Origin of the sequence: Aliiroseovarius halocynthiae (assembly GCF_007004645.1) — a bacterium.
Taxonomy (GTDB): domain Bacteria; phylum Pseudomonadota; class Alphaproteobacteria; order Rhodobacterales; family Rhodobacteraceae; genus Aliiroseovarius; species Aliiroseovarius halocynthiae.
This window is the reverse complement of the sequence record NZ_ML660022.1, coordinates 114436-170000: the sequence shown is the minus strand read 5'-3', so window position 1 is coordinate 170000 and position 55565 is coordinate 114436. Positions and strand designations below refer to the sequence as shown.

60 protein-coding genes (2 of these 60 only partly in view) are annotated in these 55565 nt (G+C 57.4%); 40 read left to right on the top strand and 20 right to left on the bottom strand.

The annotated features are described in order from the left end of the window. From rplC to FIL88_RS12355, 5 genes are all read left to right on the top strand, one after another. On the top strand, positions 1–36 hold the final stretch of the coding sequence (gene rplC, locus FIL88_RS12375; protein WP_108857565.1) for a 50S ribosomal protein L3. Its footprint begins 690 nt before the window's first position; the window shows 36 of its 726 coding nt (coding positions 691–726); the start codon falls outside the window, past its left edge; its stop codon occupies positions 34–36. Then, the gene (gene rplD, locus FIL88_RS12370; RefSeq protein ID WP_142854181.1) at positions 33–650 is read left to right on the top strand and encodes a 50S ribosomal protein L4; all 618 of its coding nucleotides are present in this window, start codon (positions 33–35) and stop codon (positions 648–650) included. Before rplC ends, rplD begins: the two co-directional genes overlap by 4 nt. Beyond that, positions 647–943, top strand: a complete 297-nt coding sequence (locus FIL88_RS12365) for a 50S ribosomal protein L23 (RefSeq protein WP_142854180.1) — start codon at positions 647–649, stop codon at positions 941–943. The genes rplD and FIL88_RS12365 overlap by 4 nt, the downstream gene beginning before the upstream one ends. A 96-nt stretch (positions 944–1039) precedes the next feature. After that, complete coding sequence (locus FIL88_RS12360) at positions 1040–1375, top strand: zinc ribbon domain-containing protein YjdM (protein ID WP_142854179.1); 336 nt, start codon at positions 1040–1042, stop codon at positions 1373–1375. A gap of 124 nt (positions 1376–1499) precedes the next feature. Next, the gene (locus FIL88_RS12355; protein ID WP_142854178.1) at positions 1500–2213 is read left to right on the top strand and encodes a L,D-transpeptidase; all 714 of its coding nucleotides are present in this window, start codon (positions 1500–1502) and stop codon (positions 2211–2213) included. Between the two features lie 75 nt (positions 2214–2288). On the opposite strand, the gene FIL88_RS12350 is transcribed toward FIL88_RS12355, so the two are convergent. After that, positions 2289–2573 carry a hypothetical protein gene (locus FIL88_RS12350; protein WP_142854177.1) on the bottom strand — a complete coding sequence of 95 codons (285 nt, stop codon included), beginning with the start codon at positions 2571–2573 and terminating at the stop codon, positions 2289–2291. A 404-nt stretch (positions 2574–2977) separates the two neighbouring features. Here FIL88_RS12350 and FIL88_RS12345 point away from each other — a divergent pair, with 404 nt between their 5' ends. Further along, on the top strand, positions 2978–3367 hold the full coding sequence (locus tag FIL88_RS12345; RefSeq protein ID WP_246066709.1) for a diacylglycerol kinase: 390 nt from the start codon (positions 2978–2980) through the stop codon (positions 3365–3367). A 16-nt stretch (positions 3368–3383) separates the two neighbouring features. On the opposite strand, the gene FIL88_RS12340 is transcribed toward FIL88_RS12345, so the two are convergent. Then, positions 3384–4145, bottom strand: coding sequence for a CDP-alcohol phosphatidyltransferase family protein (locus tag FIL88_RS12340; RefSeq protein WP_142854176.1), 762 nt, complete (start codon positions 4143–4145; stop codon positions 3384–3386). Further along, on the bottom strand, positions 4142–4834 hold the full coding sequence (locus FIL88_RS12335; protein WP_142854175.1) for a phosphatidylserine decarboxylase: 693 nt from the start codon (positions 4832–4834) through the stop codon (positions 4142–4144). Before FIL88_RS12335 ends, FIL88_RS12340 begins: the two co-directional genes overlap by 4 nt. Positions 4835–5010: 176 nt before the next feature. Here FIL88_RS12335 and FIL88_RS12330 point away from each other — a divergent pair, with 176 nt between their 5' ends. Then, positions 5011–6615, top strand: a complete 1605-nt coding sequence (locus FIL88_RS12330) for a sulfatase-like hydrolase/transferase (protein WP_142854174.1) — start codon at positions 5011–5013, stop codon at positions 6613–6615. Further along, positions 6612–7199 (top strand): phosphatase PAP2 family protein, encoded by a 588-nt coding sequence (locus FIL88_RS12325; RefSeq protein WP_142854173.1) that lies wholly within the window; start codon positions 6612–6614, stop codon positions 7197–7199. The genes FIL88_RS12330 and FIL88_RS12325 overlap by 4 nt, the downstream gene beginning before the upstream one ends. Before the next feature lie 70 nt (positions 7200–7269). Here the strand turns inward: FIL88_RS12325 and FIL88_RS12320 are convergent, their stop codons facing one another. Beyond that, positions 7270–8532 (bottom strand): FAD-dependent monooxygenase, encoded by a 1263-nt coding sequence (locus tag FIL88_RS12320; protein WP_246066708.1) that lies wholly within the window; start codon positions 8530–8532, stop codon positions 7270–7272. Positions 8533–8580: 48 nt separating this feature from the next. Between FIL88_RS12320 and FIL88_RS12315 the strand changes: the two genes are divergently transcribed. From FIL88_RS12315 to FIL88_RS12295, 5 genes are all read left to right on the top strand, one after another. Beyond that, positions 8581–9909, top strand: coding sequence for an amidase (locus tag FIL88_RS12315; RefSeq protein WP_246066707.1), 1329 nt, complete (start codon positions 8581–8583; stop codon positions 9907–9909). A gap of 130 nt (positions 9910–10039) precedes the next feature. Beyond that, a complete protein-coding gene (locus FIL88_RS12310) occupies positions 10040–11221 on the top strand; it encodes an aminotransferase class I/II-fold pyridoxal phosphate-dependent enzyme (RefSeq protein ID WP_142854172.1) in 1182 nt (393 codons plus the stop codon). A gap of 12 nt (positions 11222–11233) precedes the next feature. Then, positions 11234–14248, top strand: a complete 3015-nt coding sequence (locus tag FIL88_RS12305) for a DNA translocase FtsK (RefSeq protein WP_142854171.1) — start codon at positions 11234–11236, stop codon at positions 14246–14248. 86 nt (positions 14249–14334) lie between these two features. Beyond that, the gene (locus FIL88_RS12300) at positions 14335–14682 is read left to right on the top strand and encodes a RidA family protein (protein WP_142854170.1); all 348 of its coding nucleotides are present in this window, start codon (positions 14335–14337) and stop codon (positions 14680–14682) included. A gap of 104 nt (positions 14683–14786) precedes the next feature. Then, the gene (locus tag FIL88_RS12295; RefSeq protein WP_142854169.1) at positions 14787–15392 is read left to right on the top strand and encodes a LolA family protein; all 606 of its coding nucleotides are present in this window, start codon (positions 14787–14789) and stop codon (positions 15390–15392) included. A 66-nt stretch (positions 15393–15458) separates the two neighbouring features. Here FIL88_RS12295 and FIL88_RS12290 read toward each other — a convergent pair whose 3' ends face one another. Further along, positions 15459–16034: a transglycosylase SLT domain-containing protein gene (locus tag FIL88_RS12290; RefSeq protein ID WP_142854168.1), complete on the bottom strand. Its 576-nt coding sequence runs from the start codon at positions 16032–16034 to the stop codon at positions 15459–15461. A gap of 75 nt (positions 16035–16109) precedes the next feature. After that, on the bottom strand, positions 16110–16235 hold the full coding sequence (locus FIL88_RS17060; RefSeq protein WP_281281309.1) for a hypothetical protein: 126 nt from the start codon (positions 16233–16235) through the stop codon (positions 16110–16112). Between the two features lie 18 nt (positions 16236–16253). Here FIL88_RS17060 and hspQ point away from each other — a divergent pair, with 18 nt between their 5' ends. After that, positions 16254–16580, top strand: a complete 327-nt coding sequence (gene hspQ, locus FIL88_RS12285; RefSeq protein ID WP_142854167.1) for a heat shock protein HspQ — start codon at positions 16254–16256, stop codon at positions 16578–16580. 83 nt (positions 16581–16663) lie between these two features. On the opposite strand, the gene FIL88_RS12280 is transcribed toward hspQ, so the two are convergent. Beyond that, the gene (locus FIL88_RS12280) at positions 16664–17116 is read right to left on the bottom strand and encodes an ATP-binding protein (RefSeq protein WP_185960933.1); all 453 of its coding nucleotides are present in this window, start codon (positions 17114–17116) and stop codon (positions 16664–16666) included. Positions 17117–17146: 30 nt separating this feature from the next. Continuing rightward, complete coding sequence (locus FIL88_RS12275) at positions 17147–17494, bottom strand: STAS domain-containing protein (RefSeq protein ID WP_142854165.1); 348 nt, start codon at positions 17492–17494, stop codon at positions 17147–17149. A 99-nt stretch (positions 17495–17593) separates the two neighbouring features. Here FIL88_RS12275 and FIL88_RS12270 point away from each other — a divergent pair, with 99 nt between their 5' ends. From FIL88_RS12270 to FIL88_RS12215, 13 genes are all read left to right on the top strand, one after another. Beyond that, a complete protein-coding gene (locus tag FIL88_RS12270; protein ID WP_142854164.1) occupies positions 17594–18772 on the top strand; it encodes a thiolase family protein in 1179 nt (392 codons plus the stop codon). A 165-nt stretch (positions 18773–18937) separates the two neighbouring features. Beyond that, positions 18938–19390, top strand: coding sequence for a GAF domain-containing protein (locus tag FIL88_RS12265; RefSeq protein ID WP_142854163.1), 453 nt, complete (start codon positions 18938–18940; stop codon positions 19388–19390). A 153-nt stretch (positions 19391–19543) separates the two neighbouring features. After that, positions 19544–20122 carry a helix-turn-helix domain-containing protein gene (locus FIL88_RS12260; RefSeq protein WP_142854162.1) on the top strand — a complete coding sequence of 193 codons (579 nt, stop codon included), beginning with the start codon at positions 19544–19546 and terminating at the stop codon, positions 20120–20122. A gap of 11 nt (positions 20123–20133) precedes the next feature. Continuing rightward, positions 20134–20505 (top strand): GFA family protein, encoded by a 372-nt coding sequence (locus tag FIL88_RS12255; protein WP_142854161.1) that lies wholly within the window; start codon positions 20134–20136, stop codon positions 20503–20505. Positions 20506–20508: 3 nt separating this feature from the next. Further along, positions 20509–21132 (top strand): LysE family translocator, encoded by a 624-nt coding sequence (locus tag FIL88_RS12250; protein WP_246066706.1) that lies wholly within the window; start codon positions 20509–20511, stop codon positions 21130–21132. A gap of 17 nt (positions 21133–21149) precedes the next feature. Next, positions 21150–23597 carry a GcvT family protein gene (locus tag FIL88_RS12245; protein WP_142854160.1) on the top strand — a complete coding sequence of 816 codons (2448 nt, stop codon included), beginning with the start codon at positions 21150–21152 and terminating at the stop codon, positions 23595–23597. 57 nt (positions 23598–23654) lie between these two features. Further along, entirely contained in the window at positions 23655–24614 is a 960-nt protein-coding gene (locus FIL88_RS12240; RefSeq protein ID WP_246066705.1) for a GlxA family transcriptional regulator, read from the top strand. An 84-nt stretch (positions 24615–24698) separates the two neighbouring features. Continuing rightward, positions 24699–27146: a GcvT family protein gene (locus FIL88_RS12235; protein WP_142854158.1), complete on the top strand. Its 2448-nt coding sequence runs from the start codon at positions 24699–24701 to the stop codon at positions 27144–27146. Then, positions 27143–27376, top strand: a complete 234-nt coding sequence (locus FIL88_RS16840; RefSeq protein WP_221931151.1) for a GNAT family N-acetyltransferase — start codon at positions 27143–27145, stop codon at positions 27374–27376. Before FIL88_RS12235 ends, FIL88_RS16840 begins: the two co-directional genes overlap by 4 nt. Beyond that, entirely contained in the window at positions 27339–27710 is a 372-nt protein-coding gene (locus FIL88_RS12230) for a GNAT family N-acetyltransferase (protein WP_221931150.1), read from the top strand. Before FIL88_RS16840 ends, FIL88_RS12230 begins: the two co-directional genes overlap by 38 nt. A 74-nt stretch (positions 27711–27784) precedes the next feature. Beyond that, the gene (gene rarD / locus FIL88_RS12225; protein WP_142854157.1) at positions 27785–28687 is read left to right on the top strand and encodes an EamA family transporter RarD; all 903 of its coding nucleotides are present in this window, start codon (positions 27785–27787) and stop codon (positions 28685–28687) included. Positions 28688–28723: 36 nt separating this feature from the next. Continuing rightward, the gene (locus FIL88_RS12220; RefSeq protein ID WP_142854156.1) at positions 28724–29371 is read left to right on the top strand and encodes a pseudouridine synthase; all 648 of its coding nucleotides are present in this window, start codon (positions 28724–28726) and stop codon (positions 29369–29371) included. 79 nt (positions 29372–29450) lie between these two features. Further along, the gene (locus FIL88_RS12215; RefSeq protein WP_142854155.1) at positions 29451–30578 is read left to right on the top strand and encodes a beta-ketoacyl-ACP synthase III; all 1128 of its coding nucleotides are present in this window, start codon (positions 29451–29453) and stop codon (positions 30576–30578) included. A 7-nt stretch (positions 30579–30585) separates the two neighbouring features. Here the strand turns inward: FIL88_RS12215 and FIL88_RS12210 are convergent, their stop codons facing one another. The 5 genes from FIL88_RS12210 to FIL88_RS12190 form a co-directional block, all read right to left on the bottom strand. Then, a complete protein-coding gene (locus FIL88_RS12210) occupies positions 30586–31689 on the bottom strand; it encodes a flagellar basal body P-ring protein FlgI (protein WP_142854154.1) in 1104 nt (367 codons plus the stop codon). Beyond that, positions 31686–32696 carry a flagellin gene (locus FIL88_RS12205; RefSeq protein WP_142854153.1) on the bottom strand — a complete coding sequence of 337 codons (1011 nt, stop codon included), beginning with the start codon at positions 32694–32696 and terminating at the stop codon, positions 31686–31688. The genes FIL88_RS12210 and FIL88_RS12205 overlap by 4 nt, the downstream gene beginning before the upstream one ends. Positions 32697–32706: 10 nt before the next feature. Continuing rightward, positions 32707–34164, bottom strand: coding sequence for a flagellar hook-associated protein FlgK (gene flgK / locus FIL88_RS12200; protein WP_142854152.1), 1458 nt, complete (start codon positions 34162–34164; stop codon positions 32707–32709). Between the two features lie 24 nt (positions 34165–34188). After that, the gene (locus FIL88_RS12195; protein WP_142854151.1) at positions 34189–35496 is read right to left on the bottom strand and encodes a flagellar hook protein FlgE; all 1308 of its coding nucleotides are present in this window, start codon (positions 35494–35496) and stop codon (positions 34189–34191) included. 115 nt (positions 35497–35611) lie between these two features. Next, positions 35612–36445, bottom strand: coding sequence for a flagellar motor protein MotB (locus tag FIL88_RS12190; RefSeq protein WP_142854150.1), 834 nt, complete (start codon positions 36443–36445; stop codon positions 35612–35614). Between the two features lie 190 nt (positions 36446–36635). Between FIL88_RS12190 and hmgA the strand changes: the two genes are divergently transcribed. From hmgA to fahA, 4 genes are read left to right on the top strand one after another with little or no spacing between them, the layout of a single operon-like run. Beyond that, positions 36636–37991 (top strand): homogentisate 1,2-dioxygenase, encoded by a 1356-nt coding sequence (gene hmgA / locus FIL88_RS12185; protein WP_142854149.1) that lies wholly within the window; start codon positions 36636–36638, stop codon positions 37989–37991. Between the two features lie 2 nt (positions 37992–37993). Beyond that, positions 37994–38845, top strand: coding sequence for an MBL fold metallo-hydrolase (locus FIL88_RS16725; RefSeq protein ID WP_185960932.1), 852 nt, complete (start codon positions 37994–37996; stop codon positions 38843–38845). A 9-nt stretch (positions 38846–38854) separates the two neighbouring features. Then, positions 38855–39484 carry a maleylacetoacetate isomerase gene (maiA, locus tag FIL88_RS16720; RefSeq protein ID WP_185960931.1) on the top strand — a complete coding sequence of 210 codons (630 nt, stop codon included), beginning with the start codon at positions 38855–38857 and terminating at the stop codon, positions 39482–39484. Between the two features lie 7 nt (positions 39485–39491). After that, positions 39492–40751 carry a fumarylacetoacetase gene (gene fahA / locus FIL88_RS12175; protein ID WP_142854148.1) on the top strand — a complete coding sequence of 420 codons (1260 nt, stop codon included), beginning with the start codon at positions 39492–39494 and terminating at the stop codon, positions 40749–40751. A 15-nt stretch (positions 40752–40766) separates the two neighbouring features. Here fahA and FIL88_RS12170 read toward each other — a convergent pair whose 3' ends face one another. Continuing rightward, complete coding sequence (locus tag FIL88_RS12170) at positions 40767–41333, bottom strand: DUF2585 family protein (protein ID WP_142854147.1); 567 nt, start codon at positions 41331–41333, stop codon at positions 40767–40769. Between the two features lie 46 nt (positions 41334–41379). On the opposite strand from FIL88_RS12170, the gene FIL88_RS12165 reads away from it, so the two are divergent. The 4 genes from FIL88_RS12165 (at position 41380) to FIL88_RS12150 (ending at position 44751) form a co-directional block, all read left to right on the top strand. Then, positions 41380–41907, top strand: a complete 528-nt coding sequence (locus FIL88_RS12165; RefSeq protein WP_185960930.1) for a dihydrofolate reductase family protein — start codon at positions 41380–41382, stop codon at positions 41905–41907. A gap of 4 nt (positions 41908–41911) precedes the next feature. Continuing rightward, a complete protein-coding gene (locus FIL88_RS12160) occupies positions 41912–42862 on the top strand; it encodes an MBL fold metallo-hydrolase (protein WP_142854145.1) in 951 nt (316 codons plus the stop codon). A 66-nt stretch (positions 42863–42928) separates the two neighbouring features. Continuing rightward, entirely contained in the window at positions 42929–44551 is a 1623-nt protein-coding gene (locus tag FIL88_RS12155) for an FAD-dependent oxidoreductase (RefSeq protein ID WP_142854144.1), read from the top strand. Positions 44552–44556: 5 nt separating this feature from the next. After that, positions 44557–44751, top strand: a complete 195-nt coding sequence (locus tag FIL88_RS12150; protein ID WP_142854143.1) for a DUF2783 domain-containing protein — start codon at positions 44557–44559, stop codon at positions 44749–44751. Between the two features lie 15 nt (positions 44752–44766). Here FIL88_RS12150 and FIL88_RS12145 read toward each other — a convergent pair whose 3' ends face one another. Continuing rightward, complete coding sequence (locus tag FIL88_RS12145; protein ID WP_142854142.1) at positions 44767–45492, bottom strand: hypothetical protein; 726 nt, start codon at positions 45490–45492, stop codon at positions 44767–44769. A gap of 268 nt (positions 45493–45760) precedes the next feature. Between FIL88_RS12145 and FIL88_RS12140 the strand changes: the two genes are divergently transcribed. From FIL88_RS12140 to FIL88_RS12120, 5 genes are all read left to right on the top strand, one after another. After that, a complete protein-coding gene (locus tag FIL88_RS12140) occupies positions 45761–47200 on the top strand; it encodes an aldehyde dehydrogenase family protein (protein WP_142854141.1) in 1440 nt (479 codons plus the stop codon). Positions 47201–47356: 156 nt separating this feature from the next. After that, positions 47357–48097, top strand: a complete 741-nt coding sequence (locus tag FIL88_RS12135) for a DUF1538 domain-containing protein (protein WP_142854140.1) — start codon at positions 47357–47359, stop codon at positions 48095–48097. Continuing rightward, a complete protein-coding gene (locus FIL88_RS12130; protein ID WP_142854139.1) occupies positions 48094–48891 on the top strand; it encodes a DUF1538 domain-containing protein in 798 nt (265 codons plus the stop codon). The genes FIL88_RS12135 and FIL88_RS12130 overlap by 4 nt, the downstream gene beginning before the upstream one ends. Then, on the top strand, positions 48881–49234 hold the full coding sequence (locus FIL88_RS12125; protein ID WP_142854138.1) for a P-II family nitrogen regulator: 354 nt from the start codon (positions 48881–48883) through the stop codon (positions 49232–49234). The genes FIL88_RS12130 and FIL88_RS12125 overlap by 11 nt, the downstream gene beginning before the upstream one ends. Continuing rightward, positions 49234–49638 carry a CBS domain-containing protein gene (locus FIL88_RS12120; protein WP_142854137.1) on the top strand — a complete coding sequence of 135 codons (405 nt, stop codon included), beginning with the start codon at positions 49234–49236 and terminating at the stop codon, positions 49636–49638. Before FIL88_RS12125 ends, FIL88_RS12120 begins: the two co-directional genes overlap by 1 nt. 70 nt (positions 49639–49708) lie before the next feature. Here FIL88_RS12120 and FIL88_RS12115 read toward each other — a convergent pair whose 3' ends face one another. The 5 genes from FIL88_RS12115 to FIL88_RS12095 form a co-directional block, all read right to left on the bottom strand. Beyond that, a complete protein-coding gene (locus FIL88_RS12115; protein ID WP_142854136.1) occupies positions 49709–50818 on the bottom strand; it encodes a LysM peptidoglycan-binding domain-containing protein in 1110 nt (369 codons plus the stop codon). A 33-nt stretch (positions 50819–50851) separates the two neighbouring features. Then, positions 50852–52267, bottom strand: coding sequence for a LysM peptidoglycan-binding domain-containing protein (locus tag FIL88_RS12110; RefSeq protein ID WP_142854135.1), 1416 nt, complete (start codon positions 52265–52267; stop codon positions 50852–50854). Between the two features lie 34 nt (positions 52268–52301). Further along, a complete protein-coding gene (locus FIL88_RS12105; protein ID WP_142854134.1) occupies positions 52302–53087 on the bottom strand; it encodes a PP2C family protein-serine/threonine phosphatase in 786 nt (261 codons plus the stop codon). 3 nt (positions 53088–53090) lie between these two features. Then, complete coding sequence (locus tag FIL88_RS12100; RefSeq protein WP_142854133.1) at positions 53091–54104, bottom strand: FHA domain-containing protein; 1014 nt, start codon at positions 54102–54104, stop codon at positions 53091–53093. A gap of 196 nt (positions 54105–54300) precedes the next feature. Next, positions 54301–55565, bottom strand: partial view of a serine/threonine-protein kinase gene (locus FIL88_RS12095; protein WP_142854132.1) — the 3' portion only. The gene runs 856 nt beyond the window's last position; 1265 of the gene's 2121 nt are visible here — the last part of the coding sequence; the start codon falls outside the window, past its right edge — the gene reads right to left on this strand; the stop codon is at positions 54301–54303.

Sequence of the window (55565 nt, the reverse complement as noted above, 5' to 3'; positions counted from 1 at the left end):
GCTGAAGAAGCCCCTGCGGAAGGTGGTGAAGCATGAAACTTGATGTAATCAAACTTGACGGCAAAAAAGCCGGTTCGGTTGACCTGGACGAGGCCCTGTTCGGTCTTGAGCCGCGCGCCGACATTCTGCACCGTGTGGTTCGCTGGCAGCGCAACAATGCGCAGGCTGGTACTCACAAGGTAAAGACACGTTCCGAGGTCAAATACTCGACCAAGAAGATCTATCGCCAAAAAGGTACTGGTGGCGCTCGTCACGGTGCTCGTTCGGCTCCGATCTTCCGTGGTGGTGGTGTTTACAAAGGCCCGGTTGTGCGTTCGCACGGCCACGACCTGACCAAGAAATTCCGCAAACTGGGTCTGAAGCACGCCCTGTCCGCCAAAGCGCAAGCTGGTGAACTGGTTGTGATCGATACTGCTGATGCTGACGGCAAAACTGCTGTTCTCGCCAAAGCGGTTAAGGACCTGGGCTGGAAACGCGCCCTGGTTATCGACGGCGCCGAAGTGAACGAAAAGTTCGCTATGGCGGCTCGTAACATCGAAGGTTTGGATATCCTGCCGTCGATGGGTGCCAACGTCTATGACATCCTGAAGCGTGACACTCTTGTGCTCACCAAAGCAGGTGTCGAAGCTCTGGAGGCTCGCCTGAAATGACCGATAAAGCTGCACTCTATGACGTGATCCGCAAGCCGATCATCACCGAGAAAGCCACCATGGCTTCGGAGAACGGCGCCGTGGTTTTCGAAGTCGCTATCGACTCGAACAAGCCGCAGATCAAAGAAGCTGTTGAAGCCCTGTTTGGTGTGAAGGTGAAAGCCGTCAACACGACCATCACCAAGGGTAAAGTCAAACGCTTCCGCGGTCAGCTGGGCAAGCGTAAAGACGTCAAAAAAGCCTATGTTACCCTGGAAGAGGGCAACACGATCGACGTGTCCACTGGACTGTGATCGACGCTTTCACGACTTGAACAAGGCCTCCGCAAACGCGGGGGCCTTTTTCGTTTGGGGCTGGCGCACCGGCATTCTGGTGCCTATAGGAAGGGGATGACTGAAATGTTGCCAGCATGCCCCGCCTGTGCGTCGGAATTGACCTATGAACTGGGTGCGCTATTGGTTTGCGCTGAATGCGCTCACGAATGGTCGCGAGAGGAATTTGAAGTCTTAGATCAAGTGGTGCGCGACAGCGTTGGAAACGTCTTGATGGATGGAGACACCGTGACGGTGATCAAAGACCTTAAGGTTAAAGGGTCTTCATCAAAAGTTAAGGTTGGTACCAAGGTTCGGGAAATTCGTTTGGTTGTCGGTGATCATGATATCGATTGTAAAATTCCCGGAATTGGCAAGATGGGATTGAAATCAAAGTTTGTTCGAAAAGTATGATGTGGGCGGTGCCGTTGAGAGAGATCCCGAACAGTGGAGTAAGGATTTTGACTCGTCATTGCTCAGAATTGCCGTAACATAATGGTTTTAGAACCGACTCAGTCTGTAACTAGGAAGCACTGCCATGTTGACCCGCCGCCATTTTGTAATCACAACTGCTACGTTGTTTTCTGGCCCAATCAGCTCGCCACTTTGGGCGCAGGATGAAGAGGCACCGGACCTTCCTGCGGTAGAGCAGACTCAGGTAGCCGCCCCAGTCAAAGTCAAGCGCCGTCCGGTTTCAAACCGCGCGATGTGGAACAAGTATGACGCTCGGGTAACCCCGGCGAATTATGACCCTACGACATCGAACCCATGGGGGCTTAAAGAACGTCTGTTACCGCGCATTGTGCAGGCTAATGACGGTCTGAAGCCCGGTGATATTCACGTGGATGCGGTGGCGCGCTACCTTTATCACGTCCGCGACGATGGCACGGCGATGCGCTATGGTGTTGCGATCGGTCGTAGTGGATTGTACGAGCCCGGTGTTTATACCGTGGGCCGAAAGGCTAAGTGGCCGACATGGACTCCGACACCAGACATGATCAAGCGCGAGCCACATAAATACGAGAAATACGAAGATGGTATGGACGGAGGCCCATCGAACCCGCTGGGTGCCCGTGCGATCTATCTGTTTGAAGGGCGCCGTGACACCTATCTGCGAATCCATGGTTCGCCGCAACCGCGCTCGATCGGATCGCGCGCCAGCTCGGGCTGTGTGCGTATGGTGATGGCGCACATCATCGGGCTGTATGATCAGGTCGAAATGGGCGTGACCGCACATCTCTATCCTGCATAACCTTAGGTAAACTGGGTGCTAAACACGAAAACGGGCGGTCCGATCGGGCCGCCCGAACTTATTTCCGAACGGTTGTTAGGCTTCGCGTTTGACGCAAATCGCGCGGCCCTTTTTGTTGCGCAGAGGGATATAGGTGGTTTCAACCGGGCCTTTGTGGCGGTACATCAAACAGCCATCGCGGGCATCTACCCGAATATCACTGACATCTTGCCCCGGCGCTACCGTATCCAACACCTCAGCCGGCAACGTTGCGCGAGACTGCAGGTTCGGGTCGGACACATTCATCGCCGTGCCAGAGGGCGTTACACAACCCGACAGACCAAACGCGGCAGCGCCTGCGAGAATAATTTGGTTCTTCATCACACTCTTCCCAAAATTTTATTGCCGAGAGAATGGGGGATTTTGGAGTGGAAGGAAAGGGGAACTACTTCCGGAAACTGCAGAATGATTGGCGATGCGGAAGGCTTTGGATTATGCAGTACAGCGTCGGAGTTGCGAAGACGTTCTGGCGTCGCAGCATAGCGACAAGAGATAGTTTGGGGACGGTTTGGATGCGCACACGATGCGTACCACGGAGTATAGATGCGGTAGGGGGCTGAACGGCCGGGTAGAACGCGTCGGGCGTTGCGTGATCCCCCCAGCCGGGTGGTTAACACATCTCGCATGATCCACGTACAGACGGCTTCACTTGTGTCGACATTACTAGCCAACTCTCTTAACAAGGTGAGACGAAATTACTTGCGAAACTTTAGGTGCCAGTCCCAATGAGCCAAATGCCAAAAATTCCTAAAAAAGTTACCGGATTTGCGCATTTTCGTGCAGCAGCACGCTACTCTTTTGACGGGTCAAAGGTGCTCTTTGGAGAGGCAGCATTTCGGCAAGAGATTCTGGCTCAGCTAGTAATCCTAGGATTGTTCTGGTTCGTCGGTGTTTCGCCCGTCCACTATGTTGTTACCATCATATTGTTCTTGGTTACATCAGCAGTGGAAGCACTGAATACTTCGTTGGAAGAGATTGTAGACCTCGTTTCACCCGAGTGGTCGCAAAGAGCCAAGAACGCGAAGGATCTAGGCTCATTCGCTGTGCTATGCTTGCTCTGTTCAAACGGATTCTATGTTGCCTTTGCGCTTGCGACAACGCTGGGCTTGTTCTGAGGTACAGAAGCTCGGGCTATTTTTCCTGAACGTCTGTAGCATCTTTCGCACATCTGTCTTTAATCCGCCGCGCGAATATTGGCAGAGAAACCAGATAGATGGCGGAAAAGATCGTCAATGTCTCCCAGGGGAAGACCAGCATCAACGCAAATACTCCCGAGATCGCGACCATAAAATGGGATTGTCGCTTGTGAGGAATGCTCAGAGATTTCAGCGACACTGTGGGTATGCGGGAAACTGCAAGGTATCCGCAGAAGAAAAGAAATAATGTCGTTAGGATGGGGTGGTTTTTTCCAAATTCCCAACCTAGCAGCTGCAGATAGACGGGTGTTAGGCACAGCATAGCAAGGAGCGGCGCGGGGACACCTTCGAAGTAGTCAGTGTCTGAAGACTGCTGAGACGAATTGAACCGAGCCAGCCGATAGGCGCAGCAGACGCCAATAAACATCACAGCCACCCAGCTGAGATTTGCGTATTCCGAACCCAAAAACACTGACAAATAGATGATGAGACCTGGGGCGACTCCGAAGTTGAAAAAATCAGCCAAAGAATCTAGCTGTGCGCCGATCTCTGACTGGCTTTGTAGTGCACGCGCCAGACGTCCATCCAAGCCGTCCAGAACCATGGCGACCACCAAAGCGATCACGGCCAACTCATGCCGATCGCTCAATGCCAACCGGATTGACGACATGCCTGTACAAATTGAAAGAAGCGTCACGAGATTTGGCAGCAATGACCAATAATTCAGCTGGATCTGGGGGCGTTCCCTCTCGTTCATTTCGAAACCCCTAGATGTGCGACCGCGTCGGGGCGAAGGTCAGCTAAAACAGTTTCGCCAGCAATTGTTGTCTGCCCCAAGGATACTTGAAGCGTGGCACCTTTGGGGAGATAGACGTCAAGTCGGCTTCCAAACCGGATTAAGCCAAACCGATCACCCGCGCTAACAGGCATTCCGGCGTGAGCGAAACAAACAATGCGGCGTGCAACCAACCCAGCAATCTGTGTGATACCGACTTTCACGCCGTCCGAGCGCTCGATCGTGATCGAGTTCCGCTCGTTATGCTCACTGGCTTTATCCAAGGATGCGTTAAGAAACTTTCCATGATGATAGGTGATGTTTTGCACGACACCATCAATGCATGCGCGGTTTACATGGCAATTGAATACGTCCATGAACACTGACACCCGTGTCAGCGCCCCATCGCCTAGCCCCATTTCTTTTGGTGGCACCACATCTTGGATCAGGGAAACGACCCCGTCTGCGGGTGAAATCACATAGTTAGGATTCTGTGGCACGACTCGCTTAGGATCGCGGAAGAAATAGTAGCACCAGATAGTCAGAGCCAGACCTAGCCAAAACAGCGGCGCCCATACCCAAGTCAATATCGCTGTGATCACTGCAAAGATAGCAACAAACTTCCGACCTTCGCGATGCATAGGGATTATGACAGCGTCGAGAACATTCATACCTGAAACTCCAAATTTGGGCGAGCATGGCTGACAAGCTTAGTGACATCAGCGCAACGGGGTTGTAGAGACGTCACATAAATCACCGGATTTTACGCGAGCTTCAAGCACTTTGAGGTGTCTCGGCCGTGGAGCAAACAGATTGCGAGCAGAAAGACGTGCCGTTGACTAGGAACATGAAGCGCCAAACCTCTTGGAAACTCGGACTATTTACGGCCATCGCGCTCTATTCACTCATTAACATGGCCTTGTTCCAAGGTCCGGTTCTAAGCGTCATTTTGACTGCCATAGAACTGGGTACATATGACGGGAAATTGCTGCTGACTTCAACGCAGATCCTGCAATTCCTTGTGATGTGCATCGTTCTATTCTTGCTATCGATCTTTTCGGTTCGCTTGATGAAAGGGTTTATGTCCCTCAACCTTGTGGTGAATGCTGCCGCGCTGTACTACATGAATTCCTATGCGATCGTGTTGGATCGTACAATGATTGGGAATATCCTAAACACCGATCAAGGTGAGGCATCCCAGCTTTGGCATCCGGGACTTCTATTGTATTTGATTCCCGCGATCGTCGCTGCAATCCTTCTATTATGGTTCATACCAGTGCGGAAACCTGGTGTTGTGGCGCGCATAATGGGTTTTGTCGCCAGCTTCGCTTTGTTGGTCACTTGGGCGTTTTCCACGGCGACCACATGGTTTTGGTACGATCTTCACGGTGAGAGCATGGGGTCGCGTGTGCTGCCGTGGTCTTACGTCGTGAATGCGGCCCGCTATGCCAATCAGCAAGCCTTGCGCAACCGCGAGCAAGTCCTTTTGCCCGACGGAGAATTTGACGCTGTGGTCCCAGCCGGTCAGAAGGACGTCGTGATCTTGGTGATCGGCGAAGCCGCACGCGCGGATCACTTCGCGCACTACGGGTATGGAAAAGACACCAACCCGTATACGAAAGACACGGATATCGCCGTTCTTCCTATGGGGGAAAGCTGTGCGACGTACACAATTGCGGCACTGGCCTGTATGTTGACTCATGAAGGAAATGCCGCGTCGGCCCGTACAGTTCACGAGCCGATCCAAAGCTATCTGACGCGCCATGGTGTGCATACCGAGTTCCGGTCGAACAATTTTGGCGAGCCGCCTATTGAGGTCGACAATTATATCAAAGCGTATGATCTCGTGGCCGACTGTACCGGTGCGGATTGCCCGGACCCGAAGTTGGACGAGTCGTTGCTCTGGGAACTGCCAGAGCTTATTCAATCGACCAAGGCAGATCGTCTGTTTATCACGCTTCACCAGACCGGCAGTCACGGCCCTGCTTACTATTCGAAATATTCGCCTGAATTCGGTGTGTTCCAACCGGTGTGTGACACCGTACAGATCGCGAAATGCTCAGAGGAAGAGCTGCATAACGCATATGATAACACGCTGGTATACAACGATTATCTTCTCGCTGAATTAGTGAAAGAGCTAGCGGATATTCCTGACACCCGCACAGCCATGATCTTTGTTGGGGATCACGGCCAGTCATTAGGCGAAAATGGGCTGTATCTGCATGGAGCACCCATATCGGTTGCCCCGCCCGAGCAGCGTCTGATCCCATTCTATGTCTGGATGTCGGAAGGGTTTAAAGCCAGTCGTGGGCTGGATAATGACATGATCATGCGTGACAAGATCAATCCCCATGATCTGGTCTTTCATTCGATCCTTGGGGCGTTTGGCTTGACGATGGATGCCTATCTTCCTGAACGGGATCTGTTCAATCTACCAAAGGACGCATCATGACATTTCGCGAAATTTTCCAGTCAGCGGGCGCGGTGCTGCACGCCTATCCCATAAGATTCGCACTGGTCATGATGCTGATTTTGGCGTCGATGTTCTATCCAACCAATCTGGAGCGTGATTATCAGCCGTTAAAAAACGGACATGAAATCACGCATGTCGTCGCGATCGAGGATTATGGCCGCCACCTGAACAGTATTGTGCCGCTGGCAATTGCTTTGGTCAGCCGGGATGTGGTCGGGTTGAAGCAGATTCTTGTGGTGACTGTTGCAGGTATTGTGGCCACCCATGGTCCCAAACGAATGCTAAATGATGTCACCATTCAGGGAACACGGCTTGGCCAAAGGCCCATTAGCCCCGACAGTCAGCACAATACTCCATCGGGCCATTCGGCGCTGGCAGCATCTGGCGCCATGATTATGCTTCGGCGCTATAGCATCTGGTTGGGTATGCTTGGGTTAGTTGTAACCTTTTTGACTATGTATGGTCGGTACATGCTCGACAAGCATACGGTGTCGGCAACAATTGCAGGTACTTTGATCGGCGGGACGATTGCTGTCTTGTTCGTTACCAAACGACAACATTAAGCCATTCTGATTGATTGGCGGGTGCCAAATGCGCCTTTCCGCAGTCAACTCAGCGACAAGCAGCAGGCGATCAGATTTGGCGGCCTTGCAGCAAGCGTGGCAGATCCCCGGTCAGGCCCGCAGCTTCGCGGATGAAGTTGCGGCGCAGGCCGGGCATGGCGTTGACCGCGCCTAACCCGATATCGCGCGCCACGCGAAGGATCGGATTGTCGTTCGAGAACAAGCGGTTGGTGGCTTCCGTCATCATCACCATCTGTGACACGTCCCAGCGACGCCACTGTTGATAGCGTTCCAGAACGTCCAGACGGCCAATGTCCTCACCACGACGGCGGGCAAGCGTCAGAACCTCGGCCAGTGCGGCCACGTCTTTCAGACCTGCGTTCAACCCTTGCCCCGCGATCGGGTGCATCCCGTGGGCGGCATCCCCCACCAGCGCCAGACGATCCGCAACAAAGCTGTTCGCGACCGTCAGGTTCAGTGGGTAGGTGAAACGCTTTCCGGCTAGGCTGATGTCACCCAGGAACGAGCCGAAACGCGGGCGCAGCTCTTCCAGATAGCCGTTGTCGTCAAGCGCGTGAATGCGCGCGGCTTCGTCATGGGTTTCGGTCCAGACGATCGAGCATTGGTTGCCCGGAAGTGGCAGGATCGCCAAGGGACCGGAGGGCATGAAAAATTGATGTGCGGCACCGTTATGGGGCAACTTGTGATCAATGGCGCAGACCAACGAGGTTTGTCCGTAATTATGCCCATGCCGATTGATGCCAGCGCGTTCGCCGGTGCCGGATTTGCGCCCATCGCAGCCCACGACCATGCGCCCCGTCAGGCGCTTGCCCGAGGCCAGTTCCAATGTGACCGAGGCAGGTTCGATCACCTGATCCAGCACTGTATCCTGATCAATCAGTGTGACATTCGGGTGCGCTTCGACGGCATCTAGAAAGGCGCGGGACAGGAAGCGATCCTCGACCATGTATCCCATCGGGCCTTCATCGATCTCGGCGTGGTCGAATTCCAACACGAACGGGCCGGGGCCTTCGCCGGGGCGACCGTCAGAGATACGGATATCCAGAAGCGGCTGCGCGTGTTCGGCCACTTTCGGCCAGACACCAAGCGCTGCCAGTAGGCGCTGCGATGCCAGCGCCAGCGCATAGCCGCGCCCATCGAAATCGTCGCCCCCGCGCGCCCCTTTTGGCAGTGCATCGACCACGGTGACTTTGAACCCAGTGTCCCCAAGGGCCAGTGCAAGGGCGGGTCCGTTCAGACCTCCGCCCACGATCAGGATATCGGCATCATATGTCATACCCTCTTTCTGCCCCCGCTGTTTGGGATTGTCCATGCGTCGTCCTGTCGTTACCGTCATTCAAACACGGAAAAGGGGGCTGGGATGAGCAACGCGTGGCTGACCATGAGCATGGCCGATCTGGGCCGGGGCATTGCAAAGGGCGACATCGACCCGGTGGACCTGACGCGCACCTATTTGGACGCGATCAAAGCGCATCCATTCGGCGATCGCATCTATGCCCGTTTGACGGAAACCCGCGCCATGTCCGAGGCCCGTGCAGCATCGGAACGTGCCAAGTCCGGCCACCGCCTTGGGCCGCTGGACGGCGTGCCGATCAGTTGGAAAGACCTGTTTGATACGGCGGGTATCGCAACCGAATCCGGGTCTGCCCTGTTGAAAGACCGTGTGCCGGATCAGGATGCCGAGGTGCTGCGCAATGCCACCGCCGCCGGGCTGATCTGTCTGGGCAAGACGCATATGAGCGAGCTGGCTTTTTCTGGTTTGGGTTTAAACCCGGTTACTGCGACAAGCCCTTGTGTGAATGACCACGACGCCGTGTCGGGGGGCAGTTCATCCGGGGCGGCAACCTCCGTCGCGTTCAACCTTGCCCCGTGCGGGATCGGGTCTGACACCGGCGGGTCAGTGCGGATTCCATCAGCATGGAATGATCTTGTCGGGCTGAAAACGACCTCGGGTCGTGTATCTTTGAATGGAACCGTGCCGTTGGCGGCGCATTTCGACACGGTTGGCCCCCTGTGCCGCACGGTCGAAGATGCCGCCCTGATGCTGGCTGCGCTAGAGGGCGGTACGCCCGCCGATTTGCGCGGTGCGTCCCTGAAAGGCACGCGGCTTTTGGTGCTTGAAAACGGGTTCGAAGGCTGCCGGGACGAACCTTTGGCCGGGTTTGACAGCGCGTTGGGCCGGGTGATGGATGGCGGCGCGACGGTCGACCGTCTGCACTTGCCCATCGTTGATGAAGCCCTTGCCATGTCCGGCGTGTTGTTCACCACCGAAGCCTATGCCACGTGGCGTGATGCGATTAACGCGCAGCCCGACCTGATGTTCACTGAAATCCGCGAACGCTTTATGGCCGGCGCATCATTCTCGGGTGCGGATTATGTGGCGGCGTGGCAGCGTCTGGACCAAATCCGCGCGGAATACCTGCGGGAAACTGCCGGATATGACGCGGTTGTTTTGCCAACCTCGGCAATTATGCCACCGAATGTCGACCGCTTGCTGTCGGACCACGATTATTATGTCGAAGAAAATCTGTGGGCGCTACGCAACACGCGGATTGGTAACTTGCTTGGCCTGTGCGGGCTAAGCCTGCCAACGGGGCTTGGGTCGACTGGGTTTATGCTGTTGGGCGCACCGATGGACGAAGAACGTTTGCTGCGTCTTGGGGCCGCTTGCGAAGCCGTGTTGTCCTAAAAGCCACAGGCGGATCGCCCAAGCGTCGATTTTTACGGCGAATTTCTGGACCAGCCGAGTTTTGCAAGCTATCCTCGACCGTAACGGGGCGACATGACCCCGAAAACTGAGGCAGTATAAAGACGTTCCAATGACGTTTCCCGAGCGGTATTCCGGCTTGCCCGAGTATGCATTCCCGCGTTTGCGGACCCTTCTCGACGCTCATGCGCCGGGCGGAGAAGTCATGCATATGACGATTGGCGAACCCAAGCACCCGTTTCCGAACTGGGTGCCTGAAGTGCTGGCCCAAGCCGTTGATGGATTTGCGAAATATCCGCCCAATGACGGCGCGCCCGAGCTGCTGGACGCGATTTCCGGTTGGCTGGATCGACGCTATGGTGTGGATGTTCCGCAGAATCAGATCATGGCGCTGAACGGAACCCGCGAAGGGTTGTTCAACGCGTTGATTGCGCTTTGCCCGGAACAGACGGCACGTGGTGAGAAGCCCGTCGTGCTGATCCCGAACCCGTTCTATCAGGTTTATGCGGTTGCCGCCGTAACGGTTGGCGCAGAACCCGTATTCCTGCCTGCAACGGCGGAAAATCACTTTCTGCCCGACTATTCGCAGCTGTCGCCCGAGATCCTGAACCGCACAGAGGTCGCTTTCATCTGTTCGCCCACCAACCCGCAGGGTGCCGTGGCGGATCGCGATTACTGGGCCAACCTGATCGCGCTGGCCGAGAAGTATGATTTCAAGATCTTCGCGGATGAATGTTATTCCGAGATCTATCGCGACACGCCACCGCCCGGTGCGCTTGAGGTCGCCCGTGAAGGCGGTGCAGACCCCGAACGTGTGACGATCTTCCATTCGCTTTCCAAGCGTTCGAACCTGCCCGGCCTGCGCTCTGGCTTTGTGGCGGGTGGTCCGGAAAGCATCAAACGGGTGCGCCAGCTGCGTGCCTATGCTGGGGCGCCGCTGCCCTTGCCCTTGCAGCGCGTGGCCGAGCGCGCATGGACCGACGAGGCACATGTGGCCGAAAACCGCGCGTTGTACCAAGAGAAGTACCAGATCGCGGATCAGATTTTTGCGGGCATTCCGGGCTATAGAGCGCCGGAAGCCGGCTTTTTCCTGTGGCTTCCCGTCGAAGACGGCGAAGAGGCTGCAATGAAACTGTGGCTTGATACGGGCGTGCGGGTATTGCCCGGCGCGTATCTGTCGCGGGATGTGAATGAAGAAAACCCCGGCAAGGGGTTCATCAGGGTCGCCTTGGTGGCCCCAAAAGAAGACATGACGCGCGGGCTGATCCAGATCCGCGACTGTCTGTATAAGTAAGGACGAGGTGGCATGGCGTATCAGGCGAAACAACGGGATCCGATCTTTGACAGCACCACGCAAGCGGTGCTGGAACGGCGCGGGAAAGAGCTTTTGGGCATTGGCCTAATCGCCCTTGGCATCATCATTGCGCTGATCCTTGGCAGTTATTCGCCCGAAGATCCGGGTTGGATGTCGGCCACCGATACGCCCGCGCAGAATGCTTTGGGCCGGTTCGGAGCGTTTATAGCATCACCCCTGTCAGTGATCGCCGGTCTTGGATCATGGGCGCTGCCTTTGGTTTTGGTGGTCTGGGGTCTGCGCATGACCTTCCATTTCGGGGAAGAGCGCGCCGTTGGACGCCTGATCTTCGCCCCGATCGCTGTGGCGCTGTGTTCGGTCTATGCATCGACTTTGGTGCCTGGCGCGGGCTGGACGCATTCTTTTGGTCTGGGTGGACTGTTTGGCGATACCGTATTGGGTGCGCTTTTGGCGGCACTTCCGGTCAGCGCAGGCGCTGGGCTGAAAGTCATGTCAGCCCTCGCTGCCCTTGCTGCCTTGACTGCAACTTTGTTCGTCCTTGGCCTGGATAAGCCCGAGGTGAAACGCATCGGTCAGTTCCTCGTGGTTGGCGTTGTGATGACCTATGCAGGGATTGTGTCGCTGCTGGGAAAAAGCGCGAAAGGGGCTGCCATTGGTGCAGCCGCCACTGCCCGCCATATGCAGGCACGTCATGCGGCCCGCAAGGAACAGCAGCTTGCGCAGGACGATGCGGAAGAGCTGTTCGAGGAAGAGTTCTCGGCCCCGCCGCCGCTTCGCACCGCACGCGTGTTGCGCCCTGAACCGCCAATGCATGCCGAACCAGAGATCTTCGCACAGGAAGAGCTTGCGGCCGCTCCGGCCCCGCAAAAACAGGGCCTGCTGGCATCACTGATGCGCCGCAATGTCGAACCCGAGCCCGAGCTGGTCGAACCTGCCTTCTTTGAAGGAGAGATCCCGGAAGAGCTGGGCGGTGAAGATCGTATTCGTGCCAAAATCGCTTCGGCCTTGAAGAACCGGTCGCGTCAAGCGCCGATCGCCAACCCGATGCGCGCCGAGCCACCGCTGGAACGTGCTGTGTCGCGTCACCGTCGCAGCCCGGATCCGATGATTTTGGATACCTCGACACCGGCCGAGCCGGATATGACTGTGCCGATGGAAGATCCCGCGATGGACATCTATGCCGATCCCTATGCGGCGCCTTTGGCAGAAGCCCCCATGGTCGAGGCACCTATGATGGACGCCCCGATGGCTGCGCATATGATGGACGAGACCCCTTTGGCCGCCCAGCCTGAAGACAACGATCTGATCGTTGAAGACCTGATGGCCCCAGCAGTGGAACCCGAAGCACGCGTGTACACACCTCAGCATTCTGGCTTTACCCAGCCAGCTAAAAAGGTTGTGCAGCATCCTCCGAAGAAACCCGTTCAGCCGTCGACCCGCGCGAAGGCCGAGGCGCAACCCGCGCTGAAGTTCGAGGATGCACATCCGGGGTATGAATTGCCGCCGCTGAACCTGCTGGCCAACCCCGCATCCATCGAGCGTCACGTTCTGTCGGACGAAGCGCTGGAAGAAAATGCGCGGATGTTGGAAGTCGTGCTGGATGATTATGGCGTGAAGGGCGAGATCGTCTCGGTTCGCCCGGGTCCCGTCGTCACCATGTATGAACTTGAGCCCGCGCCGGGCTTGAAAGCCAGCCGTGTGATCGGTCTGGCGGATGACATCGCACGCTCGATGTCGGCCCTGTCGGCCCGCGTGTCGACTGTACCCGGCCGCTCGGTCATTGGGATCGAACTGCCCAACGAAAAGCGCGAAATGGTGTCCTTCCGCGAAATCCTGTCGACCCGTGATTTCGGCGATGGCAATCAGCGCCTGCCGTTGGCGCTGGGCAAAGACATTGGCGGTGAACCTGTCGTTGCGAACCTTGCCAAGATGCCTCACCTGTTGATCGCAGGGACGACCGGATCGGGTAAATCCGTGGCCATCAACACCATGATCATGTCGCTGCTTTACAAGCTGACGCCAGAAGATTGTCGGATGATCATGATCGACCCTAAGATGCTGGAACTGTCCGTCTATGACGGCATTCCGCACCTATTGTCGCCCGTTGTGACCGACCCGAAGAAGGCTGTTGTTGCCCTGAAATGGGTCGTGGGCGAAATGGAGGAGCGTTATCGCAAGATGTCCAAGATGGGCGTGCGAAACATCGAAGGTTATAACAGCCGCGTGGCGGATACGCTGGCCAAAGGCGAGATGTTCGAACGCACCGTGCAGACGGGTTTTGACGACGATACCGGCGAACCAATCTTTGAGACCGAGGAATTCGCCCCAGAAAAGCTGCCCTTCATCGTCGTCGTGGTCGACGAAATGGCCGACCTGATGATGGTTGCCGGCAAAGAGATTGAGGCCTGCATCCAGCGTCTGGCCCAGATGGCGCGTGCCTCGGGCATTCACATCATCATGGCCACGCAGCGTCCGTCGGTTGACGTGATCACCGGTACGATCAAGGCGAACTTCCCGACCCGGATTTCGTTCCAAGTGACCTCGAAAGTCGACAGCCGCACCATTCTGGGTGAACAGGGGGCTGAGCAGCTTCTGGGCATGGGCGACATGCTCTACATGGCGGGCGGCTCGAAAATCACTCGTGTGCACGGCCCGTTCGTGTCGGACGAGGAAGTCGAAGAAATCGTCAGCTATCTGAAAAGCTTCGGCCCGCCAGAATATGTGGGCGGCGTGTCCGATGGTCCGGCGGAAGACAAAGCCGACAATATCGATGCGGTTCTGGGGTTGAATACCGGTGGCAACACCAATGGCGAAGATGCGCTTTATGATCAGGCCGTTGCGATTGTGGTCAAGGACCGCAAATGCTCGACATCCTATATCCAGCGCAAACTGGGCATCGGGTATAACAAGGCCGCACGTCTTGTAGAACAGATGGAGGATGAAGGTCTTGTTTCCGCGTCAAACCATGTCGGAAAACGTGAAATCCTGATCCCCGAACAGCAGTAAACAAATTCCGGACAACGATCCGGTCTGCGGCGTCCCATGCGGGGCGCCGTCAACCTTCAACGACAATAAAAAACTGAGGCAAACTAATGATTCAACGTCGTCACACGACCGACCGAATGAGCCAAAGCGTCACGCATAAAAGTGTCGTCTATCTGGCTGGACAGGTTGGCACCCCCGGCAACAGCGTGGCTGAACAGACCCGCGAATGTCTGGAGCAGGTCGAAAAGCTTCTGGACGAAGCAGGTTCGTCCACAAAGCACATGTTGCAAGCGATTATCTGGATGGCTGACATGAAAGATTTCGCCGAAATGAATAAGGTCTGGGACGCTTGGGTGCCCAAAGGCCACGCGCCCGCTCGCGCGACCGGTTCCGCGGATCTGGCAACGCCGGATCACAAGGTGGAAGTGATCGTGACCGCAGCGGTTATCGAGTAACATCGGCGCTTGAAAAGCGCGTTATCGCCTATCACCTACTGTTCGGGCTTAAACTTCTCCCATCAAACGGGATAGAGTACGCCCGAGCAGTAAAGGTAGGATAGATGACCCCCTTGCGTATGACTTTCGCCGCATTGGCCTTGATGGCCACGGCACTTCCGGCTCAGGCCGAAAAAATCAGCCTGAATGCGATTTCGAATTATCTGAACAAGTTGACCACTGCGAAATCGCAGTTCACGCAGATCAATGATGACGGAACGATTTCGACCGGCACGATCTATTTGAAACGACCGGGCCGCGCACGGTTTGAATACAACCCGCCGCTGGATGCGTTGGTTGTCGCTGGCGGATCGCAAGTTGCGATCTTTGACGGAAAATCCAATGCCGGCCCGCAGCAGTACCCGCTGAAACGCACACCGCTGAATCTGATTCTGGCGCGCAACGTGGACCTTAGTCGGGCCAAGATGGTCGTGGGCCACAACTATGATGGGACCGCAACGACGGTTGTTGCGCAAGATCCGGATAACCCCGAGGTCGGCACGATCGAGCTGAAATTCACGGCCAACCCGACCGAGCTGCGCCAGTGGGTGATTACTGACAATGCCGGATCAAAGACCACTGTGTTGTTGGGTGAGCTTGAGAAGGGCGGCGCGCTCAGATCCTCGCTGTTTTCGATCACGTCTGCAATCTCGCAACGCGAGCGTCGCTAAAGCGTTTATAGATGAGCTTGAGCCGCAAGTAAGCCTGACCCGGGGAAGCCGGGTCAGGTGTGAACTTTAGCGGCAGTTTGTTAGCTGGATCTGATACATGATCGTGCGATCTGCGACTTTGTCGGCTACGCGCAGCAGCCAGGTTTTGGACCTGTATGTCCCCCGCAGATACCCGGTGCGACCTTCGTGATAGGCTAGATACTGGTTGCGCGCGTCATGCAATGGGATGCCGGTGACCTCGCGTGTTTTGTTCATGTACCAGCCCATGAAATCCGTTGCGTCCTGAATTTTGGTGCGCCTTGCGCTACGGCCGCCTTCGGCATTCTGATATTCTTTCCACGTCGCATCCAGCGCCTGAGCATAGCCATAGGCCGAACTTTGACGACCCATGGGCAACACACCTAACACATACTTCACCGGTGTGCGTGCATCGTGGACGAATTTTGACTCCTGATGGATGATCGCCATCTGTACATAAACAGGAACATTCCATTTGCGTTCTGTGCGCTCCATGGCACGCAGCATGCTCGGATCTTGGCGCACAATGCTGCATGCGTTGTCCAGATTGCGAGGGGGTTTGGACCCACCTCCGCATGATGCCACAAACGCAACGACCATGGTCGCGAGTACAAGTTTCTTCATCTGCCTACTGCTCATTTGGTTTTTCTTTATTCTAGCGGAATTTAAGGCATGTGGGAATCATAAGATCCACCTTTTTTACACCTGCAGCGCATCTTTGCTGGTCACCTGTTGTACGGACGTTTTCAGGGAAGTGTCGCCAAACTGTTTCCAACTTTTCCGGCCGGGCTGCATGGACAATCCGATGCGTTCGGCGTTAGTCATGGGGTAAGGTTTGGAGCCATGTTGAAGACACACGCAAAATATCATCTGGGTCAGGTTGTCCGCCACCGGAAGCATCCCTTCCGAGGGGTTGTTTTTGATGTGGACGCGATCTTTTCCAATACCGAGGAATGGTATGACGCCATTCCCGAAGACAGCCGACCATCAAAGGATCAGCCGTTTTACCACCTTCTGGCCGAGAATGACCAAAGCTATTACGTGGCCTATGTGTCCGAGCAGAACCTGATCGAGGATTGGTCTGGCGAACCCGTCGAACACCCAGATCTGCCTGATCTTTTTGGTGATTTCGAAGATGGACAGTATCCACTTCAAGTTCAATTGAACTGACCTATCTGGTCGCCTTCGCGGTAAATACCCCATTTTGATGTTTACGTCTGACGATGTGGGGAAATTCGGTTCATCAGGTCGGACTAGTTCTGAGCAACGGTATCCGCCGCAATGCGAAAGGTTAGAATATTCTGACCTTCGCGCCACTCATAGTGCAAGTTTTCCGTCAGCTCACGCACCAAAAGCCACCCGAATCCCCCTTCGGGCAAGTCGTCTTTTGCGCAGTTCAGATCATGCATCACCTGAGTGTGGGGCAGGTCCTTGGGCAAAGGCAGGCCTTCGTCCTTTACCAAAAAATCCAGTCCAGCGGTGTGGCGTTCGATGGTCAAATCAATCCGGCCAGTGGGACGTTCTTGATATGCGTGTTCGACAATGTTGTTCAGAACTTCGGCCAGAACAATCTCGACCACCGACTTTTCGTCTAACGACAGGCGCAGGCCCAACACCTGCTGCAATGCCTGCCGTACCGACAAGTTGTCGCTTGGAAACTTCAGATGAAGCTTTTGATCTGATTGTGGCTTCGCTGCGTTCTGCACGTTCAGTGCGCTCCTGTAAGGCTGGTCGCGTCAGCTGGCAGTGGCCAGACCACCATCAAGGGCTGAATCCACGCTGTCGTGAATGGTGAACACGGTGTCCATACGGGTCAGTGAAAACACTTTGCTGACTGTTTTAGACAACCCAGCCAGCTCGAAGCTGCGCCCATCGGGCACCTGCTTCATTGCGGCAACGATTGCGCCCAGACCACTTGAATCGATAAAGTCGACCGCGGTCATGTCCACGACTACGCGCTGTGGGCCATCGGATGTTATGTCACGCATCTGATCCTTAAATTTGATCGCAATTGCGGCGTCGATTCGACTGTTGTCTATGGTGATGACGCGGGCCGCAGGCCCGTCTTGGTAATTGAGTTGCACAGCGTCGCTCCTTCCACTGAGTTAGTAGAACTACAGTCTAGACGCCGTTCCTTACCATTCGGTAAGCGAGTATCAGAAAAGCATTGGTTGGAGGATAAGATGAAAAACGTGGTTATCGCAGGGGCGGCGCGGACCCCAATGGGCGGATTCCAGGGCGCATTTTCAGGGGTTCCCGCATCCGAGCTGGGCGGAGCCGCGATCAAGGCCGCGCTGGAAGATGCAGGCGCCGATGCCAACCAAATCGAAGAGCTGCTGATGGGCTGCGTTCTGCCAGCTGGTCAGGGACAGGCCCCGGCCCGCCAGGCGGGTTTCGCGGCCGGTTTGGGCAAAGAGGTGCCCGCCACCACGCTGAACAAGATGTGTGGATCGGGTATGAAAACTGCGATGATCGCCTATGATCAGGTGGCATTGGGTGGCACCGACATCATGGTCGCGGGCGGTATGGAGAGCATGACCGAAGCCCCCTATATCCTGCCGAAAATGCGCAGCGGTGCGCGGATTGGACATGGCGCGGTCGTAGACCACATGTTCCTGGACGGACTGGAAGACGCCTATGACAAGGGCCGTTTGATGGGCACCTTTGCCGAGGATTGCGCCGAGAGCTTCCAGTTCACCCGCGAAGCGCAGGACGAATACGCGTTGAAGTCACTGGCGAATTCGCTTGAGGCCCAGAAGACTGGCGCGTTTGAGGGCGAGATCGCTGCCGTGACCATCAAGACCCGCAAGGGCGACATTGTGGTGGGTGAGGACGAACAGCCCGGCAATGCACGCCCCGACAAGATCCCGACCCTGAAGCCCGCCTTCCGCAAGGACGGCACAGTGACGCCCGCCAACAGCTCGTCGATTTCGGACGGCGCTGCGGCTCTGGTCGTCGCCTCGGAAGACGCGGCTAACGCGGCTGGTCTGAAAATCCGTGCCCGCATCATGGGCCATGCCAGCCACGCGCAGGAACCCAACTTGTTCACCACGGCCCCCGTGCCTGCCGCGCAAAAACTGCTGGACCGTTTGGGTTGGACCAAAGACGACGTGGATCTATGGGAAGTGAACGAGGCCTTCGCCGTCGTCCCTATGGCCTTCATGCACGAAATGGGTCTGTCGCGCGACATCGTGAACGTAAACGGCGGTGCCTGTGCGCTGGGTCACCCGATCGGAGCTTCGGGTACGCGCATCATGGTCACGCTCTTGAACGCGCTGGAAAAGCGTGGTCTGAAACGCGGTGTGGCCGCGATCTGCATCGGCGGTGGCGAAGGCACTGCCATCGCGATCGAACGCGTGTAAGGTCACACAGACCTGCTAGATTAAAGCATTCGACCTTACAGGTGACGCGCGAATACCCTGCCATGCTTCGCATTCTCGGGACATTCGCACCGCACTAAGTTTCAGGTTGAAGGTCGGATGCTTTTGGAGCGCGGGTTTCCGCGCCCTTTTCATTTGGAAGACGCTATGAAGATCAACTACGCCGAAACTGCCCAGATTATCGCATCCCTGACGGAAGGGGAATCGGATGAGGTCGCCCTGATGGCCACCGTCACCTGCGAGCTGCACCACGCCGATGATCGGTTCGACTGGACAGGTTTCTATCGCGTGACCGAGCCCGAGATGTTGAAAATCGGACCCTATCAAGGTGGACATGGCTGTTTACAGATCCCGTTCTCGCGCGGAGTTTGTGGCGCAGCGGCCCGTACCGGTGAGGTGCAGTTGGTCAGGGACGTTGACGCGTTTCCGGGCCATATCGCATGTGCATCTTCAACCCGATCCGAGGTCGTCTTGCCTGTCTGGAATGCCAATGGCGCATTGATCGCAGTGTTGGATATCGACAGCGATCAGCCCTCTGCTTTCACACAGGAAGACGCTGATGCGCTTGCGAAAATCCTGTCGGATACATTTGCGCGTTAAGCCGAATTATCGCCGGATCCCCGCGAATTCGATCCGTTTCAAAGCCTGAACGCGACATTTCCCCGTCGTAATCAGGCTTGCGACGAATCACCCTTTTGCCCCAGCATGAAAAAAGGCGTGAAAATTTCACGACAACATTCATGCGGAGGTCACATGCTACACAGCGATCCACAGCACTTGCACCGGACCAGTCTGGGGGCTGACCTGCGGGCTTTGCGAAAATCGCGCGGCATGACGATCTCGGATCTGGCGGACGCTTTGGGCCGATCCATCGGTTGGGTCAGTCAGGTTGAGCGCGACAAATCCGACCCCTCAATCTCCGACCTGCGCGCAATTGCTCAGGCATTGGGCGTGCCCATGTCGCTTTTGTTCGCGCACAAATCCTCGCCAGCCGGTGAGCAGGGGCGGATCGTGCGGGCGGGCAACCGCCGTCCGATGGGCGCAAGCCACGAAGGGTTGCAGGAAGAGCTGCTGTCCCCCGACCTGACCGATGATTTCGAGATGGTACATTCCACCTTCGAGCCGCATTCCAAGATGCAAACCCCCGCCAGCCGCCCTACGCAAGAGGTCGGCTATTTGGTGTCGGGCAAGCTGGACCTGACCATCGGAGGGCGCAGTTTCACCGTGCAGGCGGGCGACAGTTTCCGCATCAAACACGAGACCTATGACTGGGCGAACCCCTATGACGAACCTGCCGTTGCGATCTGGGTGATCGCGCCGCCGGTCTATTGAAGGAGAGGACTATGGTGAACGGAAGCTGCCTGTGCGGGGCCATCACGTTTTCCACAAACGCAACGCCGAAGGCGGTCTCGATGTGCCACTGCAGCCAATGTCAGAAGCAGTCAGGCGGGATCTGGGCGTCCGCTCATGTGCCTGAGGACAAGCTGACGATCTCTGGCGACGTAACTTGGTTTGATGCCAGCGGCGTGGCCAAACGCGGGTTTTGTGGCACGTGCGGCTCTTTTCTGTTTTGGAAAGCCCACGACGAAGACTTGATCAGCTTCGCGCTGGGGGCGGTTGATGGACCCACCGGACTGACGCTGGAGAAGCACATTTTTACAGCGGACAAGGGTGACTATTACCAGATCTCTGACGGTCTTCCGCAACAGGATTAAGCCATGTTAGAGACGCTTTTGGCCATGGACCCTTGGGTCATCACCACCTTTATCGGGGCCTCGATCCTGCTGTATCTCACCCCCGGTGCGGACATGATGTTTGTGATTGCCAGTGGCATTGCGGGCGGTCCGAAATCAGGGTTGGCGGCCACGGCGGGTGTGATCCTTGGTGTGGCCTGTCAGGTCATCCTTGCGGCTGCAGGTCTTGCACTGTTGATTGCAGCATCCCCCATCGCGCTGGATGTTATCCGCTATGCGGGCGCAGTCTATTTGGCGTGGCTTGCATGGCATAGCTGGCGGTCCAGCGGTGCGCCAGATACCCGCAAGGGGCGCGCAGATTTGTGGCGTGCCTTTCGCCGCGGTCTGTTGACCAACCTTCTGAACCCCAAGGTAATCCTGTTTATCCTCGCTTTCCTGCCGCAATTCGTGGACCCCGCGATTGGCCCGGAATGGCAGCAGATCCTGATCCTTGGAATCATCTTCGCAATCGGCGGCTTTATCTCTGACGGGCTGATCGGCATCTTCGCCGGTTTGGCCGCTGACAAAGTCCGCAAATCCACACGCACCATGAACAAGCTGTCCGCCGTGATCTTCGGAACTCTTGCCGCACGGCTGGCTTGGAATTGACCAACAGGAGACCTTCAATGTCCGACTTCCCAACCAAAGTACGCGTCGTCATCATCGGCGGCGGCGTTGTCGGCGCTTCGACGCTGTACCACCTTGGCCTGAAAGGCTGGACCGATTGTGTGCTGCTTGAAAAGAACGAGCTGACGGCGGGGTCCACCTGGCACGCGGCAGGCAACGTGCCGACATTCTCGACCAGCTGGGCGATCATGAACATGCAGCGCTATTCGACCGAGCTGTATTCGCGTCTGGGCGAGGAAGTCGACTATCCGATGAACTATCACCAGACCGGGTCGATCCGGCTGGCGCACACAAAGGCACGGATGCAGGAGTTCGAACGCGCCTGTTCCATGGGTCGCTATCAGGGCATCGAGATGGAGATGTGGACGCCCGAGCAGGCGAAAGAGCGTTATCCCTTCCTTGAAACCCATGACCTGATGGGCGTGCTGTGGGATCCGTCGGATGGCGATATCGACCCGGCTCAGGTCACTCAGGCGCTGGCCAAAGGCGCGCGCGACATGGGTCAGAAAATCCTGCGCTTCACGCCAGCCACGGGCGTCACCCAGAAGGAAGACAAGACGTGGATCGTGCATACTGAAAAGGGCGATATCGAATGTGACTATGTGGTCAATGCAGCGGGTTACTATGCCCAACGTGTGGGCGAGATGTTCAAGCCTTATGGTGGACGCACCGTGCCGATGATGGTGATGGAGCACCAATATCTGCTGACCGAACAGATCCCCGAGATCGAGGCATGGTCCAAGGAACATGGTGGCAAGCTGCCTCTGATCCGTGACGTGGACGTGTCGTATTATCTGCGTCAGGAAAAGCACGGCTATAACCTTGGCCCGTACGAGCCGAACTGTAAGGCGCACTGGATTGGTGACGAAGACAACATGCCGGACGATTTCAGCTTCCAGCTGTGGCAGGAAGATCTGGACCGGATCGAGGATATCGTCGTCGACGCCATGGCCCGCGTGCCGCTTATGGAAACCTCGGGCGTGTCCAGCGTGATCAACGGCCCGATCCCCTATGCCCCGGACGGTCTGCCCCTGATGGGTCCGATGCCGGGTGTTGAGAATGCGTTCGAAGCTTGCGTGTTCACCTTCGGCATTGCCCAAGGTGGTGGCGCTGGCAAGGTTATGGCCGAATGGATCGTCGATGGCGGGACCGAGTGGGACATGTGGGCGGTCGATCCGCGCCGCTATACCGACTACACCGATCAGGATTATTGTGATCAGAAGGGGATGGAGGTTTATGGCAACGAATATGCCATGCACTTCCCCCATCATGAATGGCCTGCTGCGCGCGACAAGAAGCTGTCGCCTGTGCATGACCGCGTGATCGCCGCTGGTGGCGTCATGGGGGCCTATAACGGTTGGGAACGTGCCAACTGGTTTGCGCAAGACGGCGACGATACCTCGCTTGAGGCGACACACACTTGGGGCCGCCAAGGTCCGTGGGAGCAACGCATCAAGGAAGAATGCGAAGCGGTACGTGACGGCGTCGGCGTTCTGGACCTGCCGGGCTTCTCGCGTTTTGTCGTCAAAGGCGACGGTGCGGCCGAAGCGCTGCGCGGTCTGGTCACCGGTGGCCTGCCGAAGATCGGGCGCATCAATCTGGTTTACATCGCCGACAACCGCGGTCGTATCCTGACCGAGATGTCGTGCATGCGTCTGGGCGAAGATGATTTTGTCATGATCACCGCTGCCACCGCGCAGTGGCATGATCGCGATATTCTGGTTCAGGCGATGCCTGCAGGTGTCTCGGTCGAGGATGTCACCACCACCCGTGACACGCTGATCGTTACCGGGCCGAAGTCGCGTGATCTGCTGGCAGGTCTGTCGGACGCAGACCTGAGCCTAGGCTGGTTGACCCATCAGGCGGCAACCGTGGCAGGCAAGCCCGCGCATCTGGTGCGTGTGTCCTTCGCAGGCGAGCTGGGCTGGGAGGTCCACGCGCTGAATGAAGATATGCCCGCAATCTACGACGCCATCGTCGCGGGCGGCGCCAAGCCGTTCGGTATGTACGCGCTGAACTCTCTGCGTTTGGAAAAAGGGTATCGCGCGTGGAAGGGTGATCTGTCGACGGATTACTCGCTGCTGGAAGGTGGGCTTGGCCGTTTCGTCAAACTGGACAAGCCGCAGGACTTCCCGGGCAAGGCCGCAATCCAGAATGAGATGCAGCAGGGCATTAAGAAGTCGTTCGTCACCCTGACGGTCGATGCTGGCGACGCCGACGCGCCCTATATGTCCTGCATCTGGTCGGGGGATCAGATCGTGGGTGAAACCACCTCGGGCGGGTGGGGTCATCGCGTGAACAAGTCGATCGCGCTGGGTATGGTCCGCGCCGAACTGGCGACCCCCGGCACCGAGCTTGAAGTCGAAATCTACGGCGAAAAGTTCAAAGCCGTGGTGCAGGAAGACCAGCCGCTTTGGGACCCGTCGAACGAACGGCTGCGCGCCTAACACATCATCACCCCGTGCGGCATCGCTGCGCGGGGTATTCATGGGGGGATGACAGACATGATGTCACAGCCAATTCAGGTCGATATCCTGATGTCGGATGGGTTTGTCCTGACCGAACTCTCTGCCATTCTTGAACTTCTGCGTATCGCCAACCGGGTCACCGCCCGTCAGGTCTTTCGCTGGAAAAACCTGTCGCGCCACGGTGGGACAGTCAGTTGCCGCGCCGGGATCGACGTCGCAACCCAACCTTTCCGTCCGAAACCGCTAGCACAGTATGTCTTCGTGCTGGGCAATTCGGATCCCGACGCGAAAGAGCTGTCGCTGCAAAAGGAAATCAAGGCGTATCAATGGGCTGGTGCCCGCGTGATCCTGCTGTCCGAAGCCGCAAGTCGTCACATTGCCGAAACCGGGGAACAGACGATGAGCCACACTACTCATTGGGAAAACCGCGCGGTCTTGAACGAACGCGGGACGCCCGGTGTCGGGTCTTACGCGTTGGTGGCGGATGATGGGCGGATCATCACGTCTGCCGGGATGGGATCGACGCACGACCTTGTGCTTGCGCTTTTGGGCAGCCACCTGTCTGCGGCGTCCGTCGCGACGGTTGCCGACATTATGCTGCACGAGAAAATCCGCACGTTCTCGACGCTGCAACCCTTTGGTGGGAAAGAACTTTCCCTGACCGGCAACCGCGCGCTGGATCAATGTGTTGAGTTGATGCAGGCCAATCTGGAAGAACCGCTTCGCATCTCGGAATTGGTCGCGCTTCTGGGCATCTCGGAAAGGTCTCTGGAACGTCATTTCCGCGCGCATTTCCACACCACGCCCAACGCTTATTATCGTGAACTGCGCTTAAATCACGCGAACACCCTGCTTCTGAAAACCGCGATGAGCGTGCGCGACGTTGGGCTGGCCTGCGGCTTTCCAAACGGGTTTTCGTCCCTGTTCCGGCGCCATTTCGGCGTGACCCCGATGTCACTACGTCGGAGTGGAAACTTGCCGATCTACAATAATTGATTTCCGTCAATTTTGGCGGAAACAAGATGTTTTCTGAAGCCGCCCCGTGCCACGTTCAAGTCGAATCCATCAAGGAGTGATGCCATGTCCCTGCCCACACAAGCCCGCGTTGTCATCATCGGTGGCGGCGTTATCGGATGCTCTGTCGCCTATCACCTGACCAAGCTTGGCTGGAAAGATGTGGTGCTGCTCGAACGCAAGCAGCTGACATCGGGCACCACGTGGCATGCCGCCGGACTGATCGCGCAGCTGCGCGCGACGGCGAATATGACGAAGCTGGCGAAGTATTCACAAGAGCTTTACGGCGAGTTAGAGACTGAAACCGGCATTGCGACGGGCTTCAAGCGCGTGGGATCGATCAGTGTCGCGCTGACCGCCGAGCGGATGGAAGAGCTTGCCCGCCAAGCCGCCATGGCCCGCGCCTTTGGTGTGGACGTGGAAGAGATCACCGCCGAAGAAGCCCTGTCGCGCTATGAACATCTGAACATCGACGGTGTGGTCGGCGGCGTCTGGCTGCCGAAAGACGGGCAGGGCGATCCGGCCAACATCGCTTTGGCACTGGCCAAAGGTGCACGGCAGAAAGGTGCGATCGTCAAAGAGCGCACCAAAGTTACCGGCATCCAGCGCGACGGGCGCAAGGTGACGGGCGTTGATTGGGCCTCGGACGACGGCAAGGAACAGGGCCATATCGCTTGCGATATGATTGTGAATTGTGCGGGCATGTGGGGGCACGAGGTTGGCCGCATGGTTGGCGTCAACGTGCCGCTGCACGCTTGCGAGCATTTCTATATCGTGACTGAGGGCATCGCTGGCCTGCAACAGCTTCCCGTGCTGCGCGTACCAGATGAATGCGCGTATTATAAGGAAGACGCGGGTAAGATGCTGCTGGGCGCCTTTGAACCGAACGCGAAACCGTGGGGCATGAACGGCATCGCCGACACGTTCGAATTCGATCAACTGCCCGAAGATTTCGACCATTTCGAACCCATCCTTGAAGCCGCCTGTAACCGTATGCCCATGCTGGCCGAGGCGGGCATCCACACTTTCTTTAATGGCCCGGAGAGCTTCACGCCGGACGACGCCTATCACCTTGGTCTTGCGCCCGAGATGGACAATGTCTGGGTCGCTGCGGGCTTCAATTCGATCGGCATTCAGTCGGCGGGCGGTGCGGGCATGGCGCTCGCCCAATGGATGGAGGACGGCGACAAGCCTTTCGATCTTGGCGATGTGGACATCAGCCGGATGCAGCCGTTCCAGGGCAACAAGCACTACTTGTATGAACGTTCGAAAGAAACGTTGGGTCTTCTCTATGCCGACCACTTCCCGTTCCGCCAGAAGGCTACTGCACGCGGTGTGCGCCGGACCCCATTTCATCACCAGCTGAAGGAACAAGGCGCTGTGTTCGGTGAACTCGCCGGCTGGGAACGCGCGAACTGGTTTGCCAATGAAGGTCAGAAAGCCGAGTACGAGTACACATGGGGCCGTCCGAACTGGTTCAACAATGCCGCCGCCGAACATAAAGCTGTGCGCGAGAATGTGGGCATGTACGATATGTCCTCTTTCGGCAAGATTAGGGTCGAAGGACCGGACGCCGAAGCCTTCATGAACTATGTGGGCGGCGGAGATTATTCGGTGCCCAACGGCAAGATCGTCTATACTCAATTCCTGAACCGGCGCGGCGGGATCGAGGCCGACGTGACCGTCACCCGCCTGACCGAGACCTCGTATTTGGTTGTCACCCCCGCGGCCACCCGTTTGGCCGACCAGACATGGATGCAGCGCCACGTGGGCGATTTCCGTGTTGTGATCACAGACGTTACCGCAGGCGAAGGCGTCTTGGCCGTGATGGGTCCGAATGCGCGAAAGCTCTTGGAAAAGGTCAGCCCGAATGATTTCACCAACGCCACCAACCCTTTTGGCACGGCGCAGGAAATTGAGGTCGGCATGGGTTTGGCCCGCGCCCATCGCGTGACCTATGTCGGCGAGCTGGGGTGGGAGATCTATGCCTCGGCCGATATGGCGGGACATGTGTTCGAAACGCTGCATGAGGCAGGGCAGGAGATGGGCCTGAAGCTCTGCGGCATGCACATGATGGACAGCTGCCGGATTGAAAAGGGTTTTCGCCACTTCGGCCATGACATCACCTGCGAGGATCACGTGTTGGAAGCCGGGCTTGGTTTTGCCGTCAAAACCGACAAGCCGGACTTCATCGGTCGCGATGCGGTTCAGTCCAAGAAAGAAAGCGGGCTGGAAAACCGTCTAGTCCAGTTCAAGCTAACCGATCCCGAGCCGCTGCTTTACCACAATGAACCCGTCATTCGTGATGGCGAGATCGTGGGCTACCTGAGTTCGGGGTCATATGGTCACCATCTGGGTGCGGCCATGGGCTTGGGTTATGTACCCTGCAAAGGCGAAACCGCTGCGGATGTTTTGGCGTCGTCCTACGAGATCGACGTTGCAGGCACCCGCGTAAAGGCCGAGGCATCGCTGAGGCCCATGTATGATCCGAAGTCGGAAAGGGTGAAAGTGTGACCTTCGATAATCAGCCAAGTCTTGACGGCGAAACGCTGCGCCTGCACGGGCTGCGGGAAGAGGATCGCGAGGCCCTTTTCAATGCCGCCAGTGATCCCCAGACTTGGGCAGGTCATCCCGCGAAAGATCGCTATCAGCGCGATGTGTTTGATCCCTATTTCGATATGCTTCTGGCCTCCGGTGGTACGTTGATTGTCATTGACAGGGCGACGGATCAGGTCATCGGATAGCTCGCGCTATTATGTTGGTCCCGATGCGCCGGATGATATCGCCATTGGGTTTACGTTCCTCAACCACCGCTATTGGGGCGGAGAGGTGAATTTTCGCATGAAGCAGCTGATGCTTGATCACGCGTTCTTGCAGTTTGATCGCGTTTGGTTTCACGTCGCACCTGACAATATCCGGTCGCAAAAGGCGACAATGAAGATCGGCGCCGTGTTCACCAGCGACGAAGATCTTGATTTGTCTGGCAGTGTGCTTGCTTGGAAATGCTATCGTCTGGATCGTGCTGGGTGGCAGAAAACCAAGGCAGCTCGGTTGGGTGCGATGCATCACAAGTCGTGATGTGATCTTTCAAAGAAATCACCCTATCCAATGACTGCACGCGCCTGCCATAAAGGCAGAGATTGGAGCGCGCGATGACAACACCCACCAAACCCGAGAATATCGATACGCCGCAAGGGCTTGCCTTTGCGATCACGGCTTACGTTCTGTGGGGATTTCTGCCGCTTTACCTGAAGCTTCTGACCCATATGCCTGCGACCGAGGTGCTGGCGCATCGCGTCATCTGGTCCGTGCCCGTTGCGGGCGCCGTGCTGATCGCTATGGGGCGTACACGCGATTTGAAGGCGGTTCTGACTGACCGTCGCAGCCTGATGCTGGCTCTGGTCACGGCCACGCTGATCTCGGTGAACTGGGGGATTTACATCTGGGCGATTGGCGCCGGGCAAACCGTCGAGGCCGCACTGGGATATTACATCAATCCGCTCTTCTCGATCGTGATGGGGGCAATGCTGCTGGGTGAACGGTTGTCCCGCGCGCAATGGGTGTCAGTACTTCTGGCGGCATTGGCTGTGATCGTGCTGACGGTCGACGCTGGCAGGTTGCCAATGGTCGCGCTGGGTCTGATGCTTACTTGGGGCTTCTATGCCTATTTCAAGAAATCGCTTCCCATCGGTCCCAATCAGGGGTTCCTGCTTGAGGTCTTGATCTTGACGCCTCCTGCATTGGCCTATGTTGTCTGGCTTGGCGCGACCGGGCAGGGGCATTTGTTCACATCGACCGGGAATACACTGCTTCTGATGGGCTGCGGGATCGTTACGGCGGTGCCCCTGATGGTCTATGCAAATGGCGCGAAACTGCTGCGCCTGTCGACCATCGGTATCTTGCAATACATCGCGCCGACAATGATCTTTCTGGTTGCGGTGTTTATCTTCCGCGAGCCATTCGGCGGCGCCAAACTGATTGCCTTCCCGCTGATTTGGCTGGCTTTGATTGTGTATACGACGTCGATGTTTCGGCAAATGCGGCGCAAGCGGTGACTTGCGGCACTTGGCCTCAGCGGCTATCCCGCGCGCATGTCGTCTGAATATAACCCGCCCCAAGATCCCCTTGTGATCCTGCATCAAGACCACGAACTTTTGTTCGTTGACAAGCCGTCGGGCCTGTTGTCCGTGCCGGGCAAGGGCGCGCATCTGGCCGACTGCTTGATCGCCCGCGTGCAGGCCGTGTTTCCAGAAGCGCTTCTGGTCCACCGTTTGGACCGCGATACCTCGGGCGTGATGGTCTTTGCGCTCAGCGCTCACGCACAGCGCCATCTGGGGCTTCAGTTCGAAAAACGGCAGACCAAGAAAACCTATCTGGCGCGCGTCTTTGGACGGGTCGAGGAACGGGAAGGCACCGTTGATCTGCCCTTGATCGTCGATTGGCCAAATCGTCCGAAACAGCATGTCGATTTCGAAAATGGAAAGCCCGCCGTGACCGACTGGAAAGTCCTTCGGTACGAGGAAAACGCGACGCGAATGCGGCTGTTTCCGCAGACGGGCCGCAGCCACCAGCTGCGCGTGCATATGCTGGAACTGGGTCATCCCATTTTGGGCGATCCATTTTATGCAACGGGCGAAGCCTTGAACGCGCCGCGCTTGATGTTGCACGCCGAAAGCCTGCGGTTACGGCACCCCGATGGCGGAAAAGGCGTGACGATTAAGGCGAAATGCCCGTTTTAACACGGGTGACCTAGGGGCATCTCCCCTTGTCGTGGGCCGTGCTTCCTGCTTTTTTAGCAGAACCTGCGAGGAGCCAATCATGCACCAACCCGTCATTTCCGGAACTGGGGTCTTCACCCCGTCTGAAATCATCTCGAATGCTGAACTTGTCGAAGCGTTTAACGCCTATGCGAATGCGTTCAATGCAAAGAATGCCGATGCTATTGCGGCGGGTGACATGGCTGAAATTGGCCATTCGTCCGAAGACTTCATCGTTTCGGCCTCGGGCATTCATCAGCGTTTTGTTATGGATAAAACCGGAGTGTTGGACCCCGCGGTGATGCACCCGACCCTGCGTGAACGTGCGGACGACGAACCCGGTATCATGACCGAGATGGGTGTTGATGCCTGTCGAAAGGCCTTGGCGCAGGCAGGTTGCGACGCGGCGGACGTGGATTTGGTGGTCTGTGCGGCGTCGAACCACGAACGCGCCTATCCGGCCATCGCGATCGAGATTCAGCAGGCGCTGGGCGCGCGCGGCTTTGCCTTTGATATGAACGTGGCGTGCTCTTCGGCGACATTTGGCATTCAGGCGGCCGCGGATATGATCCGATCGGGCTCGGTCAAACGGGCATTGGTTGTGAACCCCGAGATCTGCTCGGCCCATTTGGAATGGCGCGACCGTGATTGCCATTTCATCTTTGGCGATGTGGCCACTGCGACGCTGATTGAACGCAAGGAAGACGCCCAAGGCGATCATTTCGAGATCCTGTCGACACGTTGCCTGACGCAGTTCTCGAACAACATTCGCAACAACAATGGCTTCCTGCGTCGCACGCGTGCAGATACTGCCGATCTGCCCGACCGCCGTGACATGCAGTTCATGCAGAACGGACGGAAAGTGTTCAAAGAGGTGCTGCCGATTGTGTCCAAGCACATCCTGGAGCACATCGGCGATATTGGTGTGGGGCAAGACGATCTTAAACGTCTATGGCTGCATCAAGCCAACAAGACCATGAATGACTTCATCGGGAAGAAGGTTTTGGGGCGGACACCAGAAGACGGCGAGCAACCCAACATTCTTCAGGACTATGCCAACACATCGTCTGCGGGGTCGATCATCGCATTCTCAAAATACTCGGGCGATTTATCCCCGGGAGATACGGGTGTGATCTGTTCCTTCGGTGCGGGCTATTCCGTTGGTTCTGTCGTGGTGCGCCGCGCTTGAATGGGTGCTAGCGCACGATGAATTCTGCATGAAGCGCACCTGCCGCTTTGATGCTTTTAAGGATGTCGATCATGTCGCGCGGGGCAACGCCTAAGGCGTTCAGCCCAGCAACCAATTCGGACAACGACGCGCCGCCGCTAACTTCCGCCAGTCCGATGCCCGGTTCTTCTTCGATCGCGGCATTGGTGCGGGGCACCACGATTGCCTCGCCGTCCGAGAACGGGTTGGGTTGTACCACAATGGGCTGTTCTTGAATGCGCAAGGTCAAGTTCCCCTGCGAGACTGCCACCCGGCTAATGCGGACGTCTTCGCCCATTACGATTGTACCGGAACGCTGGTCGACGACGACCCGCGCGCGCCGTTCCGGTTCAACCCCAATGTTTTCAATCGTGCCCAACGCATGCGCCGGAGAAATCGCACGTGTTGCAGAGATATCGACCACCACTGTGCCGCTATCCAACATCCGCGACACGACGCGGCCATACTTGCCGTTGATGGCGCGTTCAATGCGCTCTGCGGTGGTGAAGTCGGGGGTGCGAAGGGCCAGACGGATAGATTTCAACTTGGTAAAATCAAAGTCGATCTCGCGTTCCACCCGCGCACCGCTTGGGATTACGCCGCTGGTCGGGACGCCTTTGATCACTTGGGCGCCGTCGCCTTCAGCACTGGCCCCGCCGGCGATCACAGTGCCCTGCCCAACGGCATAGATTTCGCCATCCGCGGCATTCAAAGGTGTCATGATCAGAGTGCCGCCCAATAGGCTTTTCGCGTCTCCGATGGCTGATACGGTCACATCAATCCGTGATCCGGTTCGTGCAAAAGGCGGAAGGGACGCGGTGACGAACACCGCAGCTACGTTTTTCGGTCGGAATTGTTCGCCTGTGATGTTAACGCCCAAACGTTCCAGAATGTTCGACATTATGTCTTCTGTGAACGGCGCGTTGCGGATGCCGTCCCCAGTTCCGTTTAGCCCGACCACAAGGCCATACCCGACCAAATCGTTGCCGCGCACACCGTCGAACTCGACCAGATCTTTAATTCGAATCGAATTCGCCTGCGCCGCTGTGGTCAGGGCAAATAGAACCGTCAGGACGGTGAACAGATGTCTCATCGCATGTAATCCGTGAAGCTGAGTTTCGACAGGCGGGCAGTTGTCATATACATCGCCTCCATCTGGCCATAGAGCTGTTCCAGGCGTGTGGCCGTTTCATAGGGGTCCGCCGCAGTCAGGTTGTTGTAAGACAGCTCGAGCGCTTGCTGTTCGGCCGTGTTGTGGGCAACAGCGTTTTCTATCCGTGCTTCGACCGCCCCCACCCGTGCCTGCAGCAGCGTGGTCCGGTCAATCGCACCCAGCAGGGCATTTGATGACATCTCGGCAAGTGTTTGCTGCTGATCCAAATCCCCGTTCAGCGCGCCTTGGGCCAGAACCACGGTCTTTGCAACCGCGGACAGAAGGCCGCGAATCTCGTCATCATTTGCGCGGACAGGCAAGGTGGCCGTCTCGCCATTTCCCAACCGAATAGGGCCATAGCTTTCATCAGCGCCCAGATAGCCCAGAGTTTCAAAGCCGCCGCCGGGAGTGTTGAACCAGTCATCGATTTGCGCGGCGATTCCGGTGGCCGTTACTTCGCCGGCGATGGCGGTCATCAGTTCCCCGATAATCGTATCAGCGTCAGCCAGAGCGGGCTGGTCGGTGGCGGATCCCGCGAACAGCGACCTGCCACCAGCGTCTGTGTTCAGCTTCGAAATGATCGAGGCGAACTTCTGCTCAGCGTCTACAGCTGTCGTTTGCAACAGGGTGGCATTGTTCGCACTGCGTGCGGCAATCAGCCCGTTGGACAAATCCAGCGCCTGCGTATGGATCGTGGTTAACGCCACCTGCGTTGTATCCGCCATCAGCCGCGCTTCGGTCGTAGCCTGTTTGTGAGCAGCCATAAGTTTAAGGCTGTGCTCAATCCCGGCCACGGCGCCGATACCCCCGGTGGTGCTCGACCCCAGATCGGTTTTTCGGCCTGTCGACATCTCGGTGCTGAGCCGAGTCAGCTCTTGCCGCATTTGCGTGTTGTGCCGACGGGACAAGAAGGTGCTGGCCATGTCGCCAAATGTTGGAATGCTCATGTCATGCCCCTTACATTCCCAACAAAAGCTGCATCATTTCATCCGCCGCCGTGACCACTTGCGCGTTTGCCGCGAAGGCTTGTTCGATCACCAGCAGTTTTTGCATTTCTGCATCCGTATCAACGCCCTGCGCCAGTTCCATCTGGCGCAGGCTGTCATTTTGTGCCGTGTCAAAACTTAGCCGCGTTTCGGTTTGCTCGCGGGTACCGGTGATCTTGTTCAGAAGATCAGCCGCCAGACCAGACGCAGATCGTGCGATGCCAGAAAATCCACCTGAAGCGGCCACTTTGGGCGCATCAAGTGCATCTATCATGTCACCCAGAAGCGTGGCATTGCCCACATTGCCGGGGGTGGCAGCCCCCAACCCGTCACGCAAGCGCCACAGAGCGCCGCCTTGGGTGGGGTCGACTGCCGGGTTCAATGTCAGCCGCGTGCTGAGCGCCACTTCGTCAGCCGGATCAAACAATGCGCCTGCATCTGTGAACAGGCCAGCAGCGCCCGGTGCGCGCGTAGCGTCCAGTGCGGGATCCTGAAACCGTTCGACCAGATCACGGGCGAAGGCATCAACCTGTTCCTGAGCGGTGATGGCCAGATCATCGCGAACTTGGAAATGCGCAGCTAAGGAACCGCCTGCGATGGCATTGCGGTCGGCGCCCGTATCGATCGCTTGACCGTTGATTGTCAGGCCGGACAAGGCACCGCTGGCCTGCGTCATCTCGGGCACGATCATGTTGACGGTCGAGAACGCAAGCTCTGCCGGCACGCCGTCCAGCAGAATGGCCCCGCCGCTTGAGATTAATGCAACCTGATTGCCATCGCGGGGCACCTGTTTGATCGGGATGATTGATGACAGAGCATCGATCGCTTGTTGGCGCTGATCCATCAAGCCTGAAGGATCAGCGCCGCGTGACTGCGCCACCCGAATCTTGGTGTTCAGGCCTTGCACGTCTTTCAGGCCCTGATTGAGCTGCGTAACCTCTTGCGCGATGGCGCCATCTGCGGATAGGCGCGCCGCCTGAATGTGGTCTGAAGTCGCTTTCAGATGCGTCACGACATTGCGCGCAGCGTTCAGACTGGCATTCAGAGTTGCTTCGCTGTCGGGGCGGGCGGCGGCTTCGGTTAGCGCGGCCTCGAACTGGGCCATGCGCCCGGATAAAGACCCTGGTTGATCCGGGCTTCCCAATGCTTTTCCGAGCCCGGCCAGGAAGTTGGAGCGGGTATTGCCATGACCCATTGCCGCATCGGACATGCGCCGATCCCCCAGCAGCTGCGCATCCTCGTGGCGGTACACACCTTCGATGACAACCCCGGACGGCGCGCCGCCCAATGTGCGCGACGAAAGCTCTAGTGATCGGGCGCCATACCCCTCGGTCATCGCATTGGCGACGTTCGAAGACACCAGCTGTGCTGCGCGCGCATTGGCGTTCAGTCCAGTCAATGCATTGTGAAGGGCGCCCGAGATGGTCATTGGAAGCTACTTTCCATCCCTAGATCAGCGTTTGATGTTGGTTGTTTCCTGTAGCATCTCGTCGACGGTCTGGATGACCTTCGCGTTCGAGCTATAGGCGCGTTGCGTCTGGATCAGGTTGGTTAGTTCACCAGCCACGTCTGTGGTTGACCCTTCACGGGCGAAGCCAACGACCTCTCCCGTTGGGCCGTCACCGGCATCCCACATGAAGAAAGACCCGCTGTCTGGTGACACCTGATAAGCTTGGCTCGAGATGGACATCAGCCCGTTTGGGTTCGACACGTCCACCAAAGGCACCTGATAGATCGTGCGGATAAACCCAGTATCGTAAGTGGCCTTGATATATCCGTGTTCGTCGATCTGGACCGCGGTAAGGTTCCCAACCGGAGAGCCGTTTTTCGTAATAGCGACAGGTGCGAAACTGTCGGACAGCTGGGTCAAGCCATTGGGGTCGCCAATGCCGCCGATCGTTAAGGATAACGGGCCGCCCGCGACGGTCAGATCCAAAGTGCCTTCAGTCGCGTTATAGGCTCCGCCAGACACTACTGTGACCGAGGCCAATGTGCCCCCATCCGCGCGACTGTCATCAAAGACCAGGGTGTATTCGCCAATCACAGCCCCGTTCGACGCGCTGTCCGAGATCTGCATGGTCCAGGTGTTGGACGATCCGGTGCCAGGTACTGTTGGTGTGAAGGTGAAATCCAGCGTTTCCGAGGTGCCAAGGTTGCCGAAATATTCGACCGACAGAGGAAGCGGGGTGCCCGGGGATCCTGCTCCGGTTTCGACGGCTGGCAAATTCACACCCAGTTTCATATTGGTGGTTGGATCACCTGCCGTTTGGTTGGCGTTGATGACAACCGGTTCCAACCCGACACCTGTGTCACGTGGAAATGTTCCCACATTGCCATCTGCGTCTGCGGGCCAGCCCAGCAGAACAAGCCCCGTTTCAGTTTTCAGAACCCCTTCGGAATCTGTTCGAAAAGACCCCGTTGTGGTCATCATCATCGGACGTTCACCCGGATTTGAAGCAGCATGAACTTCGTGCGTAACGGGCAGCATGCCGCGCCCGCCAATTGCGATGTCCATGGGATTTGACGTGGGAATCAGCGGCCCGTGTTCGTCGATCAAGCGCTGAGTTGTGGTGCGCACGCCACCCGCGGAATAGGTGCCAGCCCCAGCATGCCCGCCAATGACAAGGCTTTGGAAATCTGCTGTGGCCCGTTTGTATCCGAAAGTCGACGAGTTGGCGATATTGTCCGAAATCGTTGCAAGTTTCGTCGCATGTGCGTTCAGTCCGGACACGCCGGCACTGAGAGAGGAGGAAATCGTCATGGTGCGCCTTTCTGCTGCATCTACCTCTGGTCGGGACCAGACTGGACCATGTGTCCTTAACAGCCGCCTAATAGGGACAGGATTTGCAGAGATTTCCCCTTAGGTTATGATTTCATTACCTTTTCGAACGAAGCAAGATCAGTTCGACCCGGTTATTGCGCACCGCCATTACATTGGTCGCAGCGGGCTCTCGGTCCGCATGACCGGTCACGCGCTGCACTTTCTTGGGCGAATCGACAAGCGATTCGAAAATGCTTCGAACCCGGTCTGCGCGATTGGACGACAGCTGCCACGCGGTGTTTTCGGCAATGACGACTGGCTGTGCAGCGACGTGCCCTTCGATGGCGACGCCGTTCTTGGCCAGCTGAAAGACCTCGGCAATCGTTGCCAGAATGTCTTCCATAAGACGCGTTGGCGTGGCGGTGCCTGCATGAAATAGCGGAGCGTGGTCAAGGGCGAACACTTCGACCAACAGACCTTCGTCCGTCACTTTGGTTACAATATGCCGCTGCATCTGGTCGGTGGCCATGCTTTCGCCGGACCGGCTTTGCAGCATCACTTCGACCTCTTTCAGCTTGGCAGTTTCCTTTTCGCCTTCCGCCCCAGCACCATCTGCCTGCTTACCGCCTTCGGTATTGGCAGGATCACGAGGTTGCCCACCCGTGCCGGTCTGCGACAGGCTTTCTTCGCTGAGCACGCTGTCGCCACCGAACGAGCCACTTCCACCACCTGAAACACGGGTGATTGGGATCGTTGGGCTAAAGTAATCTGCGATGCCCTTGCGTTGTTTTTCGGTCGTGGCGTTCAAAAGCCACATCAGAAGAAAAAACGCCATCATCGCCGTCACGAAGTCCGCATAGGCAACTTTCCATGCGCCGCCGTGATGGCCATCACCGCTGACCTTCTTCACTTTCTTGATAATTACCGGAGCTCGCTCATTCGAACGCATCCCACCACCTCATTTTTCACCCGGGGTCATGGATAGCAGACGCAAGTTTCCATCGGCTTAACTGTTCAAATTGTTGCCATTCCAATACTTCGCATGTGAAGCTTCCCTTTTCCTTGACTTCATTTCACATGCAACGATAAAATCACAGGGCAACAGGACGGCCCATCTGGGCATTGAAACGGATCGACATATGAATAAGCACAGCCCCTCGCGCGAGATGAACCGCGCGGTGTCCGCCGTTGGCACCGAAACACATTATATGCCCGGTTGGGCAAATGATTTCGAAACCGAGGCTCTGCCCGGCGCGTTGCCTCAAGGTATGAACAGCCCGCAGAAATGCGAATATGGCCTGTATGGCGAGCAGCTGTCCGGCACCGCTTTCACCGCGAACCCGCCTGAGCGGACATGGTGTTACCGCATCCGTCCGTCGGTGAAGCACTCGGCCCGTTACACCAAAATCGACATGCCGTACTGGAAGTCTGCGCCCTGCGTGGATCCGGACGTGATTTCGCTGGGCCAGTATCGCTGGGATCCTGTGCCGACGACCGAGGGTCTGAACTGGATCACGGGCATGCGCACGATGACCACCGCCGGCGATGTGAACACGCAGGTCGGCATGGCCAGCCACGTCTATCTGGTCACTGAATCCATGGTGGACGACTATTTCTTCTCGGCCGATAGCGAGCTTCTGGTCGTGCCGCAGGAGGGCAAGCTGCGCTTCTATACGGAACTTGGCATCATCGACCTTGCCCCTCAAGAAATCGGCATCATCCCGCGTGGTCTTGTCTATCGTGTGGAACTGTTGGAAGGTCCCGCACGCGGTTTCGTCTGCGAAAACTACGGTCAGACATTCGAGCTTCCGGGCCGTGGCCCCATTGGTGCCAACTGCATGGCGAACCCGCGTGACTTCAAAGCCCCTGTTGCAGCTTATGAGGACCGCGAAGTGCCGTCGACCATCACCATCAAATGGTGCGGCCAGTTCCACAAAACGGAAATTGGTCAGTCGCCGCTGGATGTGGTCGCATGGCACGGCAATTACGCGCCCTACAAGTACGACCTGACCACATACTGCCCGGTTGGCGCGATCCTGTTTGATCATCCGGACCCCTCGATCTTCACCGTGCTGACGGCGCCTTCGGGCCAGCCCGGCACCGCGAATATCGACTTCGTTCTATTCCGCGAACGCTGGATGGTGGCCGAGAACACTTTCCGTCCGCCGTGGTATCACAAGAACATCATGTCCGAGCTGATGGGCAACATCTACGGCCAGTATGACGCCAAGCCGCAGGGCTTCGTCCCCGGTGGTGTGTCCTTGCATAACATGATGCTGCCGCACGGGCCGGACCGGGATGCGTTCGAGGGTGCCTCGAATTCGAACCTTGGCCCGGAAAAGCTGGACAACACCATGTCCTTCATGTTCGAGACCCGCTTCCCGCAGCATCTGACTGCCTTCGCCGCAAACGAAGCCCCGTTGCAGGACGACTATATCGACTGCTGGGATAGTCTTGAGAAGAAATTCAACGGCACTCCCGAAGGAGATTGGTAACGATGACAGAGATTGCTCTCCTTGGGGTCAAAGGTGGCCCAGCAATTCGACCGGGGTCGCCTATGCCGACTTCGCATCTATTGCAGATGGATGGCCACGTGGTAGTCATTGATTGCGGACTGGGCGTGTCGCAGGGTGTGATCGGGCAGGGGGTGGCACTGGACATGATCGAGTTGATCGTGATCACACACCTGCACTCGGATCATTATCTTGAGCTTGGTCCGCTACTGCACACTGCATGGACCGCTGGGTTGAAACGCCCTGTGATGGTCGTCGGTCCCGCAGGGCTGGCGCGTTACTTCGAAGGCTTCTTTGCCTCAATGGCTGAAGATATCGACCTGCGGATCGAGGATGAAGGCCGTCCAGATCTGAGAGATCTGATTGATCTACGGTTGCTGGCCGAAGGTGATGTGGATACAGGCACATCACTTAACATTTCTGCCATGCGCAACGAACACCCGCCGATCGATGAAAGCTATGCGTTGCGGGTTGAGGGGGCGGTGCATTCTGTCGTGTTTTCGGGCGATACGGCGGCGATACCGTCCATGGTCGATTTCGCGCGTGACGCAGATATTTTGGTGCACGAGGCGATGCTGACAGCAGGCGTTGATGCGCTATGTGCCCGCGTGGGGAACGGTGATGATCGTCTGAAAAAGCACTTGCTGCGTTCGCACACCCCGGCCGCTGAGGCTGGACGTATTGCGAACGCGGCGAACGTGAAAGTATTAGCGTTGAATCATCTAGTGCCTTCGGACGACCCCGAGTTTACCAAGGAACATTGGCTTGCCGAGCTGGAAGGCACCTTTCGCGGGACGGTTCGGATCGGGCGCGATGGCATGGTTATTAGCCTTTAGGAGGACAAGGTGAAACTCTATACTTATTGGCGGTCGACTACATCCTATCGGGTGCGCATCGCGCTGAACCTGAAGGGTGTGCCGTTTGAAAGTCATCCGGTCAATCTGGTGAAAGGCGAGCAACGCAGCGCCGAGTATCAGGCGATGAACCCCGGTAAGGGTGTTCCTGTGTTAGAGCTTGAGGATGGCACCACGCTGTCCCAATCACTGGCAATCCTTGATTATCTTGACCGTACCTATCCCGACCCGGCGCTTCTGCCGGCGGATCCAATTGCGCGGGCCAAGGTGATGGCCGCGGCGCATGTGATCGCGCTGGATATCCATCCGGTGAATAACCTGCGCGTTGTGCAGCATCTGGACGGAATGGGGCATAGCAAAGCTGACAGTGTGGGTTGGATGGTTCATTGGATGAATGAAGGTCTGACCGCGTTTCAGGCCATGTTGCCACGGGGCACGCGCTTTGCCTTTGGTGACACGCCAACGCTTGCCGATATCTGCCTTGTTTCGCAGCTTTATAACGGGCATCGCTGGGGCGTGGATATGACGCCTTTTGCCCGTCTGACCGAAATTGAAGAAACCTGTCTGGCTTTGCCCGCCTTCGCCGATGCGCGACCCGAGGCACAGCCGGATGCCGAATGAGGACATCATGAGCCAACTGAAAAAGTCATGGGTGGACAGTGCGAACTCTGCCGAGACCCCCTTTCCCCTGAACAACCTGCCCTACGGCGTGTTCTCGACCGCTGACAGCGAGCCACGTTGTGGTGTGGCCATCGGGGATATGATCCTTGATATGCAGGCCGCCGAAGAGGCTGGCCTGATCGAGATTGGTGACGAGCCCGTCTTCGACGTTCCCTTCTGGAACGAGCTGATGGAGCTGGGATCGGACGCATGGTCCGCCCTGCGCGCCCGTTTGGGGCAGTTGCTGTCCGAAGGCTCGCCCGAGCGTGACGCGGTTGAGCCTCTGCTGGTGGCCCAAGCCGACGCAGAGCTGCACATGCCGTTCCTTGTGTCGGAATACACCGACTTCTACGCCGGTCGTCAGCACGCTGCGAACATGGGTGCGATCCTGCGTGGCTCGCCCGATCTGCCCGCCAACTGGTTGCACATCCCCATCGGCTATAATGGCCGCGCGTCGTCCGTCGTGATCTCGGGCACCCCAATCCACCGCCCCAATGGTCAGCGCAAAGCGCCGGATGCCGAGATGCCCAGCTTTGGCCCCTCGATGCGTTTGGATATCGAGCTTGAAATGGGGGCCATCGTTGGTAAGCCTTCTGAGTTCGGCCAGCCGATCACCGTCGACGAAGCCGACGACATGATCTTCGGCTATGTACTGCTGAACGACTGGTCCGCGCGCGACATCCAAGGTTGGGAATACCAGCCGCTGGGCCCGTTCCAAGGCAAGGCGTTTGGCACCTCGATTTCCCCGTGGATCGTCACCGCGGCCGCACTGGAGGAGTTCCGCGCCCCGACGCCCGAGCGTGAGAAAGAGCTGCTGCCCTATCTGGATGGCTCCAAGGACGGCCTTTATGACATCGAGCTTCAGGTGCTGATGCAGCCTGAAGGTGCTGACAAGGCAAGCGTCGTTGGCGAAACCAACTACACCCGCATGTATTATTCCGCCGCCGAGCAGCTGTGCCACCACGCCATCGGCGGTTGCGCGATGAATGTTGGCGACTTGCTTGGGTCCGGCACAATCTCGGGTCCGACGAAGACCGAGTACGGGTCACTGATGGAGATGAGTTGGGCGGGCCGCGAGCCGTTCACGCTCGACACCGGCGAAACCCGTACCTTCATCGAGGACGGCGATACCCTGACCCTGCGCGGTGCTGCCAAGGGCGACGGTTTCCAGATCGGCTTTGGCGATTGCGTCGGGCAGATTCTGCCTGCTGTCAACTGGCCCAAGTAAATGGGTGGCTGGGCATCATCCCCCTGCGCTTTGCCATTCGAGGATCGCCTCGGATGGTGCCAGCAGCATGATGATGTTCAGCGTCAGCCCATCGCGGATCAGGAAAGTGGTCAGCACTTCGAAGCCGACAACGATCAGAAGGCTGACCCAGATCGGCAGGCGAAGCGCCAGCCAGAAGCCAAGGAACATGGCCGCCAAATCCGCGGCCGAGTTCACCACGCTGTCGCCCCAGTATTCGCCCGACACGGTGAATTCGCGATAACGCTGGATCACGGCCTCGGTGTTTTCGGCCACCTCCCACGCGCCTTCGACAATGGTGGACACCAACAGCCGCCAGCCAAGCGCGAAGCGGCGCATCAGAAGGAAGGTCGCGCCGTAAAACAGGAACCCGTGGATCAGATGGCTGGGGGAATACCAGTCCAGCAGATGCTGCGACCCCTGGCCACTATCGTCCCCGGCATACCACAGCAGGGTATAGCCGCAGGGGCATGAGAAATTACGACCCATCGCCAGCAGGGTAACCAGCGTGGCGAGGGTGACAAAGGCAACGCCCCAGTAGGGCAGAAAACGACGATCAAACATAGGGGCAAGGAACCACTATCCTGCGCCCATGTCTAGTAAGGTGAACATGACCCAGTACGTTGGATACATCGCCACAAGCCTTGACGGCTACATCGCCACCCCCGACGGTGGCGTGGCATGGCTTGATCCGTTCAACGAAGCCGTTGCGGCCGATGGTGGCGACGGTGGCTATGGTGATTTCATCGCGGATGTGGATGCGTTGATCACCGGACGAGAAACCCATGAACAGGTGCTTGGTTGGGGCTGGCCCTATGAGGATCGCGCCAGCTATGTCCTGACCCATCAGGCGGATTATACCGCCGATCACGTCACCGCTGCTGGAGACATCCAGACCCTTCGCAAAGCCATCGAAAAGGCCGGGCACAAGAAGGTCTGGGTTATGGGTGGCGGCGCAACCCAACGCGCCGCGCTGGATGCGGGCATGTTTGACACCCTGCGCGTCTTCGTGATGCCGACCATTCTTGGCGGCGGGCGGAAGCTGTTCACGGACGGACCACAACACAACCTCACATTTGTCTCCAGCCAATCTCATGGCGGCGGCATGCTTCAAATCGACTATCGCATAAAGGACTAACCCCATGGCAAAGGCATTCGCGTCGCAAGGCGACATGACCGAAAAGAAAATCACCTTCGACCAGATCGGTGAAGGGCTTTATGCCTTCACCGCCGAGGGCGATCCGAACTCGGGCGTGATCATTGGCGACGACAGCGTCATGATCGTAGAAGCTCAGGCGACCCCACGTCTGGCCAACAAGGTGATCGAGTGCGTGCGTTCGGTGACCGACAGGCCGATCAGCCACGTGGTTCTAACCCACTATCACGCCGTGCGCGTGCTGGGTGCGTCGGCCTATGGTGCCGATCAGATCATCATGGGCGACCAAGCCCGCGCGATGGTTGTCGAACGCGGTCAGGAAGACTGGGACAGCGAATTCCAGCGCTTCCCGCGCCTGTTCGAAGGCCACGAGTCGATCCCCGGCCTGACCTATCCGACCACCACCTTCTCGGACGATATGACCGTCTATCTGGGCAACCGCCGCATCGATCTGATGCATCTGGGTCGCGCTCACACCTCGGGCGACATCGTGATCCACGTGCCGGACCAGAACGTCATGTTCACCGGCGACATCGTGGAAGACCACTCGGCCTGCTATTGTGGCGATGGTCACTTCTCGGATTGGGGTGACACGCTGGACAACATCGCGTCCTTCGACGTCGACGCCATCGCGCCCGGTCGTGGCGGAGCCCTGATCGGCAAAGAAGCCGTTGAACGCGCCATCGAAAGCACCCGCGACTTCGTTTACAGCACCTACGCCCCGGCCGCCAAAGTGGCCGCACGTGGTGGGTCGCTGAAAGAAGCATGGGACGCGGTCCGTGCCGAATGTGACCCAAAGTTCGCAGACTACGCGATCTATGAACACTGCCTGCCTTTCAACGTTGCCCGCGCTTATGACGAAGCCCGCGGCATCGACACCCCCCGTATCTGGACCGCACAGCGCGATCTGGACATGTGGGCCGCCCTTCAGGGCTAAGACCTTCGGGGTTCGGTCACGAGGACCGGACCCCGCCCGAAACGCGCGCAGCCGGAGGAGAACCCGATGTTCGATGATAGATACACGCTTGCCTATAAGCGCTATCCCTACAAGAAATCTGCCGATCAGGATGCGGCAACGCCTGTGCGTCATCCCGTCGTGGTGATGGGAGGAGGACCGGTTGGCGTGGCCACAGCGCTGGACCTTGGTCGCCAAGGCATTCCGACGCTGGTGCTGGACGACCACGAAGGTGTCGGCATGGGCTCGCGTGCGATTTGCTTTGCCAAGCGCTGCCTTGAAGTCGCAGGCCGCTATGGTTGCGGCAAGCCGATGGTGGACAAAGGCGTCGTGTGGAACATCGGTAAGGTGTTCAACAAGGACGATCAGGTCTTTGAATTCAATCTTCTGCCCGAAGAAGGCCACGAATACCCTGCCTTCATCAACATGCAGCAGCCCTATTATGAAAGCTTCCAGCTGGACCGCTTTGAAGAGCTGCAGAAGGACGGCGCGCCGATCGAAATCCGCGGCAAAAACCGCGTGGACTCGGTCGAAGTGCATGACGACTATGTCACGCTGCATATCATGACGCCGGACGGCCCCTATACGCTGGAAGCTGAATGGCTGGTCGGCTGCGACGGTGCCGCCTCGCCCCTGCGCACGATGCTGGATCTGGACTTTACCGGGAAGGTTTTTCAGGACAGCTTCTTGATTGCCGACATCAAGATGAAGAACGACAATTTCCCGACCGAGCGTTGGTTCTGGTTTGAACCCTCCCACGGCGGCGGTGCCTCGACCCTTCTGCACAAGCAGCCCGACGATGTCTGGCGCGTTGACTTCCAGATCGGCTGGGATGTCGACCGCAAGGAAGAGATGAAAGAGGAAAACATCCGTCGTCGTCTGGACGCCTTTCTTGGTGAAGGCGTGCAATACGACATGGTCTGGTCCTCGATCTATACGTTCCAATGCAAACGCATGGACAGCTTCCGTCATGGTCGCGTGTTCTTTGCCGGGGACGCCGCACACCAAGTGTCGCCCTTCGGTGCACGCGGGGCGAACTCGGGCATGCAGGACGTGGACAATCTGGGTTGGAAACTGGGCATGGTCATACGCGGTGAAGCGCCTGAGAGCCTGCTGGACAGCTATAATGACGAACGGATCCACGGCGCGGATGAGAACATCCTGAACTCGACCCGGTCGACTGATTTCATCACGCCCAAGTCCGAGATGAGCCGCCTTCTACGCGACGCCGTGTTGGACCTGTCGGAGAAGCACGAATTTGCCCGCCCCATGGTGAACTCGGGTCGTCTGTCGGTGCCCTGCACCTATGATGGCTCGCCGCTGAATTCGTCCGATGCGCTGGACGGCCCCGCCCGTTCGCGTCCCGGTTCGGTCTGCCCCGATGCACCGCTGGGGGATGACTTCCTGCTGAACAAGCTGGGCGACAAGTTCATCCTGCTGACCATCGACGCCGACGCCCCCGATGTGATCGAGGAAGCCGGCATCCAGGTCACCCGTCTGGCCCTGTCGACTACCGACGACAAGTCCGGTGCCTTGCGTGAACGCTACTTGGGCGACAACGACAAAGCCGTCTATCTGATCCGCCCGGATCAGCACGTCGCTGCCCGTCGCCCCAGCTTTGATGAAAACCAGATCCGTGCCGCGATCCGTCGCGCTATCGGTAAGGAGTAAGCCCCATGACTGATCTGATCCTGACCCCGAACATCGACGGCGTGGATGATTTCTATGCCGAGCTTCTGGCTGCGCATGAAGGTCTGTCGAAAGAAGACAGCGACGCGCTGAATGCGCGCCTTGTGCTGGTTTTGGCCAACCATATCGGAGACCGCGCGGTTCTGTCCAAAGCCCTGAAGGCTGCTCAGCTTTCTGACTGAACCCCGCCTGCGCAGTCAGTCATCCGCGCAGTTAGACAGGCAGACGTCAGCCCAATCGCCGAGGACGAACGAGATCAATGGATCCAGTACGTTCTCGGCGGCGATACTCAGAAATACGCCAAATACGACCACCAGTAAGAACCCCAGCAGCAGTACGAGCAGCGGGTGTCTTGCAATCAGGCGATTCAGAAGCCCGGTATGTGCATCAACATCAGAGTCTAGCTGAACATGTTGAAGCGTTTCGAACGCGTCCAGATCATAGATCGCGTCATAGCAATACCCAGTTTCGCTTTCGAAGATACGTATCGGGTATTCAAACAAGTCGTCACCCTCTGACGGGGCGGTTTCCGCACGAAGCGCTGACTTCAGCGCAGCAGCGCTTGCTGGTAACAATCCCTCTTCGACAAGCGGTTCTTCGTTCTGCTCTACATCTGACGTGTACGAGACATGCCAGTGTTTTAGGCCTTTGTGATACCCAGTGGCCTCGGCAAACATGACGGTCTCGTTCACCGAGCAGGCAAGAACATCCACGTCTTCGGACATCCCGCGCAGCGCATTGCGCATTAAATCGCAATAGCCCTCGCAATCTGGAACGAAGACCGTCCACCCGTTCTTGAGACGTCCAATCCACGCTGATGCATTTGATGGGTCGTCCGCGGGGCCAAGCAGGATTAAATCCAGCGCTAGTGCGACATCTTCAGGTGTGCGTGGCGTTGCTATATAATCACCGCGATAGCCCATGTGAATCTCAACCAGAAATTTGACGTTCGATGCGATTCTTGTCGCAGGAAAGCTGGCAGCTGTCGATACTTACAGATTGGTACTTGAGATATGCTTGTGGCCATCTGAAAGTCGCTTGTTGATCGATATTGTCATCATGGATCATCGGCGCTGATCCGCTTTAGGATTGACCCGCTATCTATAATTTGATCAAATTATTATTCCACGGGTTGCGCTATCAGCGCCACGGTGCCACAGTGCCCGCAAACCCGTCCAAGGAGTCAGGAATATGATCGAGAAACGCGACTTTTATATCAACGGCAAATGGGTCGCTCCGGCTGCCGCAAACGATTGCAATGTGATTGACCCCTCGACCGAAGAGGTCTGCGCGGTCATTTCGCTTGGTGATCAGGCCGACACGGATGCCGCCGTGGCCGCCGCCAAGCAAGCCTTCAAGACCTGGGGCTTTTCGTCCAAGGCCGAGCGTCTGGAGCTGATCGAAAGCATTTTCGACATCTACAACCGCCGTTCCGAAGATCTGGCCCAAGCGATGAGCCTTGAGATGGGCGCACCGATTGATCTGTCGCGTAGCTCGCAAGTGGGTGCGGGCAGCTGGCACATCAAGAACTTCATCCGAGCCTTCAAAGATTTCGAATTCGACAAGATGCTAAGCGATCGTGCGCCGAATGACCGTCTGCTCTATGAACCCGTCGGCGTGACCGCGCTGATCACCCCGTGGAACTGGCCGATGAACCAGGTGACGCTGAAAGTTGTTGCCGCTGCTGCTGCCGGTTGCACCATGGTTCTGAAGCCGTCCGAGGTCGCGCCGCTGTCCTCGATCATTTGGTCCGAGATCATGGACGAAGCCGGCACCCCCGCAGGCGTTTATAACATGGTCAACGGCGACGGCGTTGGCGTTGGCAGCCAGCTGACATCGCATCCTGACGTGGATATGGTCAGCTTCACCGGCTCGACCCGCGCAGGTATCGCCATTTCGAAAGCCGCTGCTGACACGATCAAACGCGTGGCGCTGGAACTTGGCGGTAAAGGGGCGAACATCCTGTTTGAGGACGCGGACGACAAAGCCGTGAAGCGTGGGGTTCAGCACATGATGCAAAACACCGGCCAAAGCTGTAACGCACCCTCGCGCATGTTGGTCCAAAGTTCGATCTATGATCGTGTGGTGGAAGAAGCGGCAGAAATGGCGAACAAGGTTCAGGTGGGCCCCGCATCGGAAGAAGGTCGCCATATCGGCCCCGTCGTGAACGAGCTTCAGTGGAACAAGATCCAAGACCTGATCCAGAAAGGCATCGACGAAGGCGCACGCCTTGTCGCGGGTGGCACCGGTCGTCCTGATGGCTTGAACAAAGGCTACTTCGTGAAGCCCACCGTCTTTGCCGACGTGTCCAATGACATGACCATCGGTCGCGAAGAAATCTTCGGTCCTGTTCTGTCAATCATGAAGTTCGAGACGGAAGAAGAAGCCGTCGAGATCGCCAATGACACGGTTTACGGCCTGACCAACTATATCCAGACGCAAGACGGCACCCGCGCCAACCGCGTGGCCCGCCAAATGCGCTCGGGTATGGTCGAGATGAATGGCACCTCGCGCGCCGCAGGCTCGCCCTTTGGTGGCTATAAGCAATCTGGCAACGGACGCGAGGGCGGCATTATGGGGATCGAAGACTTCCTTGAAGTCAAAGCCGTGTCGGGCTGGTCGAACGACTGACCCACGCCTCAGACTGAATACACGCACCCCCGGCCGGGCCGGGGGTGTTTTTTTGTCCAGTTGGTTTGATTTCAATCATAGCTCGCCCTGTTGCTATGTGGCTGTTACATCATTGGTATGAATGCATAACCAATGGCGCAACGCAGGAAGGGGCATATGACCGATACGCTTGGAAAGCTGTTCGGCTATTTGGGTGGCACTGCCCGTGACCTTGCCCCGATCCTTTTGATCGTGGGCTTCTTCCAGCTTGTTGTGTTGCAGCAACCCATCGACAATCTGGGCCAGTTCGCACTGGGCTTCCTGTTTGTTCTTTTGGGCCTGACGATTTTCATTCGTGGCCTCGATATGGCACTTTTCCCACTGGGCGAAGCGCTTGCGAATGCGCTCGCCCTGCGTGGCTCGCTTCCGCTGCTGGTCCTTTTCGCCTTCAGCCTTGGCTTCGGCACCACGGTGGCCGAGCCCGCCCTGATCGCCGTCGGGGCCGAGGCCGCAACCGTGATGTCCGAGGCTGGTGTGATCGGGCAAAGCGAGGCCGAGCTAAACTTCATGGCGACCGCCCTGCGTTATACCGTGGCTGCATCCGTCGGCGCGTCCTTGGTGTTGGGCGTCTTCCGCATCCTGATGGGCTGGCCGATCCAATGGTTGATCATCGGAGGATACATCATGGTGGTCGCCCTGACCCCCATCGCTCCGCGTGAAATCATCGGTATCGCCTATGACAGCGGGGGCGTCACGACCTCGACCATCACCGTTCCACTCGTAACGGCTCTGGGCGTTGGCCTGGCGTCGGTCATCAAGGGGCGTAACCCGATGATCGACGGGTTCGGGTTGATCGCCTTTGCGTCCCTGATGCCGATCATCTTCGTGCTTCTGTTCGGATTGGTGGTGGCGACATGATCACGATCCTGACGGACCTTTTGTGGACTTTCTTCAGCGTTGTGCGCGATGTGCTGCCCATCGCGGCAGTGCTGCTGCTGTTCCAGCTTGTCATCCTGCGCAAGCCGATCCCGCATACCAAGAAGGTTGCACTGGGCATGTTCTATGTGCTTCTGGGCCTCGCGCTGTTCTTGTCTGGACTGGAGCTTGCCCTGTTCCCGCTGGGCCGCGAGATGGCTGCGCAGCTGACCGACCCGGCTTTCTTGGGGATTGAACCCGGCGCAGCGGTCGAATGGCTGGATTACTATTGGGTCTATATCTTCGCTTTCGCCATCGGCTTTGCGACCACGATTGCCGAGCCGTCGCTGATCGCCGTCGCTCTGAAGGCGCAAGAGGCATCTGGTGGCGCGGTGAAGGCCAACGGGCTGCGTATCGCCGTCGCATTCGGCGTGGCGATCAGCCTTGCGGTTGGGACGTTCCGCATCGTGACGGGCACGCCGCTCTATCAATACATGATCGTGGGCTATGTGATCGTCGTGATCCAGACCCTCATGGCCCCGCGCATGATCATCCCGCTGGCCTATGACAGCGGCGGGGTGACGACATCGACTGTGACTGTGCCGTTGGTGGCGGCGCTGGGCCTTGGATTGGCCAGCACCGTGCCGGGGCGCAGCCCCCTTCTGGATGGGTTTGGCCTGATCGCTTTGGCCAGCCTGTTTCCCATGATTACCGTGATGGGCTATGCCCAAATCAGCAACTGGTTGTCGCGCCGCAAGGCCGATCAGGACAGCCAAGGAGAGAACCATGAAGTTTAAACTGATCATTGTGATGACACAGGATGAACTGACGGACACCGCCATCGAGGCCGCCCGCGAAAAGGGCGCGACCGGGTGTACCGTCATCACCTCGGCGCGGGGCGAAGGGTTGAACCCGACAAAGACCTTCTTTGGTCTGACCGTGGGTGGGCAGCGCGACGTGATCCTGTTTCTGGTCGAAGAACACCACAGCCGCCTGATCCTTGAAAGCATCGGTGCAGCCTGTCGTTTTGATGACGATCCCGGAACAGGGGTCGCCTTCCAAGTGGATATTGAAGACGCAATCGGCCTGTCTGGGCAAATCGCGTCGATCCAAGAGGAAATCAGCAAGGAGGACTTGTGATGGACGAGAACAAAAAGAAAGTCCGCGATGTGATGCAGGGCACGATCTATATGATCAGCGGTCTGGCAACGGTACGGGATGCGGTAAACGAGATGGACGCCAAAGGGGTCACCGCGCTGGTGATCGAGCGGCGTCACGAGGATGATGAATATGGCATCGTCTCGATCGATATGATCGCTGAACGGGCGATTGCTCTGAACAAATCGCTCGACCGCACGAATGTGTACGAGGTGATGGATAAGCCCGCCCTGACTGTTGCTGACCACATGGCCGTCAAATACGCCGTACGCCTGTTGTCACGCTTGGATCATCGCCGGGCATTGGTGATCGAAAACGGGACCGCCTGTGGTTTGGTTACTCTGCGCGATATGGTGTTGAGCTTCGCGGAGCCACAAAGCAGCTAGCATCTGAGCGCATTCCAACAAAAAACGGCCGGCGCAATGCCGGCCGTTTCTGTTTTCAGATCAGGCGTGATCAGTTCGATGCAGCCATCAGCTTTTCATTGTGCTCACGCAGGGTGTCCGACACAACAGCGTACCATTCACCAGACTCGCGCATCTCGTTCAGACCTTTGTTCAGCATCGACAGATACTGGCGACCAAACGGGTTCGAGCGGTGCACGATAAAGCGCAGCGACTGAACGGTCGACACGAAGGGGTTTTCGACGACATCATTGGCGGTCAGCCCCATCTCGGAAAGAGTATCCGACATCAACTGGACTTCGAAGGTGGCCACATCCGCGGTGCCGTTCAGCACGGCATCTACACACTCGCGTGCAGTGACAGGCTGAAGCAGCGTGATGGTTTCAGGTGCTTGCAGACCAGCGCCTTCCAGGTCGGCCAAACCCCAACCGGTCATGCGACAAACGGTCGAACCCTTCAGTTGTTCATACGATGTCGCTCCGGCATAGGAGCTATCCGGCAGTGAATAGACACCAAACACAGTATCGTAGACGGGAACCGAGGCATCAAACTGCGTACAACGTACTTCAGTCTCTTTCGACCATTCATAGGTGCGGTTTGTACAGTCAGGCTGCACCCATGCCATAGAGACGTCGAAAGCACCCAAAGGCAGCAAAACGTCGAGATGTGAATTCCAATCGTCAACAAAGCTGACCGAGAAGTCGCGCGCGTTGCCGCCCCGCTGCAGCGCGGTGGTGCCCAGACGGGTAATGAAGCCACCGCCGTTCAGCGATTCATCTGCAAATGGCGCCCAACCATTACCGGTAACCAGCTTGATCGGAGGTTCGTATGTGCTAGAGCGTTTTGTCTGAGCAAAGCGGCTTTCTTCTGCGGCGATGATCTCTTGGGCCGAACGTCCGTCAGGAAGGCTACCGTCTTCACATGGAAGGGCCAGAACCAGTCCCGGTTCGAGCGCGTTTGGGTTTGTAATGCCGCTACGGTTCGCGTTGAAGATTGGCTGGTAGTTAGATGTCCCATAGGCAGCGATTGCGATCGTCGCCAATGTATCACCATCAGCTACGGTGTAGTTGCTACAGGCTTGCTGAGCACTCGCCACCCCTGCCGACAATGCGATGGCCGCCGTCGTCGCGATTGCAAGTTGTTTTGCTGTTTGTTTAAGCATTTCCTATCCTCCAGATTTTTGACCAGCAAGGCCTTAACTGTTGTCCATTTGATGGCGCAGGGCAGTCGACACGATGTCTCGCCACTCGCCAGATTGCTGCATGATGTCCAACCCGCGGTTCAACATCTCAAGAACGGTTTTCCCATCCGGGTGGTCCACATGGGTCATCACGTTCAGAGATTTGATTGCTGCAAGGTTCGGGTTCTCGATAATGACGCCTTCATAACCCAGCCGACCGATTGCTTCGACGGCCAGATGGGCTTCGATTGCGATGATATCAGCGGTGCCATTTGCGATGGCATGAAAGCAGTCGTCGGGCGAAATCGGGCGGACCAACGTGATTGCAGGTTCATACAGGCCGACGGCATTCATATGGGTCAAAGACCAGCCTTCAGGGCGGCAGATCCGTGCTCCGGCGAAATCTGCATAACTTAGAGAGGCTTCGTATCCAGATCCATCCTGCGCAAAGAAAGTATCCACCACTTCATAGAAAGGGTTTGAGAAGTTGTAGGTCTCGCAACGCGCGCGGTCCTTTTCAGACAGCGCATCGGCCTCTTCACAGTTCGGGCGCGACCATGGGAATGTGCCATCAAAGGCCAGCGTCGGCATCAGCAGATCCAGATGCGAGCTCCAGTCGTTCACAAACTGAATCTTGTATGATTGCTCGGGTGCGGCGCGCAGGAATGCGGTTTCCACAAGCTTCGTGTACAGGCCGCGATTGGGCAGATTTTCGTCGGTGAAGGGCGCATAGTTGCCGCCGGTGATCAGCAGGATTTGACGTTCGTCCACAGCCGATGCAGCGGGGGCGGCGGCTTCGCGGATCAGCGCGGCACCTTCAGCGCGGGCAGCTTCGATGGCGGCGGCGGCTTCTGCTTTGGCGGTGGCAACAGCAGCTTCGCGTTCGGCGGCAGCCGCGGCCATAGCAGCTTCACGTTCCGCCTTGGCAGCAGCAATGGCTGCCTCAGCCTCGTCCTTAGCGGCAGCGACAGCGTCCTCACTGGCAGCTGTGGCCTCGGCCTTGGCTGCAGCAATGGCAGCTTCGCTGGCTTTCTGAGCTTCGGCTTCGGCAGCTTCGGCGCTTGCAACGCGGGCTTCAGCCTCGGCGATCGCAGTGGCGGCGCGAGCTTCGGCGGCGGCAATCAGCTCGGCTGACATTTCACGCGCCATTTTTTCGGCATCGCTGTTTGCAGTGACGATTCGAATGACAGAATTGTCATCGCACGGGATCGACAGTGTCATCCCAAGACGGATAATATTCGGGTCTTTGCCGATCGCCTGCTTGTTGGCGTTATAGATTTTGCGGAAATCGGTGGTGCCAAATGCACGCATCGAGATCTCGCGCAGGCTATCGCCTCGCTTGACCACATAGTCCGAGCAAGCCTCTTGGGCGACGGCAGAACCTGTCATTGCGGCAATTGCCAAACCGGATGCGAAGAAGAGGTTTCTCATAGTTCTTGTGGTTCCTCAGAATAGATTCTTTAGTTCAGATATTTAACGGTTTGATGACTGCGATCGTTGTGTTGTCCTGATCAGGATGCGCCTTCGCACGCAGGGCTTGTACAAGCGCTACAGCAAGGTCGCGGGCTGGCTGATCACGATAGCTGATGGCCAACGATTGAATCTGATCATCTTCGAGATACTGAAGCCCATCGCTGGCCGCCAAAAGCACGTCACCTTTGGCCAGTTCGACGGCCGTCTCGGGGCAATCCAGCTTGGGTACGGGCGCACCCATAATGACCGATGTCAGCTGGTTACGATCGGGATGGGTGCGTGCCTCTTCCTCAGACAGAGTGCCGTCCGATATCTGCGCGTCGATCATCGGGGCCATCGAGTGGTCTTCGTTTATCCGCATCATGAACCCGTTGCGACACAGGTAAAGCGGGGAATCCCCAACCGAGACCCAGTTCAACCGCTTGCCACGCAAAAGCACACCAAGAAGGGTCGAGCCCATACGAAGTTCGGATCCATTTTCGTCAAGATAGTTGGCAACGGCGTCGTTGGCACGCAAAACCACCTGGTTTAGCTGTTCAACCACATGACCGTCTTTGCAGTCTCCACCTTCAAGAATACCGTCCAGTTCAGATTGCCAGGTGGTCTTCACAAGCGCCGAGGCAACATCCCCAGCGTCATGACCACCCATACCATCCGCGACAACGACATATCCTGCATCAAGGTCATCAAAGAAGCGCGCTGCGATCGCGTCTTCCTGCGTGTCCCGCTTGCCTTGATCTGCCACAAGGGCAATGTCATATGCAGGGTTTGCCAGCATAGTTTACTTGTCCTGCCAGTCAAAGTTATCGCCGCAGAACGTTACGAACCGAAGCGTCGTGTCGCTGATGCGGATCATGTCACCATTTGATAGGGGAACGGTGCTCAGGACTGGTCCGCCGTTCAGGCGCACCAAGTTGGCTTTGCCTCCATGGCCCAGATAGCAGGTTCGGTCTTCAGTGTTATAGGCTACAACAGCGTGTCCCGCGCGCGAGATGCCATTGTCACCAAAGTCAAGCTGGATGGCTTGGTCGTCATTGCGGCCAAGCTGAGCCAAGCCTTCAATCAGCGAAAAACTGGTGCCGCGCCCCGGACCTTCGGTGATGACCAGCCACCCTACGGGGAAGCTGTTCTGGTCTACTTCCCGCTTCGATACAGGTGCAGCTTCCATGCTGTCCTGTACATGTGCGTCGGGGCGCTCAAAGCCCAGGAAGGTGGTCTTCACGCGTTCGCTGCGATCAATCTTCGCCTCAGCCTCAGCCGCAGGTGCCTGCGTAGGAGTCGCGGCGGGAACGGGTTCGACGACGGGCTCGGTCACGGCAACTGGCTCAGGCTCCGCAATCTCTTCCGGTTCGATTTCGGCGTCAGCCGGGGCGGCTTCGACCTTGATCGGCGCGATTTCAGCGATCCCAGTGGGTTCGGTCAGCGCGATGCTGGGCCCGGCCGAGTTGGGAACGTCTTCTGCCAGGATCGTGTTTACAATCACGTCGACCCCTGCATCCTCGGTCTGGGCAGCTGTTGCTTCGACTTCGGCAATGTCTTCCTCAACGGTAACAGGCGTGATGTCCTCGGCTTTGACCTCGGCGACCGCAGCGCGTTCAGGCGCTGTGATTTCGGCTGGTTCTTCTTTGGCTTCAGCAGCTTGATTGCCACCCGCAAGAACCTGACGAAGAGCGTTCAGATCCGCAATGGGCTCTTCTTCGGCTTCGTTACGCTCTTCCTCAAGAGCGTCGTCTTGATCTTCAGTTTTTGTGTTACCTTCAAGCAGCCGGCTGAGCGGACTTTTATATTTGAACATAGCTACTTCACCTTTCACTCGCTTACTGGGGTACAACCCCAGCACGTGATCGACATCCCAACCTGGTATCTCACCCAGCCAGACGTTAAGTTTTCAGGTACTCAGATACTTGTTAAGCACTGCAGCGGATCCAACATCCGCCCGGAACCAACTGGCCCGCAGAGAACACATTCTGGCAGTCAGTGAATGATACGTATCAAGATTCCTCAGCAAGTTGCATAGGAACCTGAACCTCGCCGCCGTTACGCAACACGGTCAGGCGTGCCTGAGACACACCGTCAGCGGCAAGGGTTTCAAGAACGCGGTCAAGGCTTTCGATGGCGTTGAGTTGCTGGCCAGTTACGTTTTCGGACAGCAAGATATCGCCTTCACGCAGATCATCTTTAAAATCGTCGGATACACGGGTGACCTGTAGGGCCCAGTCGCCGTTGTCGGCATTGTGCCCGGTCAGGGTAAGCCCATTTTCCAACCCGAAGAATCGGATAGCAGGCAGAGCCAAAAGACCGTTCAGGGCGCGCGGGCTGCCCGCCGGACGATACCGCGCCGCGACGCGGATATAGCCGTCAGGGTCCACTTTTACATCGTTAAGAATGCGGGTTGCGAAGCTTGCACTGTCAGTAACAGACTTGCCGTTGACCGAGAATATGATTGCCCCACGGCGCACCCAGTCACCGATGATTGACATGTCACGATTGGGGTCAATTCCTGTGATTGCAACGGCTTGGCCAATCGACAGGCGGCGCGTGCTGGTGGCGAAGGGGATCTCGACATCCCAGTGCCCAAAGGCGATCTGGTTTTGCAGCAGGTTTGCAGGATCGGTGGTGACAGGTGCTGGAGCTGCCTCTTCAGCTGTTTCTTCGGCAACGGCCTCGGGTTCAGCTGCGGCGGTTTCGGTCGCTTCTTCCTCGACGAGGGCGGGTTCTTCAACCACCTCTTCCGCAACCGGGGCAGCCTCTTCTACGACAGGCTCAGGTTCGGCGACGGCTTCCACTTCAGGTTCGGCTTCTTCGGCAACTGCCGGAGCAACCGGTGCCGGGGTGACCTCGGCAACTTCGACGGTCTCTCCGCCGTCGCTGCCCGATCCGCTAAACGCGAAGTACCCACCAGCGGCAAGCGCCAGAAGTGCAACGATACCGATGATGGCTTTGCTGCTGCCGCCCGAACCGCTTTTAACGACCGTAACCGCTGGTTCGTCGCTGGACTCAGCGTCTGGGTCAGCAGAAGACGTCAGGCCTTCGGACTGTGCAGCCGTTGCGACATCTTCTTCGCTGGCCAGCAGAGCGGTGACCAAAGCTTCTGCATTTTCGGTTTTGACCCGCGTGTCATCTTCGGGGCGTTCAAGTGCCACGATGACCGAGCTGGGGCGATAGCCGAACTCTTCGAACACAACAGCCGGGCCACGGAACATGCGCAGCCATTCAAGCGCAGATTGCACGCGGTCGACGACGTGAACTTCCATCG

What these genes read in the sequence shown, in the direction of transcription:
- FIL88_RS12315 (WP_246066707.1), top strand. Translation starts at nt 8,581, where the DNA reads ATGAGCAACGCGTGGCTGACCATGAGCATGGCCGATCTGGGCCGGGGC.
- FIL88_RS12125 (WP_142854138.1), top strand. Translation starts at nt 48,881, where the DNA reads ATGAAGTTTAAACTGATCATTGTGATGACACAGGATGAACTGACGGAC.
- FIL88_RS12150 (WP_142854143.1), top strand. Translation starts at nt 44,557, where the DNA reads ATGACTGATCTGATCCTGACCCCGAACATCGACGGCGTGGATGATTTC.
- hspQ (WP_142854167.1), top strand. Translation starts at nt 16,254, where the DNA reads ATGTTGAAGACACACGCAAAATATCATCTGGGTCAGGTTGTCCGCCAC.
- FIL88_RS12325 (WP_142854173.1), top strand. Translation starts at nt 6,612, where the DNA reads ATGACATTTCGCGAAATTTTCCAGTCAGCGGGCGCGGTGCTGCACGCC.
- FIL88_RS12100 (WP_142854133.1), bottom strand. Translation starts at nt 54,104, where the DNA reads ATGTTCAAATATAAAAGTCCGCTCAGCCGGCTGCTTGAAGGTAACACA.
- FIL88_RS12320 (WP_246066708.1), bottom strand. Translation starts at nt 8,532, where the DNA reads ATGGACAATCCCAAACAGCGGGGGCAGAAAGAGGGTATGACATATGAT.
- FIL88_RS12215 (WP_142854155.1), top strand. Translation starts at nt 29,451, where the DNA reads ATGCACCAACCCGTCATTTCCGGAACTGGGGTCTTCACCCCGTCTGAA.
- FIL88_RS12190 (WP_142854150.1), bottom strand. Translation starts at nt 36,445, where the DNA reads ATGCGTTCGAATGAGCGAGCTCCGGTAATTATCAAGAAAGTGAAGAAG.
- FIL88_RS12130 (WP_142854139.1), top strand. Translation starts at nt 48,094, where the DNA reads ATGATCACGATCCTGACGGACCTTTTGTGGACTTTCTTCAGCGTTGTG.
- rarD (WP_142854157.1), top strand. Translation starts at nt 27,785, where the DNA reads ATGACAACACCCACCAAACCCGAGAATATCGATACGCCGCAAGGGCTT.
- FIL88_RS12300 (WP_142854170.1), top strand. Translation starts at nt 14,335, where the DNA reads ATGATTCAACGTCGTCACACGACCGACCGAATGAGCCAAAGCGTCACG.
- FIL88_RS12135 (WP_142854140.1), top strand. Translation starts at nt 47,357, where the DNA reads ATGACCGATACGCTTGGAAAGCTGTTCGGCTATTTGGGTGGCACTGCC.
- fahA (WP_142854148.1), top strand. Translation starts at nt 39,492, where the DNA reads ATGAGCCAACTGAAAAAGTCATGGGTGGACAGTGCGAACTCTGCCGAG.
- FIL88_RS17060 (WP_281281309.1), bottom strand. Translation starts at nt 16,235, where the DNA reads ATGACTAACGCCGAACGCATCGGATTGTCCATGCAGCCCGGCCGGAAA.
- FIL88_RS12365 (WP_142854180.1), top strand. Translation starts at nt 647, where the DNA reads ATGACCGATAAAGCTGCACTCTATGACGTGATCCGCAAGCCGATCATC.
- FIL88_RS12140 (WP_142854141.1), top strand. Translation starts at nt 45,761, where the DNA reads ATGATCGAGAAACGCGACTTTTATATCAACGGCAAATGGGTCGCTCCG.
- FIL88_RS12330 (WP_142854174.1), top strand. Translation starts at nt 5,011, where the DNA reads ATGAAGCGCCAAACCTCTTGGAAACTCGGACTATTTACGGCCATCGCG.
- FIL88_RS12210 (WP_142854154.1), bottom strand. Translation starts at nt 31,689, where the DNA reads ATGAGACATCTGTTCACCGTCCTGACGGTTCTATTTGCCCTGACCACA.
- FIL88_RS12155 (WP_142854144.1), top strand. Translation starts at nt 42,929, where the DNA reads ATGTTCGATGATAGATACACGCTTGCCTATAAGCGCTATCCCTACAAG.
- FIL88_RS12105 (WP_142854134.1), bottom strand. Translation starts at nt 53,087, where the DNA reads ATGCTGGCAAACCCTGCATATGACATTGCCCTTGTGGCAGATCAAGGC.
- FIL88_RS12145 (WP_142854142.1), bottom strand. Translation starts at nt 45,492, where the DNA reads ATGGGCTATCGCGGTGATTATATAGCAACGCCACGCACACCTGAAGAT.
- FIL88_RS12360 (WP_142854179.1), top strand. Translation starts at nt 1,040, where the DNA reads ATGACTGAAATGTTGCCAGCATGCCCCGCCTGTGCGTCGGAATTGACC.
- FIL88_RS12305 (WP_142854171.1), top strand. Translation starts at nt 11,234, where the DNA reads ATGGCGTATCAGGCGAAACAACGGGATCCGATCTTTGACAGCACCACG.
- FIL88_RS12310 (WP_142854172.1), top strand. Translation starts at nt 10,040, where the DNA reads ATGACGTTTCCCGAGCGGTATTCCGGCTTGCCCGAGTATGCATTCCCG.
- flgK (WP_142854152.1), bottom strand. Translation starts at nt 34,164, where the DNA reads ATGACCATCTCGGGCGCCCTTCACAATGCATTGACTGGACTGAACGCC.
- FIL88_RS12165 (WP_185960930.1), top strand. Translation starts at nt 41,380, where the DNA reads ATGACCCAGTACGTTGGATACATCGCCACAAGCCTTGACGGCTACATC.
- FIL88_RS12290 (WP_142854168.1), bottom strand. Translation starts at nt 16,034, where the DNA reads ATGAAGAAACTTGTACTCGCGACCATGGTCGTTGCGTTTGTGGCATCA.
- FIL88_RS12110 (WP_142854135.1), bottom strand. Translation starts at nt 52,267, where the DNA reads ATGAGAAACCTCTTCTTCGCATCCGGTTTGGCAATTGCCGCAATGACA.
- FIL88_RS12335 (WP_142854175.1), bottom strand. Translation starts at nt 4,834, where the DNA reads ATGAATGTTCTCGACGCTGTCATAATCCCTATGCATCGCGAAGGTCGG.
- FIL88_RS16725 (WP_185960932.1), top strand. Translation starts at nt 37,994, where the DNA reads ATGACAGAGATTGCTCTCCTTGGGGTCAAAGGTGGCCCAGCAATTCGA.
- rplD (WP_142854181.1), top strand. Translation starts at nt 33, where the DNA reads ATGAAACTTGATGTAATCAAACTTGACGGCAAAAAAGCCGGTTCGGTT.
- FIL88_RS12355 (WP_142854178.1), top strand. Translation starts at nt 1,500, where the DNA reads ATGTTGACCCGCCGCCATTTTGTAATCACAACTGCTACGTTGTTTTCT.
- FIL88_RS12195 (WP_142854151.1), bottom strand. Translation starts at nt 35,496, where the DNA reads ATGACGATTTCCTCCTCTCTCAGTGCCGGCGTGTCCGGACTGAACGCA.
- FIL88_RS12120 (WP_142854137.1), top strand. Translation starts at nt 49,234, where the DNA reads ATGGACGAGAACAAAAAGAAAGTCCGCGATGTGATGCAGGGCACGATC.
- FIL88_RS12220 (WP_142854156.1), top strand. Translation starts at nt 28,724, where the DNA reads ATGTCGTCTGAATATAACCCGCCCCAAGATCCCCTTGTGATCCTGCAT.
- FIL88_RS12160 (WP_142854145.1), top strand. Translation starts at nt 41,912, where the DNA reads ATGGCAAAGGCATTCGCGTCGCAAGGCGACATGACCGAAAAGAAAATC.
- FIL88_RS12170 (WP_142854147.1), bottom strand. Translation starts at nt 41,333, where the DNA reads ATGTTTGATCGTCGTTTTCTGCCCTACTGGGGCGTTGCCTTTGTCACC.
- FIL88_RS12295 (WP_142854169.1), top strand. Translation starts at nt 14,787, where the DNA reads ATGACCCCCTTGCGTATGACTTTCGCCGCATTGGCCTTGATGGCCACG.
- FIL88_RS12250 (WP_246066706.1), top strand. Translation starts at nt 20,509, where the DNA reads ATGTTAGAGACGCTTTTGGCCATGGACCCTTGGGTCATCACCACCTTT.
- FIL88_RS12115 (WP_142854136.1), bottom strand. Translation starts at nt 50,818, where the DNA reads ATGCTTAAACAAACAGCAAAACAACTTGCAATCGCGACGACGGCGGCC.
- FIL88_RS12350 (WP_142854177.1), bottom strand. Translation starts at nt 2,573, where the DNA reads ATGAAGAACCAAATTATTCTCGCAGGCGCTGCCGCGTTTGGTCTGTCG.
- FIL88_RS12255 (WP_142854161.1), top strand. Translation starts at nt 20,134, where the DNA reads ATGGTGAACGGAAGCTGCCTGTGCGGGGCCATCACGTTTTCCACAAAC.
- FIL88_RS12265 (WP_142854163.1), top strand. Translation starts at nt 18,938, where the DNA reads ATGAAGATCAACTACGCCGAAACTGCCCAGATTATCGCATCCCTGACG.
- FIL88_RS12260 (WP_142854162.1), top strand. Translation starts at nt 19,544, where the DNA reads ATGCTACACAGCGATCCACAGCACTTGCACCGGACCAGTCTGGGGGCT.
- hmgA (WP_142854149.1), top strand. Translation starts at nt 36,636, where the DNA reads ATGAATAAGCACAGCCCCTCGCGCGAGATGAACCGCGCGGTGTCCGCC.
- FIL88_RS12240 (WP_246066705.1), top strand. Translation starts at nt 23,655, where the DNA reads ATGATGTCACAGCCAATTCAGGTCGATATCCTGATGTCGGATGGGTTT.
- FIL88_RS12205 (WP_142854153.1), bottom strand. Translation starts at nt 32,696, where the DNA reads ATGAGCATTCCAACATTTGGCGACATGGCCAGCACCTTCTTGTCCCGT.
- FIL88_RS12235 (WP_142854158.1), top strand. Translation starts at nt 24,699, where the DNA reads ATGTCCCTGCCCACACAAGCCCGCGTTGTCATCATCGGTGGCGGCGTT.
- FIL88_RS12245 (WP_142854160.1), top strand. Translation starts at nt 21,150, where the DNA reads ATGTCCGACTTCCCAACCAAAGTACGCGTCGTCATCATCGGCGGCGGC.
- FIL88_RS12345 (WP_246066709.1), top strand. Translation starts at nt 2,978, where the DNA reads ATGAGCCAAATGCCAAAAATTCCTAAAAAAGTTACCGGATTTGCGCAT.
- FIL88_RS12340 (WP_142854176.1), bottom strand. Translation starts at nt 4,145, where the DNA reads ATGAACGAGAGGGAACGCCCCCAGATCCAGCTGAATTATTGGTCATTG.
- FIL88_RS12270 (WP_142854164.1), top strand. Translation starts at nt 17,594, where the DNA reads ATGAAAAACGTGGTTATCGCAGGGGCGGCGCGGACCCCAATGGGCGGA.